The organism is Streptomyces cylindrosporus (genome assembly GCF_022698165.1).
Taxonomy (GTDB): Bacteria; Actinomycetota; Actinomycetes; order Streptomycetales; family Streptomycetaceae; genus Streptomyces; species Streptomyces cylindrosporus.
Window position 1 is genome coordinate 1 of record NZ_JALDAY010000018.1, and the last position, 56,373, is coordinate 56,373.

The 56,373-nt window shown below is 72.9% G+C and carries 53 protein-coding genes (1 of these 53 only partly in view); 25 read left to right on the forward strand and 28 right to left on the reverse strand.

Annotated features, from left to right (window positions below):
* The first annotated feature begins 258 nt into the window (after positions 1–258).
* From MQP27_RS44505 to MQP27_RS44520, 4 genes are all read left to right on the forward strand, one after another.
* A complete protein-coding gene (locus tag MQP27_RS44505) occupies positions 259–1,197 on the forward strand; it encodes a universal stress protein (RefSeq protein ID WP_242776511.1) in 939 nt (312 codons plus the stop codon).
* Positions 1,198–1,273: 76 nt separating this feature from the next.
* Positions 1,274–1,948 (forward strand): CBS domain-containing protein, encoded by a 675-nt coding sequence (locus MQP27_RS44510; RefSeq protein ID WP_242776513.1) that lies wholly within the window; start codon positions 1,274–1,276, stop codon positions 1,946–1,948.
* 296 nt (positions 1,949–2,244) lie between these two features.
* The gene (locus MQP27_RS44515; protein ID WP_242776515.1) at positions 2,245–2,919 is read left to right on the forward strand and encodes a pyridoxamine 5'-phosphate oxidase family protein; all 675 of its coding nucleotides are present in this window, start codon (positions 2,245–2,247) and stop codon (positions 2,917–2,919) included.
* A 115-nt stretch (positions 2,920–3,034) separates the two neighbouring features.
* Complete coding sequence (locus tag MQP27_RS44520) at positions 3,035–3,475, forward strand: pyridoxamine 5'-phosphate oxidase family protein (protein WP_242776517.1); 441 nt, start codon at positions 3,035–3,037, stop codon at positions 3,473–3,475.
* On the opposite strand, the gene narI is transcribed toward MQP27_RS44520, so the two are convergent.
* From narI to MQP27_RS44580, 12 genes are all read right to left on the reverse strand, one after another.
* A complete protein-coding gene (narI, locus tag MQP27_RS44525) occupies positions 3,417–4,169 on the reverse strand; it encodes a respiratory nitrate reductase subunit gamma (protein WP_242776519.1) in 753 nt (250 codons plus the stop codon). The two genes, MQP27_RS44520 and narI, sit on opposite strands and share 59 nt — an antisense overlap.
* Entirely contained in the window at positions 4,166–4,939 is a 774-nt protein-coding gene (narJ, locus tag MQP27_RS44530; protein ID WP_242776521.1) for a nitrate reductase molybdenum cofactor assembly chaperone, read from the reverse strand. Before narJ ends, narI begins: the two co-directional genes overlap by 4 nt.
* Positions 4,936–6,483, reverse strand: a complete 1,548-nt coding sequence (gene narH / locus MQP27_RS44535) for a nitrate reductase subunit beta (RefSeq protein ID WP_242776523.1) — start codon at positions 6,481–6,483, stop codon at positions 4,936–4,938. Before narH ends, narJ begins: the two co-directional genes overlap by 4 nt.
* Position 6,484: 1 nt before the next feature.
* Positions 6,485–10,183, reverse strand: coding sequence for a nitrate reductase subunit alpha (locus tag MQP27_RS44540; protein ID WP_242776525.1), 3,699 nt, complete (start codon positions 10,181–10,183; stop codon positions 6,485–6,487).
* Positions 10,184–10,270: 87 nt separating this feature from the next.
* Complete coding sequence (locus MQP27_RS44545) at positions 10,271–10,951, reverse strand: hypothetical protein (protein WP_242776527.1); 681 nt, start codon at positions 10,949–10,951, stop codon at positions 10,271–10,273.
* A 139-nt stretch (positions 10,952–11,090) separates the two neighbouring features.
* Positions 11,091–11,297, reverse strand: a complete 207-nt coding sequence (locus MQP27_RS44550; protein WP_242776529.1) for a ferredoxin — start codon at positions 11,295–11,297, stop codon at positions 11,091–11,093.
* Positions 11,294–12,610: an NADH-ubiquinone oxidoreductase-F iron-sulfur binding region domain-containing protein gene (locus MQP27_RS44555; protein WP_242776531.1), complete on the reverse strand. Its 1,317-nt coding sequence runs from the start codon at positions 12,608–12,610 to the stop codon at positions 11,294–11,296. The genes MQP27_RS44550 and MQP27_RS44555 overlap by 4 nt, the downstream gene beginning before the upstream one ends.
* Positions 12,607–13,296, reverse strand: coding sequence for a ferric reductase-like transmembrane domain-containing protein (locus MQP27_RS44560; protein WP_242776533.1), 690 nt, complete (start codon positions 13,294–13,296; stop codon positions 12,607–12,609). The genes MQP27_RS44555 and MQP27_RS44560 overlap by 4 nt, the downstream gene beginning before the upstream one ends.
* Positions 13,293–14,249, reverse strand: a complete 957-nt coding sequence (locus MQP27_RS44565; RefSeq protein ID WP_242776535.1) for an FAD:protein FMN transferase — start codon at positions 14,247–14,249, stop codon at positions 13,293–13,295. Before MQP27_RS44565 ends, MQP27_RS44560 begins: the two co-directional genes overlap by 4 nt.
* Positions 14,246–14,614, reverse strand: coding sequence for a hypothetical protein (locus tag MQP27_RS44570; RefSeq protein ID WP_242776537.1), 369 nt, complete (start codon positions 14,612–14,614; stop codon positions 14,246–14,248). The genes MQP27_RS44565 and MQP27_RS44570 overlap by 4 nt, the downstream gene beginning before the upstream one ends.
* Positions 14,615–14,715: 101 nt before the next feature.
* Positions 14,716–16,095 (reverse strand): sensor histidine kinase, encoded by a 1,380-nt coding sequence (locus tag MQP27_RS44575; protein ID WP_242776539.1) that lies wholly within the window; start codon positions 16,093–16,095, stop codon positions 14,716–14,718.
* Positions 16,092–16,796, reverse strand: coding sequence for a response regulator transcription factor (locus MQP27_RS44580; RefSeq protein WP_242776541.1), 705 nt, complete (start codon positions 16,794–16,796; stop codon positions 16,092–16,094). The genes MQP27_RS44575 and MQP27_RS44580 overlap by 4 nt, the downstream gene beginning before the upstream one ends.
* 160 nt (positions 16,797–16,956) lie before the next feature.
* Here MQP27_RS44580 and MQP27_RS44585 point away from each other — a divergent pair, with 160 nt between their 5' ends.
* The gene (locus tag MQP27_RS44585) at positions 16,957–17,922 is read left to right on the forward strand and encodes a universal stress protein (RefSeq protein WP_308290085.1); all 966 of its coding nucleotides are present in this window, start codon (positions 16,957–16,959) and stop codon (positions 17,920–17,922) included.
* An 11-nt stretch (positions 17,923–17,933) separates the two neighbouring features.
* Here MQP27_RS44585 and MQP27_RS44590 read toward each other — a convergent pair whose 3' ends face one another.
* Together MQP27_RS44590 and MQP27_RS44595 are read right to left on the reverse strand one after the other, a co-directional pair.
* On the reverse strand, positions 17,934–18,917 hold the full coding sequence (locus tag MQP27_RS44590) for an Acg family FMN-binding oxidoreductase (RefSeq protein ID WP_242776543.1): 984 nt from the start codon (positions 18,915–18,917) through the stop codon (positions 17,934–17,936).
* 8 nt (positions 18,918–18,925) lie between these two features.
* Complete coding sequence (locus MQP27_RS44595) at positions 18,926–19,423, reverse strand: nitroreductase/quinone reductase family protein (protein WP_242776545.1); 498 nt, start codon at positions 19,421–19,423, stop codon at positions 18,926–18,928.
* A gap of 264 nt (positions 19,424–19,687) precedes the next feature.
* Here MQP27_RS44595 and MQP27_RS44600 point away from each other — a divergent pair, with 264 nt between their 5' ends.
* Entirely contained in the window at positions 19,688–20,935 is a 1,248-nt protein-coding gene (locus MQP27_RS44600) for an MFS transporter (protein ID WP_242776547.1), read from the forward strand.
* Positions 20,936–21,004: 69 nt separating this feature from the next.
* On the opposite strand, the gene MQP27_RS44605 is transcribed toward MQP27_RS44600, so the two are convergent.
* The 4 genes from MQP27_RS44605 to MQP27_RS44620 all read right to left on the reverse strand — a co-directional run bounded on the left by MQP27_RS44605 (position 21,005) and on the right by MQP27_RS44620 (position 25,094).
* Positions 21,005–22,576, reverse strand: a complete 1,572-nt coding sequence (locus MQP27_RS44605) for an oleate hydratase (protein ID WP_242776549.1) — start codon at positions 22,574–22,576, stop codon at positions 21,005–21,007.
* A 186-nt stretch (positions 22,577–22,762) separates the two neighbouring features.
* The gene (locus MQP27_RS44610; RefSeq protein WP_242776551.1) at positions 22,763–23,137 is read right to left on the reverse strand and encodes a hypothetical protein; all 375 of its coding nucleotides are present in this window, start codon (positions 23,135–23,137) and stop codon (positions 22,763–22,765) included.
* 32 nt (positions 23,138–23,169) lie between these two features.
* The gene (locus MQP27_RS44615) at positions 23,170–24,384 is read right to left on the reverse strand and encodes a globin domain-containing protein (RefSeq protein WP_242776553.1); all 1,215 of its coding nucleotides are present in this window, start codon (positions 24,382–24,384) and stop codon (positions 23,170–23,172) included.
* A 473-nt stretch (positions 24,385–24,857) separates the two neighbouring features.
* Positions 24,858–25,094 carry a hypothetical protein gene (locus tag MQP27_RS44620; RefSeq protein ID WP_242776554.1) on the reverse strand — a complete coding sequence of 79 codons (237 nt, stop codon included), beginning with the start codon at positions 25,092–25,094 and terminating at the stop codon, positions 24,858–24,860.
* Between the two features lie 300 nt (positions 25,095–25,394).
* Here MQP27_RS44620 and MQP27_RS44625 point away from each other — a divergent pair, with 300 nt between their 5' ends.
* The 5 genes from MQP27_RS44625 to MQP27_RS44645 all read left to right on the forward strand — a co-directional run bounded on the left by MQP27_RS44625 (position 25,395) and on the right by MQP27_RS44645 (position 31,113).
* Positions 25,395–26,870, forward strand: a complete 1,476-nt coding sequence (locus MQP27_RS44625; protein ID WP_278197280.1) for an APC family permease — start codon at positions 25,395–25,397, stop codon at positions 26,868–26,870.
* Between the two features lie 26 nt (positions 26,871–26,896).
* A complete protein-coding gene (locus tag MQP27_RS44630; protein ID WP_242776556.1) occupies positions 26,897–28,138 on the forward strand; it encodes an arginine deiminase in 1,242 nt (413 codons plus the stop codon).
* A complete protein-coding gene (gene argF, locus MQP27_RS44635; protein WP_242776558.1) occupies positions 28,135–29,136 on the forward strand; it encodes an ornithine carbamoyltransferase in 1,002 nt (333 codons plus the stop codon). The genes MQP27_RS44630 and argF overlap by 4 nt, the downstream gene beginning before the upstream one ends.
* Before the next feature lie 3 nt (positions 29,137–29,139).
* A complete protein-coding gene (locus MQP27_RS44640) occupies positions 29,140–30,060 on the forward strand; it encodes a carbamate kinase (RefSeq protein ID WP_242776560.1) in 921 nt (306 codons plus the stop codon).
* A gap of 138 nt (positions 30,061–30,198) precedes the next feature.
* Entirely contained in the window at positions 30,199–31,113 is a 915-nt protein-coding gene (locus MQP27_RS44645; protein ID WP_242776562.1) for a universal stress protein, read from the forward strand.
* Between the two features lie 40 nt (positions 31,114–31,153).
* Here MQP27_RS44645 and MQP27_RS44650 read toward each other — a convergent pair whose 3' ends face one another.
* The 4 genes from MQP27_RS44650 to MQP27_RS44665 all read right to left on the reverse strand — a co-directional run bounded on the left by MQP27_RS44650 (position 31,154) and on the right by MQP27_RS44665 (position 33,512).
* Positions 31,154–31,540, reverse strand: coding sequence for a hypothetical protein (locus tag MQP27_RS44650; RefSeq protein ID WP_242776564.1), 387 nt, complete (start codon positions 31,538–31,540; stop codon positions 31,154–31,156).
* Positions 31,537–32,202 (reverse strand): DUF4389 domain-containing protein, encoded by a 666-nt coding sequence (locus MQP27_RS44655; RefSeq protein WP_242776566.1) that lies wholly within the window; start codon positions 32,200–32,202, stop codon positions 31,537–31,539. The genes MQP27_RS44650 and MQP27_RS44655 overlap by 4 nt, the downstream gene beginning before the upstream one ends.
* 138 nt (positions 32,203–32,340) lie before the next feature.
* The gene (locus MQP27_RS44660; RefSeq protein ID WP_242776568.1) at positions 32,341–32,811 is read right to left on the reverse strand and encodes a pyridoxamine 5'-phosphate oxidase family protein; all 471 of its coding nucleotides are present in this window, start codon (positions 32,809–32,811) and stop codon (positions 32,341–32,343) included.
* Between the two features lie 116 nt (positions 32,812–32,927).
* Positions 32,928–33,512 (reverse strand): CBS domain-containing protein, encoded by a 585-nt coding sequence (locus MQP27_RS44665; protein WP_242776570.1) that lies wholly within the window; start codon positions 33,510–33,512, stop codon positions 32,928–32,930.
* Positions 33,513–33,798: 286 nt separating this feature from the next.
* Between MQP27_RS44665 and MQP27_RS44670 the strand changes: the two genes are divergently transcribed.
* The 11 genes from MQP27_RS44670 to MQP27_RS44720 all read left to right on the forward strand — a co-directional run bounded on the left by MQP27_RS44670 (position 33,799) and on the right by MQP27_RS44720 (position 45,863).
* Complete coding sequence (locus MQP27_RS44670; RefSeq protein ID WP_242776572.1) at positions 33,799–34,491, forward strand: response regulator; 693 nt, start codon at positions 33,799–33,801, stop codon at positions 34,489–34,491.
* Between the two features lie 157 nt (positions 34,492–34,648).
* Positions 34,649–35,677 carry a type I glyceraldehyde-3-phosphate dehydrogenase gene (gene gap / locus MQP27_RS44675; protein WP_242776574.1) on the forward strand — a complete coding sequence of 343 codons (1,029 nt, stop codon included), beginning with the start codon at positions 34,649–34,651 and terminating at the stop codon, positions 35,675–35,677.
* 122 nt (positions 35,678–35,799) lie between these two features.
* On the forward strand, positions 35,800–37,527 hold the full coding sequence (locus tag MQP27_RS44680) for a sensor histidine kinase (protein ID WP_242776576.1): 1,728 nt from the start codon (positions 35,800–35,802) through the stop codon (positions 37,525–37,527).
* Positions 37,528–37,700: 173 nt separating this feature from the next.
* The gene (locus MQP27_RS44685; RefSeq protein ID WP_242776578.1) at positions 37,701–38,984 is read left to right on the forward strand and encodes a sigma-54-dependent transcriptional regulator family protein; all 1,284 of its coding nucleotides are present in this window, start codon (positions 37,701–37,703) and stop codon (positions 38,982–38,984) included.
* Positions 38,985–39,026: 42 nt separating this feature from the next.
* Entirely contained in the window at positions 39,027–40,550 is a 1,524-nt protein-coding gene (locus MQP27_RS44690; RefSeq protein ID WP_308290086.1) for an aldehyde dehydrogenase family protein, read from the forward strand.
* Between the two features lie 15 nt (positions 40,551–40,565).
* Positions 40,566–40,925 carry a DUF779 domain-containing protein gene (locus MQP27_RS44695; RefSeq protein ID WP_242776582.1) on the forward strand — a complete coding sequence of 120 codons (360 nt, stop codon included), beginning with the start codon at positions 40,566–40,568 and terminating at the stop codon, positions 40,923–40,925.
* Positions 40,926–40,936: 11 nt separating this feature from the next.
* Complete coding sequence (locus MQP27_RS44700) at positions 40,937–41,950, forward strand: zinc-dependent alcohol dehydrogenase (RefSeq protein WP_242776584.1); 1,014 nt, start codon at positions 40,937–40,939, stop codon at positions 41,948–41,950.
* 39 nt (positions 41,951–41,989) lie between these two features.
* Positions 41,990–43,123 (forward strand): NAD(P) transhydrogenase subunit alpha, encoded by a 1,134-nt coding sequence (locus MQP27_RS44705; protein ID WP_242776586.1) that lies wholly within the window; start codon positions 41,990–41,992, stop codon positions 43,121–43,123.
* Complete coding sequence (locus MQP27_RS44710) at positions 43,120–43,431, forward strand: NAD(P) transhydrogenase subunit alpha part 2 (RefSeq protein WP_242776588.1); 312 nt, start codon at positions 43,120–43,122, stop codon at positions 43,429–43,431. Before MQP27_RS44705 ends, MQP27_RS44710 begins: the two co-directional genes overlap by 4 nt.
* A 5-nt stretch (positions 43,432–43,436) precedes the next feature.
* On the forward strand, positions 43,437–44,849 hold the full coding sequence (locus MQP27_RS44715) for an NAD(P)(+) transhydrogenase (Re/Si-specific) subunit beta (protein ID WP_242776590.1): 1,413 nt from the start codon (positions 43,437–43,439) through the stop codon (positions 44,847–44,849).
* 150 nt (positions 44,850–44,999) lie between these two features.
* Positions 45,000–45,863, forward strand: a complete 864-nt coding sequence (locus MQP27_RS44720; protein ID WP_242776592.1) for a nuclease — start codon at positions 45,000–45,002, stop codon at positions 45,861–45,863.
* 4 nt (positions 45,864–45,867) lie between these two features.
* On the opposite strand, the gene MQP27_RS44725 is transcribed toward MQP27_RS44720, so the two are convergent.
* The 6 genes from MQP27_RS44725 to MQP27_RS44750 form a co-directional block, all read right to left on the reverse strand.
* The gene (locus tag MQP27_RS44725; protein WP_242776594.1) at positions 45,868–47,493 is read right to left on the reverse strand and encodes an NAD(P)-binding protein; all 1,626 of its coding nucleotides are present in this window, start codon (positions 47,491–47,493) and stop codon (positions 45,868–45,870) included.
* Complete coding sequence (locus MQP27_RS44730; RefSeq protein WP_242776596.1) at positions 47,490–48,497, reverse strand: thiamine pyrophosphate-dependent enzyme; 1,008 nt, start codon at positions 48,495–48,497, stop codon at positions 47,490–47,492. Before MQP27_RS44730 ends, MQP27_RS44725 begins: the two co-directional genes overlap by 4 nt.
* Positions 48,494–49,735 (reverse strand): pyruvate ferredoxin oxidoreductase, encoded by a 1,242-nt coding sequence (porA, locus tag MQP27_RS44735; RefSeq protein ID WP_242776598.1) that lies wholly within the window; start codon positions 49,733–49,735, stop codon positions 48,494–48,496. Before porA ends, MQP27_RS44730 begins: the two co-directional genes overlap by 4 nt.
* Positions 49,719–50,297 carry a 2-oxoacid:acceptor oxidoreductase family protein gene (locus MQP27_RS44740; RefSeq protein ID WP_242776600.1) on the reverse strand — a complete coding sequence of 193 codons (579 nt, stop codon included), beginning with the start codon at positions 50,295–50,297 and terminating at the stop codon, positions 49,719–49,721. Before MQP27_RS44740 ends, porA begins: the two co-directional genes overlap by 17 nt.
* 42 nt (positions 50,298–50,339) lie before the next feature.
* Complete coding sequence (locus MQP27_RS44745; protein ID WP_242776602.1) at positions 50,340–51,230, reverse strand: universal stress protein; 891 nt, start codon at positions 51,228–51,230, stop codon at positions 50,340–50,342.
* 159 nt (positions 51,231–51,389) lie between these two features.
* Positions 51,390–53,345, reverse strand: coding sequence for a PAS domain S-box protein (locus tag MQP27_RS44750; RefSeq protein WP_443735770.1), 1,956 nt, complete (start codon positions 53,343–53,345; stop codon positions 51,390–51,392).
* A gap of 244 nt (positions 53,346–53,589) precedes the next feature.
* On the opposite strand from MQP27_RS44750, the gene MQP27_RS44755 reads away from it, so the two are divergent.
* The 3 genes from MQP27_RS44755 to MQP27_RS44765 all read left to right on the forward strand — a co-directional run.
* A complete protein-coding gene (locus tag MQP27_RS44755; RefSeq protein ID WP_242776606.1) occupies positions 53,590–54,348 on the forward strand; it encodes a CBS domain-containing protein in 759 nt (252 codons plus the stop codon).
* Between the two features lie 44 nt (positions 54,349–54,392).
* On the forward strand, positions 54,393–54,815 hold the full coding sequence (locus MQP27_RS44760; RefSeq protein WP_242776608.1) for an Hsp20/alpha crystallin family protein: 423 nt from the start codon (positions 54,393–54,395) through the stop codon (positions 54,813–54,815).
* Between the two features lie 275 nt (positions 54,816–55,090).
* Positions 55,091–56,373, forward strand: the 5' portion of a protein-coding gene (locus MQP27_RS44765; protein ID WP_242776610.1) for an MBL fold metallo-hydrolase RNA specificity domain-containing protein. The gene runs 154 nt beyond the window's last position; 1,283 of the gene's 1,437 nt are visible here — the first part of the coding sequence; the start codon lies at positions 55,091–55,093; the stop codon falls past the right edge of the window.

Genomic DNA, 56,373 nt, shown 5'->3' on the forward strand with positions numbered 1-56,373 from the left:
TTACCTGAGGCCACCCGGGACGACCGCGACCCGCCTCGCAGGAATCCGACGGCCTCCCTGCCGCGCCGCCCGGCCCCTGTGCGGTCGGGGACGGTGAACAACCGAGCGTCTCGGCGGTAATGGGCCGGTGGGCATGATCTGTGACCCGTTGGGCTCATGCCCCGTGGAGCCCGCCGTCAAAGGCTGGGATGTGGATGGGGCTGACCGGGCCTCAACCGGGCGGCGAGCAAGAAAAAGATCCTGGAAGCGGTGGGAGTGATGAAAGAGCGGAAGACCCTCTGGGACTACGGTGCCTACGCTCCAGGACCCGTGCTGACCGGGCACGTTCTGGTCGGCGTGGACGGCTCTCACGAGGCGGTACGCGCGCTCGACCACGCCACCGCCGAGGCGCGGGCCCGCACGGCGCCGTTGGAGATCCTGCACGCCTGGCCGTGGTCCAGGCACGGAGCGGTCGATGTACCACCGGGCGCGAAGAACATGGGCTCGCTCATGGACGGGGCACAGGGTGTGCTGGAGCGCGCCGCCGCGCGGGTGCGTGAACGGGCTCCCGAACTCGACGTGGTGCCGACCCTGAGTCCGGAACCGGCGGCCACGGAGCTGGTGCGCCGCGGTGACTGCGCGGCGCTGACCGTCGTCGGCGGCCGCGGTCCGGGCCGGGTCGCCGAACTGCTGGCCGGCTCGGTGAGCCTGCGTGTCGCCGCCCGCTGCGGCAGCCCGCTGATGGTGGTGCGCGGCGAGCTGACGCCGGGCGAACCGGAACACGGCACGGTGCTGGTGGGGGTGGCCGACGACACCGACGCGAGCGCCGCGCTGTTCGCCTTCGAGGAGGCCCAGCGGCGAGGCGCGCAGGTGCGGGTCCTGCACGTGTCCACCGCACCGCGGCCCTCGGGCAGGGTGCCCGTCCCTCCCACCACGCGTCCGGAGGCGGAGCGGAAGACGCTGCTGCGCAGCGAGGACGCGGTGCCGCGGACGGCGGTTTCCGCGCTCCGGGAGAAGTTTCCCGAGGTCGGGGTGCGGATCGACACCGTGTGGAGTGGCGGGGCGGCTGCGCTGGTGGAGGCCGGCCGGGCGGCCGACCTGGTCGTGATCACGGCGCGCCACCGGCACGGGCGGAGGCTCGGACCGCCGGTCGGCTCGTTCACCCACGCGTTGCTGCACGAAGCGCACTGCCCGGTCGTACTCGCACCCGTCGGCTGAGGACGCCGGAGGGGATCGCAGGTCGCAAGGCGAAGGGAGGAAAAGGGCGATGATGAACTGCAGGGTCAGGGACGTCATGACCCACGAGGTCGTGCGCGCCCATGGCGAGACGTCGTTCAAGGCGGTCGCCCGGCTGCTCGCGGACAACCGCATCAGCGGGCTGCCCGTGGTGGACGACGAGGAGAAGGTCGTCGGGGTGATCTCGGAGACCGATCTCCTGCAGCATCAGACGCTACAGGTGCAGGGGTACGGGCGCAGGCACGTCAGTCGGCCGAAGGTGGCCCGCTCGGCGTGGGCGGCCGCGGCCAGGGCCCCCGCCAGGACCGCGGATCACCTGATGACCCGGCCCGCGATCACCGCCACTCCGGAGCACTACGTGACGGAGGCGGCGCGGATCATGCGTGAGCACGGCGTGGAACGGCTGCCCGTGGTGGACGACGAGGGCCGGCTGGTCGGCATCGTCACCCGAGGCGACCTGCTCCGGGTCTTCCTGCGCACGGACGAGGATATCCGCCGCGAGGTGACCCGACGGGTGGCCCTGGGGCTCGATGTCCCCCGCTATGTCGTGGACGTCGGGGTCGACGCCGGGGTGGTGACGCTGAGGGGGCATCTGGAGCGACGCGACAACGCCGAACTCGCGGCACGGATCGCCGATCGCGTGGACGGGGTCGTGGCGGTCGACAGCCGCCTCACGCACCGCCCGAACGGTACTCGGGCACGCGCCGCCGTCGGCACCTCCGGCCACATGTGACGAGGAATGTGCCGGGCCCTGCCGTCGCCTCCCGGTGGCCGTCCCTGACAAGTGTCGGTCGACTCGTCCAGGATCCCGGAGATCGGGTCGAGAAGTGTGGGGACGCCGTCGGTGTCGACAACGGCCGGCGGCCGGATCGTCCGCACCTCACAGGCGCAGACCGGAAGGGCTCCGTCCGGCCATGGCAGGAGGGCCGACCGGCCCAAGCGCACCCGGTCGGACCAGGACAAACTGAGCTCAGGGGACAATCCCGGCGCCGGGTCCGCGCCCGGTCGTACGAGAGGAAGTGACGGGCCATGGCGGAGCAGGCACCGTCCCGGGCGGCGCAGGGGCAGGCCCTGGGCGATCTCGGGCGCCGTATCGCCGCGCGGCGCGTGGAACTCGGGCTCAGCCGGCACGAGACGGCCGACCGGGCCGGCATGGCGCCGGGCTACCTCAAGTACCTGGAGGAGCGCCCCGGCGCCGCCCCCGGTTCGGGCGTCCTGCTGCGGCTGGCCGAGGTGCTGGAGACCACCGTGCGCGACCTCACCGGCGGCGACGCCGGTCTGCCGCCCGGCCCCGGGCGGCCCGCGCCTGGTGCCCGCCTCGTCGAGCTGAGCGTCCCGGAGTGCCGGGCTCTGCTCGCGGACCACGGCGTGGGACGGATCGCCGTGCCGACCGCCTCCGGTCCCGTCGTCGTGCCCGTCAACTACAGCGTCGTCGACGGCGCGATCGTCTTCCGCACCGAACCCGGCAGTACTCCCGCCCAGGCGTCCGGCTGCCAGGTCGCCTTCGAGGCCGACCGCATCGACGACGCCTTCAGCACGGGCTGGAGCGTGCTCGTGCGGGGACACGCCCGGACCGTGACGGACCCCGGCGAAGCGGCGCGGTTCGACGGGCTGGCCCGCGGCGCGCCCTGGGCCGGCGGGCACCGCGAGGAGTGGGTGCGCATCGACCCCGTGGCCATCACCGGGCGACGTATCACGGCGTGACCCGGGACGTTCTCCGGCCGGACCGGGACCGATGGTCCCTCACCCCGGGTCCGGGCCCGGCGGAGCATGGAGGGAACGCTCCGGCGCTGTATCCAGGTGAGAGACGGACTGGCCCATGTATCCGAACGACGGTTTCCGAGAACTCGAACGGCAGGAGTGCCTGCGTCTGCTGGCGCAGGTGCCTGTCGGCCGTATCGTCCACACGCGTCAGGCGCTGCCCGCGGTGCTGCCCGTCAACTTCTGTCTGGACGGCGACGGGGCGGTCCTGCTGCGGACCTCGGCGGCCTCGGAGCTGGTCCGCGCGGTCGACGGTGTCGTGGTCGCCTTCGAGGCCGACGAGGTCGACTCGGCCGCGCACGCCGGCTGGAGCGTCGTCGTCACCGGCTCGGCCAGGGTGGTGACCGACCCGGCCGAGCACGCCCGGCTGGTGCGCACCGGCCCGCGTTCCTGGGTGCCCTCGCCGGAAGAGGTGTTCATCCGCATAGAGCCCGAGCTGGTCACCGGCCGCGAACTCGTGGGCGGACGTAGCCTGTACGGAGTCGATCTGGCGCACTGAACGACGGTGCCGAGCGCCGCCGGTAGACCAGGTACGGCCGGGTGAGGTAGCCCACCGGGGCGCTCCACACGTGCACGAGGCGGGTGAACGGCCAGGCCGCGAAGAGCAGGCAGGCGCTCAAGGCGTGCAGCCGGAACAGGAGCGGGGCGCCGGCCATCGCCTCCGGCTGCGGCTGGAGGACGAACACACCGCGGAACCAGACCGAGACGGTCTCCCGGTAGTCGTAGCCGCCGCCGAACACGTTGTGCGTGGCGGTCGCGGCGATGCCCAGCAGGACCGTGGCGGACAGCAACGGGAACAGGAGCTTGTCGCTGCGGTCGGTGCCGAGCCGGATCCGCCGGGTCAGCAGCCGCCGCGCACTCAGCATGCCCAGCCCGGCGACCATGGCCGCGCCGGCCACGGAACCCAGCCAGACGGCGGTGGTGTGGTACGCGTGCTCCGAGATCCCGGCGGCGTCCGTCCAGGACGACGGTACGGCGAGCCCGATCACATGACCGGCGATCACGGCGAAGGCGCCCAGGTGGAACAGCGGGCTGCCCCAGCGCAGCCAGCGGTGTTCGAGGAGCTGGCTGGTGCGCGAGGTCCAGCCGAACTGGTCCTGCCGGTAGCGCCAGACGTGGCCGACGGCGAACACCGTGAGGCAGACGTACGGGAGGACGACCCACAGCAGCAGGTCGGCGGTCGAGACGTTCATGGGGTGTCTTCCTCATGTGCGGGCGCGACCACGGTCGGTGCGGCCGGCTCGGGCGGGGTGAAGGTGCCGGGCGGGGCGAACTCCCCGCTGCCGTACGGGTCCAGGCCCACGTCCTCGGCGGGCGGGCCCTCGGCCGCGAGCTCGGCGACGGCCGCCAGGTCGGCCTCGGTGGGCGGCGGCAGCAGCTCGCGCAGCGCGCCGAGCAGGTGCCGGTAGGGCGAGCCGGCGTCCGTCAGGGCGTGGTGGATCAGCTCCAGTCCCCGCCGGTGCTGCCGCAGCGGAGCCTCGCCCCGGCCGGGTCCGGCGAGCGCCGCGAACTCCAGCACGACCGGGAGATGGTCGGGCAGTTCACCACCGTCGATCTCCCAGCCGGCCGCCCGGTAGCGCTGCGCCAGCGCGAGCAGCGCCATGCCCCGGCGCCGGGTGTCGCCGTGCAGGTAGTAGGTCAGGTAGAGGCTGCTCTTGCGGCGTAGGTCGAACATCTCGACGTAGTGCCGTTGCAGCACGTCCGGCTCCTGCCGTGCGAACCAGTCCATGAACGTGGTGAGTTCGGCGGCGGCCGGGGACGGACGCAGTGCGGCGACCGCCCTCGCCAACTGTCCCCGCCCGTTGGCCAGTTCGCTGTCCGGGTACTGCAGGAGCAGGGAGAGCAGGCGGAGTTGCAGGGCACGGCGCTCGGCCTCTTCCGGGGTCGGCGCGGTGCGGCGGCGGGCGGCGGCACGGATACGGGTGCGGACGATCGCCGGGATGGTGGCGGGCAGCGGGCTCATGCGCGGTCTCCGTCGGATGTGCGGCGCAGGGTGGGGAGGCCGAGCATGACCCGGCGTCCGGACGGCTGCCCGTCGGACTCCACCGGGCAGCGGTTCTCCATCGCGGTCAGCGCGGCCGCGTCCTCCTTGTGCGCGGCCGGGACGACATAGCGGTCGGCGTACTTGGCGACGGCGAGCAGCCGGTGCAGGTCCTCCGCCTCACGGGCAGTCAGGCCTACGGCGTCCAGCGCCGCCTCGTCGCCGTCCTCGCCCAGCGTGCGCAGCCGCATGTGCGAACGCAGCGCCGTGAGTTTCATCAGCACCCCGGCCACCACGTCCGTGTCGCCCGCGGTGAACAGGCTCGCCAGATAGTCCAGCGGGATGCGCAGCCGGGTGACGGCGGCGAAGACGTGGTCCGGGTCGTCCTGGTCGCCGCCCGCGCCGGTGACGGCGTCGAGGACGGGGGAGAGGGGAGGCACGTACCAGACCATCGGCAGCGTCCGGTACTCCGGATGCAGCGGAAGCGCGACCTTGTACCGCATGACCAGGTCGTACACCGGCGAACGGCGGGCCGCGTCCAGCCAGTCCTCGGGGATGCCGGACTCCCGTGCCGCGGCCCGTACTTCGGGGTCGTTCGGGTCGAGGAGCACGCCGCGCTGCGCGTCGAGCAGGTCCTGCTCGTCGGGGGTCGCCGCGGCCTCGCCGACCCGGTCGGCGTCGTAGAGCACCACCCCGAGGTAGCGCAGCCTGCCCACGCAGGTCTCCGAGCAGACCGTCGGCTGCCCCGCCTCGATGCGCGGGAAGCAGAAGGTGCACTTCTCGGCCTTGCCGGTGGCGTGGTTGACGTACACCTTCTTGTACGGGCACGCCGTCACGCACATCCGCCAGCCCCGGCAGCGGTTCTGGTCGACCAGGACGATGCCGTCCTCGACCCGCTTGTACAGCGCACCCGACGGACAGGCCGACACACAGGCCGGGTTGAGGCAGTGCTCGCACAGTCGGGGGAGGTGGAAGAGGAAGGTCTGCTCGAACTCGAACCTCACCTTCTCGGCCCATTCCCCGGTGAGGTTGGGGTCGGCGCCGGCGTGCTCGGGCGCGCCGCCCAGGCTGTCCTCCCAGTTGGCACCCCAGGCGATGGCGGTGGGCCTGCCGGTGAGGACGGATCGGGGGCGGGCCACGGGGATGTCCTGGCCTGCCGGGGCGCTGACGAGGTTGTCGTAGTCGTAGGTGACCGGCTCGTAGTAGTCCTCGATGGACGGCAGGTCCGGGTTGGAGAAGATCGACAGCAGGCGCTTGACGCGTCCGCCCGAGCGCAGGACCAGGCGCCCGCGCCTGTCGAGCATCCAGCCGCCCTTCCACTGCTCCTGGTCCTCGTGGCGGCGCGGATAGCCGACGCCCGGCTTGGTCTCCACGTTGTTGAACCAGGCGTACTCGACGCCGGTGCGGTTGGTCCACGTCTGCTTGCAGGTGACCGAGCAGGTGTGGCAGCCGATGCACTTGTCGAGATTCATCACCATCGCGATCTGTGCCATACAGCGTCCAATAGTGGCTTTGCCACGGGGCATGTCAGTACTCCACTTGCTGGCTGCGACGGCGGATGACCGTGACCTCGTCACGCTGGTTGCCGGTCGGGCCGTAGTAGTTGAAGGCGTACGTGAACTGCGCGTAGCCGCCCGCCAGATGGGTGGGTTTGAGCAGCAGCCGCGTCAGGGAGTTGTGGATGCCGCCGCGCCTGCCGCTGACCTCGGTCCTAGGCACGTTCACCGTGCGGTCCTTGGCGTGGTACATGTACACCGTGCCCTCGGGCATCCGGTGGCTGACCACGGCCCGGGCCGCGACGACGCCGTTGCGGTTGTACGCCTCGATCCACTCGTTGTCCTTGACGCCGATCTTCTCGGCGTCCTGCGTGGACATCCAGATCACCGGGCCGCCGCGGGAGAGCGCCAGCATGAAGGCGTTGTCCTGGTACTCGGAGTGGATGGACCACTTGGAGTGCGGGGTGAGGTAACGCACCGTCACCTCCGCGGCTCCGTCGTGGAGTTCCTCGTCGCCGTAGTGGCGGCGGGCGTCCAACGGCGGCCGGTAGACGGGCAGTTGCTCGCCGACTTCGGCCATCCAGTCGTGATCGACGAAGAAGTGCTGGCGGCCGGTGAGGGTGTGCCAGGGCTTCTTGTGCTCGGTGTTGATGACGAACGGGGAGTAGCGGCGCCCGCCGGTCTCGCTGCCCGACCACTCGTACGAGGTGATCACCGGGCGGGGCTGGACGCGGGTGTCAGCGAAGGTGATCCGCTCGGCCTCGCGTTCGGCGGACAGCTCCGCGAGGCCCTCGCTGCCCGTCCGGCGCTCCAGCGCGCGGAAGCCCTCGGTGGCCAGCCGGCCGTTGGTGGTGCCGGACAGGGCGAGGATCGCCTCGCACATGTCGGAGGCGGTGGCCAGGGACGGCCGGCCGGCGGCCACGCCGTCGCGGACGGTGCCGCAGCGGCGGCGCAGTTCGGCGAGTTCCTGGTCCGGCTTGACGGTGACGCCCTTGGTCGTCGTACCCAACTCGTCCAGCAGCGGGCCGACGGCGCGCATCTTCTCGGCGACGGCCGCATAGTCGCGCTCGACGGTGACCAACTTCGGCATGGTCTTGCCCGGGATCGGCGCGCACTCGCCGGCCTTCCAGTCCCGCACGGTCCCGCGGGGCTGGGCGAGTTCGTCGGGCGTGTCGTGCAGCAGCGGCACGGCCAGGACGTCGGTGCGGGTGCCGAGGTGCCCGGCCGCCAGCTCGCTGAACCGGTCGGCGATCGTCAGGAACGCGTCGTAGTCCGTGCGGGCCTGCCAGGGCGGGGCGATCGCCGGGGTGAAGGCGTGCACGAAGGGGTGCATGTCCGTGCTGGACAGGTCGTCCTTCTCGTACCAGGTCGCGGCCGGCACGACGACATCGGCCAGCAGGCCGGTGGAGGTCATCCGGAAGTCCATGGCGACCAGCAGGTCGAGCTTGCCCTCGGGCGCCTCCTCGCGCCACACCACGTCCTTCGGGCGGGCCTCGGGCGGGGACTCCCGGCTGCGCACCGCGCTGTCCGTGCCGAGCAGATGGCGCAGGAAGTACTCGTTGCCCTTGCCGGAGGAGCCGAGCAGGTTGGCCCGCCAGACGGTCAGCACACGCGGGAAGTCGGCCGGGTCGTCGGGGTCCTCGACGGCGAACCGCAGCTTCCCCGAGGCGAGTTCGCGCACGACATGGTCCGCGACCGTGCGCCCGGCCGCCGTCGCCTCGTCGGCGAGGTCCAGCGGGTTGCGGTTGAAGCCGGGGTGGCCCGGCGTCCAGCCCAGCCGGACCGCCTGCGCCAGGCAGTCGGCGAACGCCTGCCCCTTGAAGCGTCCCGCACCGAGCGGCGACGCCAACTCCTCTGGCCCGAAGGCCTCGTAGCGCCACTGGTCGGTGTTGAGGTACCAGTACGAGGTGCCCGCCATGTGCCGGGTGGGCCGCTGCCAGTCGAAGGCGAACGCGAGGTGCTGCAGACCGGTGACCGGACGGATCTTCTCCTGGCCGACGTAGTGGGCCCAGCCGCCGCCGTTGACGCCCTGGCAGCCGGTCATCGTGGTCAGCGCGAGGAACGCGCGGTAGATGGTGTCGGAGTGGAACCAGTGGTTGGTGCCCGCCCCCATCGCGATCATCGAACGGCCGCGAGTGCGCTCGGCGTTGCGCGCGAACTCCCGGGCGACACGGGCCGCCTGCTCGGCCGGCACGGAGGTGACCGTCTCCTGCCAGGCCGGTGTGTACGGCTGGGAGGCGTCCTCGTACGACGTGGGCCAGCTGCCCGGCAGACCGGGCCGCGCCACCCCGTACTGGGCCAGCATCAGATCGAGGACGGTGGTGACGAGCCGTCCGCCGATCCGGCGCGCCGGGACTCCGCGCACCATGACCGAACCGCCCTCGGTGCCGCCCTCGTCGAACCGGGGCAGGGCGATCACGACCGTCTCCTCGGCCCGCTCCAGCAGGCTCAACTCGGGCACCACATCGCCCAGTTCGAGGTTCCAGCGGCCTCGCCCGGCTTCCCCCCACCGGAAGCCGAGCGAGCCGCCCGGGACCACCGGCTGTCCGGTGGCCCGGTCCAGGAGGACCGTCTTGAACTCGGCGTGCTCCTCGTCACGTCCGAGATCGGCGGCGGTCAGGAACCCGTCGGGCACTAGTCCGTGTTCGTCGTGCTCGCGCAGGGCGACCAGGAACGGGGCGTCGGTGAACGTCCTCAAGTAGTCCCGGAAGTACGGCACCTCGCGGTCGACCAGGAACTCGCGCAAAATCACGTGCCCCATCGCCATGGCCAGCGCCCCGTCCGTGCCGGGGTGCGGGGCGAGCCACTCGTCGGCGTGCTTCACGTTGTCCGCGTAGTCGGGGCTGACCGCGACGACCTTGGTGCCGTTGTAGCGGGTCTCGGTCAGGAAGTGCGCGTCGGGTGTGCGGGTGACGGGGATGTTGGAGCCCCACATCACCAGGTAGCCGGCGTTCCACCAGTCGGCCGCCTCCGGCACGTCCGTCTGGTCGCCGAAGACCTGCGGGGAGGCGATCGGCAGGTCGGCGTACCAGTCGTAGAAGGAGAGCAGGGTGCCGCCGATCAGCGACATGAAGCGGGCGCCGGCCGCGAAGGAGGCCATCGACATCGCGGGGATCGGGGAGAAGCCGGCGACACGGTCGGGGCCGTACGCCTTGACGGTGTGGACGTGGGCGGCGGCGACCAGCTCGCTCACCTCGTCCCAGTCGGCGCGCACCAGGCCGCCCTTGCCGCGGGCCCGCTTGTACGCGCGTGCCTTCGCGGGGTCGGAGGTGATCTCCGCCCAGGCCGCCACCGGGTCGCCCAGCCGCTTACGGGCCTCCCGCCACAGCTTGAGCAACTCGCCCCGCACGTACGGGTAGCGCACCCGGCTGGGGGAGTACGTGTACCAGGAGAAGGACGCCCCGCGAGGGCAGCCGCGCGGCTCGTACTCCGGGCAGTCCGTCCCGATGGAGGGATAGTCGGTGGCCTGGTGCTCCCAGGTGATGATGCCGTCCTTGACGTACACCATCCACGAGCAGGAGCCGGTGCAGTTGACGCCGTGGGTGGAGCGCACCACCTTGTCGTGGGCCCAGCGGTCCCGGTAGAAGCCCTCCCACTCGCCGTCGGCCGGGCCGAACACGGCGCGTCCGTCGGCCGACACCTCACGGCGGTTCAGCAGGCGCCGGGCCGCCATCGGCCAGCCCGCGTCGGCGCGCCGGTGCGGCGGTCGGGCCTTCTCGTCGTTCTCCATGGGACGGGACGTTAGGCAGCCACGGCAGCCGACGCCTGGGGCCGGGCGGCCCCATCGGGGTCCCTACCGGCCCCAGGCGGGCCGTCCTCAGCCGGTCGCGATGTACCGGCCGTGCCAGGTGTGGTCCCATACGGCACCGGAGGAGGCGTTGACCGAGAGCATGCCGTCGATCTTCCCGGAGCGCAGGGTGTGCAGGGTGTAGTAGCCGGGGTATGCCTCGGCCTCGCCGACGGTCAGGTCGCTGCTCCGGTCGCGCAGCCACTGGCGGGCGCGGGCCCGGGCCTGGGCCGGGGTGAAGCGGGCCGGGATCGCGCCGCGGTGGTGCATGCCGTACTCGGTGTTCCACATCATCGCGGGGCCGTACTCGATGCCGGTGTCGCCGTCCGCCGGGTCGACGAGGATCTCGGTGGCGGGCTTCCCGGCCGGCGTGCGCAGTTCGGCGTAGAAGTTGCGCGAGAACTGCATGACCTCGCCGACGCGCAGGCCGAACCGGCGGGCGAAGGCGTCGGCGTGGGCGCGGGCCTGGGCCAGGGTGCTGACGGGGACGCCGTCCCCGGGCAGCCAGTAGTACCCGCCCATCATGGCGGGAGCCCAGGATTGCGGGGTGCCGCCCATCATGCCGGAGCTCCACGACTGCGAGTTGCCGCCCATCATGGAGCGGTTGTGGGACGTGCCGCCGATTGCGCCGTCGCCTGTCGAGCATGCGGCGATGGGTACGGCGATCAGGACCAGGGCCGCCAGCGCGGCGGCGGTTCGCCTGCTGGACACGGTCATCACCTTCCGAGCGGTTGCCATTGGGGCGGGACCCGGTGGGTCGGGTCCGTGCTGCTTCCCAGCCTGACCCCGCAAGGGAGGCGAACCCAGGGGCCGGCCGGCCCGTCGGCCGTGCCGGTCGGGCCGGTCAGCCTCAGCCCCGGTCCGTGCGCAGGGCCAGGACGGGGCAGGCGGCGACGGCGCGACGGGCGTGCCCGCGGAGGCGGGCGGGGACGGTGGTCCGCAGCAGGACGGGGTAGCCCCATTCGTCGAGGTCGACGAGTTCCGGGAGGAGTTCGGCGCACAGACCTCGGCCGGTGCAGGCGATGCGGTCGACGCGAAGGGTACGGGTGTGGGTCATCGCCAGGTCTCCGGGGGTGTCGCGGGCGGCACGGGGAGCCGGGGCGGCCGGTGTGCGGCCGGGCAGGCGCCGTGGGTGAGGTGGTGCTCGACGTCGTCCGCGAAGCAGCCGAGGGCGGAGGCGGCGAGGCGGGCCGCGCCATCGGGGTGACGGCAGGCGCCCCGGTCCGGCAGCAGACCGGTGCGGCGGCGCAGCCGGGAGAGCAGGAGTTGGTCGGCCTGCCCGGCGGCCAGGGCGGCGAAGTCGTCGGCCGCCGCGGGCAGTCCGAACCGGCACGGGCCGCACTGCCCTGCGCTCTGCGCGGCCAGGTAGGCGAGGATCCGGGCCGTCTCGGTGAGCCCGCAGGCGGAGCGCGGGAGCGCGACGAGCACGCCCGCGCCGGGTGCGGCACCCAGCGGGGCCAAGGCTTGCCGAGACAAGGGGATGCCCAGGTGCCGGGCCGGGAGCCAGCCGCCGGCGAACCCGCCGAGCAGGACCGCCCGCAGCGGCTCGGCGGGCCCGCCCGCGCGGTCCAGGACCGTGGCGAGCGGTGTGCCGAGGGCGACCTCCAGGACACCCGGCGCGGCGACGGCGCCGGAGACCGTGACGAGCGTGGTGCCGGGCTCCTGCGCCGTCCCGGCCTGCCGGAACCAGCCGGGCCCGTAGCGCGCGACGAGAGCGAGATGGGCGAGGGTCTCCGCGTTGTGGACCAGGGTGGGGCGGCGTCCGACGCCCCGTTCGTGGCTGCGCGGCGGGGCGCCCAGCGGACGGGCCTCGCCCCCGTCGAGCCAGCGCACCAGGGACGTCGACTCGCTGGAGACATACGCGTGCGGAAGCGCGTGCAGCCGCAGCGACACCTCGTCGAGACACGCGTCCCGACGCTCGTCCATGGCCCTGCTCAGCTGCCAGTACTGCGCCGAACGGCCGCGCGGCACGCACAGGTGGACCGTGTCGGCGCCGACCGCCTCCGCCGCCAGTACCGCGCCGTCGAGGACGAGGTGGGGAGCGACGGCGAGCAGGAACTGGTCCTTGCGGCTGGCCGGTTCGCTCTCCATGGCGTTGACGACGACCACGGGCCGGCCGCGCCCCGCTGCCACCGCCCGCAGTTTCCGGGCGGTGGGGAACCCGGCGCCGCCCCGGCCGGTGAGCCCGGCCGCCTCCAACGCCCGTATCAGGGGCATGGCGTGACGGTTGCCGTGCGCCGCGGTGACCGGTGGCGTTCCGTACCGGCGCAGGTGGTCGGTGAGGTCGGCCGGGCGGCCGGTGGCGTACCAGCCGCTCAGCAGCCGGGTGTCGGTGGCGTGCCAAGTGGCCGTCCGGGCGGGGGCGTTCACCGGCCGCCTCCGAGGTGGAGCGCCGTCGCGGTGGCGGCACGCTGGGCCCAGCCGGGCTGGAGCGGGCCGGCGGCCAGGAACGCGGTGAGGACGACGGGCACGGCGCCCGCGGCCGTGGCGGCGACGAGCCGCCCGGCGGCCCGCCCCGGACCGGCCTTCGCCAGCCGCCACCACACGGCACCGACGACAGAGGCCAGACACCCCGCGTACAGCCACAGTTGGAGGGAGAGCCGGGTGTCGGTGCCCGTGCCCGCGCCGTGGAAGAGCGCGAACGGCCAGGCCGCGTACGCCAGCCAGTGCACGGCCTTCCACCGGCGCACCCCGATCCGCAGCCGCAGCGCGCTGGTGGCCAGCACCGCCAGCAGCAGATCGAAGGCGACCGTGCCGAGGCCGAGCCACAGCGGCCGGTAGGAGGCCGCGAACGGCAGTACCGTCACCGCCCAGCCCAGGTGCACGAATGGGTCGAGCACCGCGGTGACCACGTGCACGACGAGGAACACCAGGGTGAGCAGGGACAGGTTGCGGTGCAGCAGGCCGATCTCGAAGCGGCCGACCGTGCGGGGCGCGGCCCGTCCGCCGGAGGCGACGCCGAGCACCACTGTCGCCGTGAGCAGCACCAGGGCGAGGGTGCCGCCGGCGCGACTGGCGTACCAGAGCGGGCTGCCCACCAGGGCGAGGTTCGTCATCGCGGTCCTCCTGCCGGCGTGGCTTCCGACGGCCATCCGCCGAGCCGTACGACCCGGCCGTCCAGGGCCACCATGCGGGCGGGCAGCCCGGTGCCGCGCAGCCAGTCGACGGCCGCGTGGCCCCGCACGACCGCCGCCGTGCTCGCCGTGTTGGCGTCCACGCAGGTGCCCGCCGCGACGGTGACGGTGCGCCAGACGGGCGCGGCGGGTTCCCCGGTGGCCGGGTCGACGATGTGGTGCACGGTGCGGCCCGCACGTCGCCAGGTGCGTACGCGGATGCCCGAAGTGGCCAGCGCGCCGCTGGTCACGGTGACGGCGGGGCCGCCGTGCGGCGCGGGCCGGGCGTGGTCGTCGGCGAGCGCGATACGCCAGCCGCCGTCCGGCGCGGGACCGGCCACCGCCAGATCGCCGCCCAGGCCGACCAGGACCCCGCACCCCGCCATGGCGGCGGCCCGCCGGGCGGCCCGGTCGGCGGCGAGGGCCTTGGCGGTCGCACCGAGGTCGAGGGACGTGTCCGGGGGCAGGCACAGGGTCGCGGTGCGCGGGTCCCAGTCGATCCGCTGCCACCCGGGCGCGGGCCGGAACACCGGCAGCGGACGGGCGTCCTCGGGACGGACGCAGGCGAACGTACGGTCGTAGCCGAGCGCGATCACCGCACGGCCCACGGTCGGGTCGACCGCACCGTCGGTGAGTTCGGCCGCCCGGAGCGCGGCCTGCAGGGCCTCGGCGAACCGCATGCCCACCATCACCGGGGTGCCCGCGGACAGGTTCACCCGGGTGAGTTCCGAGTCCGGCCGGAAACGGCTGCAGGCCGCGTCGACGGCGGCCAGCTCGGCCCGCAGCACCGTTTCCGCGGCGGGCAGCGCGGCCGGTTCGGTGACCAGGAGGACGGCGGTGGTACCGAGGGCGGGGAACCGCACCTCGGCGGGCGGTGTCGCGGTCGGGGCCGTCATGACGCCCCCGTGGTGGCCTGGGGCGGCTGCTGGGTGGGGGCGGGCGGTTGCGCGGGGAGCTGGAGTGCGGGCCGAGCGCCCCCGTCGTCGCCTTCCTCGCCGCCCTGATCGTCCTCGCCCGAGCGTTGGGCGGCCTGGGGCGAGGACGAGGACGGCACCGCCGGAGTATGGGCGGGCGCCGGAGACGCCGAACTCCCGGGCAACACATGGGTGTAGACGGTCCCCAGGGCGGCGCCGCCGGCGGCAGCGGCGACGACGATCCACCGGGTCAGACCGCGGACCCGCGCCACGCCGCGATCGCGTGCGCGGGCCGCGCCGCCGGGCGGTACGGCGGACTGGTCGAAATCGTGGGGCGGATACGACATGGCAGCGGCTCCCGGGAATCGGCGGCCCTCTCTCGGCTGCGTGCACATCCAGCCTCCGCCGCCGGCTCCCGGGAACCTGCTCAACTCTCCTTCAGAACCGGTTAAGATCTCCGCCCCCGGGAAGGAGCCACCGCGGCAGATCCCGTCCACAGCGGCAGTTCCATTACGACGGTCAGCCCCGATCCGGGAGTGTCCTCCAGCCGTACGACGCCTCCGTTGGCCGTGACCAGCCGGTGGACGATGGCCAGCCCCAGACCGGTGTTCCTGGCCTCCGGATTGCCGAACCGGTGGAACGCCACCTCCTTCGCCGCCGCGTCCATCCCGGGCCCGTCGTCCCGCACCCGCACCTCGGCCGAGCCCCCGGCCACCCGGTGGCCGACCGTGACGTTCCCGCCGTCGGGTACGGCGTCCAGGGCGTTCGCGATCAGGTTGTCGAGGATCTGCTCCAGATGTCCGCTGCCCAGCCCCGCGGTGAGGGCGGGCCCCGCGACCTCCGTGAGTTCGACCCCCCGTTCCCCGGCGACCGGCGACCACGCGGCCACCCGCTCCGCCACCACCTCGTCGACCCGCACGGCGACCGGACGGGGCGTGGCCTGCTCGGCGCGCGCCACCGCCAGCAGCCCGTCCACCAGCCGGGACAGCCGGGCGATCTCCTCCTGGGCGGCGGCCAGCTCCGCCGCCGTCCCGGCCTCCGCACCCGCGGCCAGGACGTCGAGCCGCAGCCGGAGCGCGGCGAGCGGGGTGCGCAGCTGGTGCGACACATCGGCGATCACCGCCCGATGACCGTGCACCAGCGCCTCCGTACGGCCCGCCATCGTGTTGAACGTGGCCGTCAGCCGCCGTACTTCGGGCGGCCCGCCGTCGACGACCGCACGCTCGCCAAGGTCTCCCTCGCCCAGCCGCCGGGCCGTCGCGTCCAGCGTCGACAGCGGGCGGCTCACCCAGCGGGCGAGCCGGACCGACAGCAGGACGCACGCGGCGAGCCCCAGCGCGCCGATCCCCGCGGACCAGCCCCAGATCGCGGCGATCCGCGCGTCGAGCGGATCCGCGGAACGGGCCAGGACGACGGCCCCGGCGGGCTGCCGGACATCGCCGGCCGGCTCCGCGGCCAGCAGTCGGCCCTCGTTCTCCGGCGGCTCGGGCTCGTGCCCGGCGAGCACCCGCTCCACCAGCTCCTCGGCCTCCTCGCCCTGGGCGGCGGCGCACGGCGTGCTCGCCACCGGGCGGCCCGCGGCGTCGTACACGGCGGCGCAGTCCCCGGCGTCGGCCGCCGCCTTCAGTTCCTTGCGCATGGCGGCGTCCGACCGGTGGTCGGAGAGGTGTTCCTCGGCCGCCGCCGCGATCACCCGGGTCGCCGAGCGCTGTTCGTCGCGGAAGGACACCCGCTCCCGGGCCGTCATGAGCACCCCGAGAGGCACCACCGCCAGCACCAGCAGCACGGTCGTCAGGACGAGGAACGTCAGGGCGATGCGGCGTTTCACGGCGGCCCCGCGGACTCCTCGACGGTGCCGAGCCGGAACCCGTGCCCGTAGACCGTCTCGATCAGCCCCGGCACGCCGAGCTTGCGGCGCAAGGCCGCCACGTGCACGTCCAGCACCTTGGTGGGGCCGTACCAGTGGGCGTCCCAGGCCCGTTCGAGGATCTCCTGCCGGCTCACCGTCCGGCCCGGGTCGGCACTCAGGCACTCCAGGATGCCGAACTCCTTCGGCGTCAGCGCGACGGGGCGGTCTGCCACGGAGACCTGCCGGGTGCGCAGATCCACCGCCAGCGGCCCGTGCCGCAGGATCTCCGGCCCGGCCGGGCGCCTGCGCCGCAGCACGGCACGGATCCGCGCCATCAGCTCGGCCAGCCCGAACGGTTTGACCAGGTAGTCGTCGGCCCCCTCGTCCAGGGCCACCACCCGGTCCGCCTCCTCGCCCCGCGCGGTCACCGCGATGATCGCGGCGTCCGACCTGGCCCGCAGCCGTCGGCAGACCTCGATGCCGTCGATGTCCGGCAGCCCCAGGTCGAGCAGGACCACGTCGGCGGAGGCGGCCGCCAGCGCGTCCCGGCCGTTGCGGACACCGTCGACCGTGTAGCCGGCCTGCCGCAGCCCGCGCACCAGGGAGTCAGCGATACCGCGGTCGTCCTCGACCACCAGTACCCGCGTCTCCCCGGAACCGCCGGTGACCTGCCCGTTCATGGGTACGACCGCCTCCTGGGCCCTGCGTCGTGCCGATCCCCGCTGCTTTCAGCCTGTGTGACCCACCGGGCCCGGGAAAAGGGGCCGTTCGTCCTCTGCCGCCGAGCCGGGCACGCGCCGCATCCTCCGGAAGCGACGACGCCGATGTGCGGGGGCTGCGATGACGACACCCGGACGTGCACCGATCGTGGTCGGTATCGCTTCCGGCCCGACCCACCACCCGGCCCTGGCCTGGGGCGCTGACGAGGCCGCCCGTCGCGGCGTGCCCCTCCGGCTGGTCCACGCCCTGGCGACGCCGGACGACGGGCGCGGGGCGGCGGCGCACACCCTGCGCGACGCGGTCGGCTTCGCCCTCGCCCGCCACCCGCGGCTGGAGGTCTCCACGGTGCTCGCCGCGGGCGATCCGGTGCGGCTCCTGCGCGATCAGGCGCGCACGGCGGCGGCCGTGGCGATCGGCTCCGCCTCCCTCGCGCTGCCGGTCATGGCACGCACCCACTGCCCGGTCGTGGTCGTCGGCGATGCGCCTGGGGCCGGAGGGCGGCGGCCGTACTTCGTCGTCGGCGTGGATGTCGGAGTGGACGGCTCCCGGCACTCCGTGGCCGCCGTCGACCACGCCTTCGAGGCGGCGGCCCGGCACGGCGCGCGGCTGCGGGTGGTGTACGTGTGGCACACACCGCTGCTCGGCGTGCTGGACGAACGGGCGGCCCTGCGGGAGGGGCGCAGGCTCCTGGCGGAGACGGTGGAGGCCCGCCGGGTGGCGCACCCGGAGGTGGATGCCCGCCACGAAGTGGTCCGGGGCCGTCCGGCCCGGGTCCTGGCCCAGGAGTCCGCGCACGCCCTCGGTCTCGTCGTGGGCATCCGCGGCCACGGCGGCGTCACCGGCCTGCTGCTCGGCTCGGTCGTCCGCGGCGTGCTGCGCCGTGCCCGGTGCCCGGTCGTCGCGGTTCCCCGGCCGGGCGAGCCCGGCCTCCGGAACGGCCGGGTGCCCCGCGTCCGGGCACCCCGCCGGGCACGAGGCGCCGCGGCACGCTGGACCCGCCTGCTCACCAGGGCGCATCGCAACGGCGTGACCCGTCTCCGCGGCGCGGCCCGGCGGGCCCGCCCCCGCGCCTTGTGGTACCGGTGACGCGGCTTGTGTCACTCCTCCGAGAGGACCGCGACCGGCGGCCGGCGCGGGGTCGCGGCCCCCCGGGCGGCGTGGCCGAGGCGGAGGATCATCTGGGGGAACTCACCCCGGGCGATCGAAGTGCGGATCCGCTCGCGCAGCCCGGGCACTTCGAGGGGCTGTGTGTGGAAGGCGGCCGCGGTCCAGCGGACCGTGGCGTGCAGCAGGACGCGTTGGAGGGCCTGGCCGGCGCGCAGCCGGTCCTCAGGCGTGTCGTGCCGGGTGGTGAGCAGGAGGACCAGCCCTGTGCCGGACGGCCACACGGCGGGCGCGGCGGGCAGGCCACGCGCGGGACGGAGGAACGCGCGCCCCACCAGGCCGGTGCCGTCCGGAGGGCCGGCGCAGGCGTCCAGCGGGACGCCGTCCTGGTGCCCGTCCCGGGCGGCGTGGGTCCAGCGGGCCAACTCGGCGAGCTGCCCGGGGTCGTCGCGGCGCATGGCCTCGGCGGTGCGGACCAGTTCCGCGAGGTGCTCCCGGGCGGGCCGGGACTCCACCCGGTACAACTCGGCGCCCTCGGCGCCGGCCTGCGCACGCAGCTCCCCGAACAGCGGTGTCGGGAGCGGGAGTTGCCGAAAGGGCCCGCGGTGCGTGCGCCGCTGCCACAGGGCACGGTACGCCAGGTCGTCGGCGGTGCCCGGCCGGGCGTACGGCCCCCAGCCCACGTGAGCGAGATGCGCGGGATCCCGCGGGTCGGGGAACAGCCGCACCACGGGCGCAGAACCCAGGTGGCGCATGGCCAGTCGCACGTTGAGCAGGGCCGCCCCACAGCTGATGAGCTGTTCGCGGCCGTCCGGGTCGGTGAGCGGGAGCCGGCGCCCGGCGTCCGCGTAGAGGTCGAGCCCGTCCTCCCGGTGGACGAACGTCCAGGGCTGGGTGTTGTGGACGGAGGGCGCCGCGACGGCCGCGCGGACCAGGTGGCCGGCGGCGTGGTGGCCCTGGATGTGCGTCGTGTACACGGTCGACTTCAGCCGTTCGCTGTGTCGGGGTGGATGCGGAAGACGGGGATGCGGTCGGCGATCCGCTCGAACTCCTCCAGCGGCGCCCGCCGGTCCAGCCGCAGATGCGGCCGGGCCCCCGGGGCCAGGGCGAGATAGCGGCGCAGCACGGGCGCGCGGGCGCCGACCTCGACCTCCTCCAGACGTACGGCCGCGCGCCGGCCGTGCCGCAGCACCGCACGCCCGTCGGCCGCACGGACGTTGCGCACCCAGTTCACGTCCTCGCCGAGCATCGACACCAGAAAGCGCTCGCCCTCGTGGTCCGCGACCACCACGGGCAGCGAGCGAACGCGGCCCGTACGGCGCCCGGACACCTCCAGCGTGACGAGACGGCGCGGCGACAGCCCCGCGGAAGCGGCGAGTGCCGTCAGCCGGTTCATCAGGCGGGCCGGCCGGCCCGGGCGGCCGTCGCGGTACATCCGCCGGTCCAACCGGTGGAGCAGGTGGGTCGAGTCGTCATGTCCCATGTCTCCCCCTTACAGCCTCACTGTCCAGCCTCGCCGGGCGCGCACGGGTCGCGCAGAGGCCGAACGGCCCGCTCGGTGCCCTACGGGTCCCTGGCGATCCGCGACCTGGGTCTGCCGGCCCCGTGAAGAGGACGGTCGGCCCAGCGCGGCCGGGACGTGCGCCGCGGACAGTGGCTGCGGACACCGGGTTGCGTCGCGCGTCCGGTGCCGGTGGCCCCATGCCGATTGCGGGGCCGCGCCGACACGAGCAGAAGGGAAGGCGGCATGTTCCAGTCGTCGACGAGGAGAAACGGTACGGCGGCCGACCCGGCCCGCGTGCCCGGCAGGGCGTGGCCGATGCTGGCCCTGGCCACCATCGGATTCGCCGTCAACTTCTGGGCGTGGGCGCTGCTCAGCCCGCTCGGCCCCCGCTTCAAGGACACCCTGGAGCTCAGCTCCTTCCAGCAGTCGCTGCTGGTGGCCGTGCCGGTCGTGGTGGGCTCGCTGGGCCGCATCCCGGTCGGCGCGCTCACCGACCGCTACGGGGGCCGGGTGATGTTCCCGCTGGTCTCCACGGCCACCGTGGTCCCGGTGCTCTACCTCGGTCTCGCCGGGCACTCCTCCCTCGCCGCGCTGCTGTTCGGCGGGTTCTTCCTCGGCATCGGCGGCACGGCGTTCGCGGTGGGCGTGCCCTTCGTGGGCGCCTGGTTCCCGCCGGAGCGGCGGGGCCTGGCCATCGGTGTCTTCGGAATGGGCATGGGCGGCACCGCGATCAGCGCCCTGACCACGGTGAAGCTGGTGAAGGCCCACGCCACGGCCGTGCCCTTCCTGCTCACCGCCGCGGCACTCGTGACCTACGCCGTGGTCGCGGCCGTGTTCCTGCGTGACGCCCCGGACCGCACGGTGCCCACCGAGCCGCTGTCGCACCGGCTGGCGGCCACCCTCCGCCTCGGCATCACCTGGCAGGCGTCCGCCCTCTACGCGGTGGCGTTCGGCGGCTACGTCGCCTTCTCTGTGTACCTGCCGACGTATCTGAAGACCGGCTACGGCCTCAGCCAGGCGGACGCGGCGAACCGGATGGCCGGATTCGTGCTGCTCGCGGTCGCGATGCGGCCGGTGGGCGGGTGGCTGGCGGACCGCGTCGGCCCCGTGCGCGTGCTGGGCGGAGCGCTGACCGCCGTGGTCGCCGGCGCGGTGCTGCAGTCCTTCACCCCGGCCCTCGCACCCCTGGGCACCCTCGCCTGCCTGCTCATGGCCGGCGCGCTGGGCGCGGGCAGCGGCGCGGTGTTCGCGCTGGTGGCCCTCCTCGCCCCGGCGGACAAGGTCGGCTCCGTCACCGGTGTCGTCGGCGCGGCGGGCGGCCTGGGCGGGTTCGTACCGCCGCTGGTGATGGGTTCGGTGTACGGCGCCCTGGGCTCGTACGCGCTGGGACTGGTCCTGCTGGCGGTCGTGGCCGTCGCCGCCCTGGCCTTCACCGGCACCGGCGTGCGCCGGACGGTCACCCGGCGGCGCCCGGCCGTACAGGCCGGCTGAAGGAGGGCAGACGGCCGCGGGGCCGGACTCGGGCATCGAGTCCGGCCCCGCGGCCGTTCGCCGTGCCTTCTATCGGCGGTGCATGGTCTCCAGGGCGGCGGCCAGCACGTGCGGGTCGTGGTGGCCCTTGTAGACCGCGGGCGGCCGACGGTCGAGGTGCAGTAGCCCGGCCACGGCCGTCCACGCGGTACGCACCGAGTACTCGACGGTGAAGACGACGTCGTCCGGCACCTCCGCGAACTGCCCGATGAACGCGAGGTTCACCGACCCCTCGGGTACGACCCGGGGACGGTCGGAGCGTCGGCGGACCAGGAACTGGCTGGTGATGTACGGCATCAGACAGGGCACCACGGTCGAGGTCGAGAGGACCCGCGCCGATGTCGCCTTGTCGAAGGACAGGTGGTGCAGGACCTCCTCGAGGATCTCCCGGCCGGAGCACATGGTCATGGGCTTCGGCGTGTGGTTGCCCGGGCGCCCGGGGAAGAGGCCATAGCCCCACCAGACGGAGACGCCGTCGGGCTGGTCGCGGTAGACGGGCTGGCGGTTGGCGACGATCGTGAGCAGCCAGTTGGAGGCGGTGAAGGTCATCAGCCCGCCCCGGCCGGTCTCACGGCCGCTGAACTTCTCCAGCGCCTCCAGGAACACGGGATCCTTGGCGGTGACCGTGAACGACTCCCAACGGGACTCCTTGACGAACTTGTCGAAGGCGGCCGGATTGCCGAACTCCGGGCGCCCGCGGGCGATGCGGTGCCACAGCAACCAGGCCTGCGACCGGTGGGCGGGCGGGGGCGGGGCGGCCGTGTGCGAGCCGAGGCTGGAGGCGTCCGTCATGGAGCCGTTGGTGACCAGGACCAGGTCCTCGGGGGACACGGCGATCCGCTCCTCGTCGCCGCCCCGGGAGAGGTGGACGGTCTCGACCGTGCCGCTGTGCGACCCCGGCGTGAACCCGAGGTCGACGACCCGGCAGTCGGTGTGCACGGTGACCCCGCGTTCGCTCAGCCAGGCCGTCAGCGGGCGCACGATCGAGTCGTACTGGTTGTAGCGGGTCCGGTGGATGCCCGACATCGAGGCGAACTCGGGGAAGAGGTGGACGAACCGCCTGAGGTAGCGGCGGAACTCGATCGCGCTGTGCCAGGGCTGGAAGGCGAACGTCGTGCACCACATGAACCAGAAGTTCGTGGTGAGGAAGTGCTCGCTGAAGCAGTCCGTGATCCGCTTCCCGTCCAGACGCCCCTCGGGAGCCGCCAGACAGCGCACCAGGTCCAGCCGGTCGCGCTCGGAGAACCCCATCGAGGCGGTGTCGACGATCAGCCCGTCCCCGTCCACCAGCCGCGCGACGTCGTCCCACGCGAACTCCTCGTGCCCGGCGAGGATCTCCTCGGTCACGGACACCGCCGGGTCGTCGAGGGTGGGGATGCCGGACAGCAGGTCGTACGTGCAGCGGAACTCGGCCTCGAACATCCGCCCGCCGCGCATGGAATAGCCGGTCCGCGGCGTGCCGCCCGCGTCCAGGCTGCCGCCGACGTCGCGTTGCTCCTCGAACAGATGGATGTCGGCGCCGTCGAAGCCGCCGTCGCGGATCAGGAACGCCGCCGCGGCGAGCGCCGCGATTCCGCTGCCCACCAGATACGCCTTCGCCATCACACAACTCCTCGTACTCGCCCGTCGATCGGGAACCACGGCTCCCACGGTTTCGTGCGCACCGGCCCCCGGTCTGTGGGCCGTTGGTCACTGCAGGGGCCCGGTCGGCCCGCCCCGGACGAGGTGCGCGCACGGGAAAGGCCCGGTCGGCGGCCGTCCGCCGACCGGGCCCGCGCTCCCCGGGACCTACGCCGGGCGCCGGTCACCGCCGCGCCACGGGGGCGTCGTACGGTGCCCGGCCTCCCACGCGTGGGCGGCCTTCTCGGTCTGGCGGCGCAGCCGGTCCTGGAGCCGGTCGACGAGCTCCTGCCCGGTGGCCTCCTCCGCGACGGCGATCACCTGACGGCCGCCGACGTGCAGGTCGGCCGTGGCCAGCCACGGGCACTCGGCGTGCCGGGCGCCCGCTCGCACGATGCGTATCTCACCGGTGACGGCGGGCAGTCCGGAGCGGCCGACGACGGCATCGATCTTCGTCCGCGCGTACGTGCGGGTCTCCTGGTCCACCGGGCCGTCGAACCGCAGCCGAACCGTGGGCCCGGCCTGGGTGTTGTCGCTGGTCATGCTGACCCCTTTCCTCGCAGGTGCGGTGTCGTTCAGGCGGCGGTGGCGGGCAGCCACAGGTCGGGGCCGAAGACCTCGTACCGGATGCGCCTCGCCGGAACCCCGGCGCCGATCAGCTGGGCGCGGACATCGCGCATGAAGGGCAGCGGCCCGCACAGGAACACCGTTGCCCCGTCGGGGAGTTCGACCCCGGAGAGGTCCATCAGGCCCACCCGGGCGTCCGGTTCCTCCAGCCCGGGGTGCTCGTACCAGAAGACCGCGCGGGCGCCGGGCAGTTGGCCGACGAGTTCGCGGGTCTCGGTGCGCAGCGCGTGGTCGGCGGGGGAACGGTCGGCGTGCAGGACCAGCACCGGGCGGGCCGAGCTGTTGGCTTCGAGGTGGGCCAGGATGCCGGTCATCGGAGTGCAGCCGATGCCCGCCGAGACCAGCACCAGCGGGCCGGTGTCGGCGGCCCGGTCGTCCAGGAACACGTCGCCGAAGGGCGCGGAGAGCGTCAGCCGGTCTCCCACACGGACCTGACTGTGCAGCAGGTTGGACACCTCGCCGCCGGGCGCCGTGGCCGTGGCGGCCACCCGCTTCACGGTGATGCGGCGCAGTTCCCGGCCCGGGTCCGAGGACAGGCTGTACTGACGGGCCTGGTGCACGCCGTCGGCCATGCGCACCCGCACGCTCACGTACTGGCCCGCCCGCGCCCGCGGCGCCCGCCGGCCGTCCGCCGGACGGAGCAGGAACGACACCACTTCCGGGGCCTCGGTGCGGCGGTCGACCACCGTCCACTGCCGCCAGATCCGGCCCGGCTCGACACCGGCCTCCTGGTAGAGGCGGGCCTCCCGGCCGATCAGCGCACCCGCCATCAGCCAGTACACCTCGTCCCAGGCCGCCGCCACCTGAGGGGTGACGGCGTCGCCGAGGACCTCGGCTATCGCACCGAACAAGTACTTGTGTACGACGGTGTACTGGTCGTCGGTGACCCCGACGGCCGCGTGCTTGTGCGCGATCCGGTTCAGCAGGGCGTCGGGCCGCACATCCGGGTTGTCGAGCAGGGCGGTCGCGAACCCGGCGATCGAGGCGGCCAGGGCCTGCCGCTGGGTTCCGCCGGCCTGGTTGCCCCTGTTGAACATCCCGTCGAGCAGTTCGGGCCGGTCCCGGAACATCGCCGCGTAGAAGCGCGTCGTGATCTCGTCGAGCGCTCCGGCCACCGCGGGCAGCGTGGCGCGTACGACGGCGGCGGACTCTGCGGACAGCATGGGGCCTCCCGGGCAGGGGACGGGGTGAGGGTTGGCCGCGTCGAAGGCGCGGCGGCTTTCTGTGTAGCAGTGGCGCACCGGCGTTCGGGCCGCGATCGGGGGCTCGGGGCCCAAGTGGGGCCCTCCGGCCCCATGACTCGGGCCGGTTGGTCCCCACGGCCGCGGCCGCCCGGGGTCGTACGGCACCGCCATGACCCCCCGCTCGGCCCTGTGGGGACGGCGGGGCCGGGCGGAGCGGGGGACGTGCCCGCGCCGGTGCGACCGGAGCGGGCACGCGGCCGACGACCCACGTGCGGCCACGGCCCCTTGAAAGGACCGTCCCCCTGGCGCGGTGCCGTCTCCGGAGGGGACGGGGGAGCCCCTTACGGATCGCGTGCCCGGCACCTCGCCTGACTCAAGGATCACTCTGTCGCCAGGTGCGCAGCAGGGGCGACCGGACCTGTTCCGGGGCCGGTGGGGTCCTTCCGGAAACCTCATGACGTGTCACGCCTGCCCCGACGGGAGAGGCGGCGGTCCGCGACGCACCGCATTCCTTCCCGGTACGCCGCCGCGTCGATCCGGCCGTGCAGCCGCTGTGCGACCAGCCGCCGCTCCGCCGTCTCCAGTGCCGTGCGCCGCAGCCGGCGCCGGCGGGGGGCGAGGAGGGCGGCCGTGTCGTACAACGCGCCCGCGAGGATCAGCAGTTGGAGTACGACGGCTGCGGTGGTCATGGCATCGGCTCCGTACACAAGGGGTCCGCCCCTTCGAGCGGTCACCTCCAGCGTCGTGCGGGGCGGCCTGCCGCAGGAGGGGCCGCCCGGGGCACCGGCGGGGCCGCGCGGCCCGTTGCCGGTCGGACTCCCGACGCGAAGGCGCCGGCGTGCGTGCCGCGGCAGGGCCGATCGGGGAGCCGGTCGGGGGACCAACGGGTCCTCGGGGGGACCTGTGGCCGCTCACCGCTGTCCGGGCCGCGCAGAAGGATCGATCTCGAAGAGACCCGAACGCAAGCGACCCGCACGAGGAGCCCCGCCATGCCCACACCCAGACGGACCGAGCCGGGGGCCGCTCCCCGCGCGGCGCTCGGACTGCCCGCCGCCTCCGCGCTCGTGATCGGCAGCATCATCGGCACCGGCGTCTTCGCGCTTCCTTCCGCCCTGGCCCCGTACGGCCCGATCTCCCTGGTGGCGTTCGTCGCCGTCACCCTGGGCGCCCTCGCCCTCGCGGTGACCTTCGGAGCGCTGTCCAGGCGGGTCCCGGCGAGCGGCGGGCCGTACGTCTACGCGCGTGCGGCCTTCGGGGAGTTCGCCGGATTCCTCAACGCCTGGTCGTACTGGATCACCGCGTGGGCCGGGAACGCGGCGATCGTGGTCGCCTGGGTCGGCTACGTCGAGGTGTTCGTCAACACCGGGCACAAGACCGGGATCTCGGTGCTCATCGCCCTGGTCGGACTGTGGATCCCCGCGGCCGTCAACCTCACCGGCGCGCGCAACACCGGCGCCTTCCAGGTGATCACCACCGTGCTGAAGTTCGTACCGCTGGTCTTCATGGCCACCGTCGGCCTGCTCTTCATCGATCCCGACAACTTCGGCCCGTTCAAGGCCAGTCACCAGTCGGCGCTCGGCGCGATCTCCGCCGCCGCGGCCATCGCGCTCTTCAGCTACCTGGGCCTGGAGGCCGCGTCCGTGGTCGCGAGCCGGGTCCGCGAACCCGGGCGCAACGTCCCGCGCGCCACCGTCTACGGCACCCTTGTCTGCGCCGTCATCTACATCCTCGGCACCCTCGCCGTCCTCGGCACCGTCTCGCACACCGAACTCGGCGCCTCCACAGCGCCGTTCACCGACGCCGCGAACAACATCCTCGGCGGCACCTGGGCCGGTGACGCGGTCGCCGTGGCCGCCATCGTCTCCGGCATCGGCGCCCTGAACGGCTGGACCATGCTGTGCGCCGAGATGCCGTACGCCGCCGCCCGCGACGGACTCTTCCCAGCCGCGTTCGCCAGGCTGCGCGGCGAGAGCGGCGTCCCCGTCTTCGGCATCGTCGCCTCCACCGTGCTGGCCTCGCTGATCACCGTCTTCAGCTACACCCGCTTCGAGGACGTGTTCACCAAGATCGTGCTGCTGAGCGTGCTGACCGCGGTGATCCCCTACCTGTTCTCGGCGGCGGCCCAGCTGTACTGGCTGCTGGTGCGCGGCCGCGAGGGCCTGAGCCGGCGGCGGCTGGCCAGGGACGTCACGGTCTCGGCGCTGGCGATGGCCTTCTCGTACTGGTCGATCCAGGGCAGCGGCTACCAGACCGTCTACTACGGCCTGTTCGTGCTGCTGCTCGGACTGCCCGTGTACGTGTGGCTGAAGCGGGACCGCGGCGAGTACGGCGAACTGGCCGCGCCGCAGCCGGAGGCGGGCGAGGTCCGGGCGCCGGAGACCCCGCCCGCCCCGCACACATCCGGCAGGCGGCGGCCGCACCGGCCCGGCGCCTTCCGCAAGAACACGCTCCGCCACCGCGACTGACCCCCGGACCCCGAGGACGTCCCGCCATGAACACCTTCCACGTCGACTCCGAGGCCGGCCGCCTGCGCCAGGTGATCCTGCACCGGCCCGGACTCGAACTGTCCCGCCTCACCCCGCGCAACATCGACGCCCTGCTCTTCGACGACATCCTGTGGGCCAAGCGTGCCCGCGAGGAGCACGACGCCTTTGCCCAGGTGCTGCGCGACCACGGCGTCCGCGTGCACTACTTCGCCGACCTGCTGGCCCGGACCCTCGACGGTCCCGCGGCCCGTGACTGGCTCCTGGACCGGGTCGTCACCCCGGCGAGCGTCGGCCCGGCGCTCGTGGACCCGGTGCGCGAACTGTGCGCCGAGCTCGACGGAGAGACCCTGGCCGGCTACCTGATCGGCGGCCTGCTCAAGAGCGACCTGCCGCTCGCCACCCCGCACAGCCTGGTGTGGAGCGCGCTGGACGCCGAGGACTTCGCGCTCGCGCCGCTGCCCAACCACCTCTTCCCGCGCGACAACTCCTGCTGGATGTACGACCGGTTGTCGGTCAATCCGATGGCCAAACCGGCCCGGCGCCGCGAGAGCCTGCACGCCGAGGCCGTCTACCGGTTCCACCCGATGTTCCAGGGCGTCGCGCCCGAACCGATCCTCGACGGACCGGTGGGGACCCTGGAGGGCGGCGACGTCCATGTGCTGGGCAACGGCGCCGTCATGGTCGGCATGGGGGAGCGGACCACCGCCCAGGCGGTGGAGAACCTGGCCGCCCGGCTCTTCGCCGGCGGCACCGCGAACCGGCTGATCGCCGTCCAACTCCCGGCCACGCGCGCCTACATGCACCTCGACACCGTGCTGACCATGGTCGACCGCGACGCCTTCGTCATCTACCCGGGTCTCGCCGACTCCCTGCGCTCCTGGACGCTGACCCCCAGCGGCACCCGCAGGGCCGGCTTCGACGTCGTCCCGAACTCCGACCTGGCGACCGCGCTCGCCGAGGCCCTCGACCTGGACAAGGTGCGGATGCTGTCGGCACCGCAGGACATCCGCAACGCCGAGCGCGAGCAGTGGGACGACGGCAGCAACTTCCTCGCCCTGGCGCCCGGGGTGATCGTCGGCTACGAGCGCAACGTCACCACCAACACCTACCTGCGCAAGCAGGGCATCGAGATCGTCACCATCGCCGGCGCCGAACTCGGCCGCGGCCGGGGCGGACCCCGCTGCATGAGCTGCCCCGTCGAACGCGACCCCGTCGACCGACCGCACTCCCACGAGGACACACAATGATCACCGACCTGCGCGGCCGCTCCTTCCTGAGCGAACACGACTTCACCCCGGCCGAGATCCACCACCTTCTCGACCTCGCCGCCGACCTCAAGGCGGCCAAGCGCGCCGGCACCGAGCGGCCCCGGCTGACCGGCCGCAACCTCGCGCTCGTCTTCGAGAAGACCTCCACCCGCACCCGCTGCGCCTTCGAGGTCGCCGCCGCCGACCAGGGCGCCGCCACCACCTACCTGGGACCCGGCGACACCCATCTCGGCACCAAGGAGTCCGTCGCCGACACCGCACGGGTCCTCGGCCGCATGTTCGACGGCATCGAGTACCGGGGCTCGGCGCAGTCGATCGTCACCGAACTCGCCACGCACTCCGGCGTCCCCGTCTACAACGGCCTGACCGACACCGCGCACCCCACCCAGAGCCTGTGCGACGTCTTCACCATGCGCGAGCACAGCCCGAAGCCGCTGACCGACATCAGCTACTGCTACCTCGGCGACGCCCGCAACAACATGGGCAACTCGCTGCTGTCCATGGGCGCCCTGCTCGGGATGGACGTACGGATCGCCGCCCCCCGCGCCCTGTGGCCCGACCCCGGTCTCGTCGCCGACTGCCGCTGGTTCGGCGAGCGCAGCGGAGCCCGGATCACCCTGACCGAGAACGTCGACACCGCCGTCCGGGGCGTCGACTTCCTGCACACCGACGTGTGGGTCTCCATGGGCGAGCCGGCCGCCGCCTGGCGCGAGCGCATCGAGCTCCTGCTGCCGTACCAGGTGAACGAGAAGACCCTCGCGGCCACCGGCAACCCGGACGTGAGGTTCATGCACTGCCTGCCCGCCCTCCACGACGACCGGACCACGCTCGGCCGTTCACTGCTCGACCTGTACGGGCTGAGCGCGCTCGAAGTCACCGACGAGGTGTTCTCCTCGCCCGCGTCGCTCGTCTTCGACCAGGCGGAGAACCGGCTGCACACCATCAAGGCCGTGCTCGTGGCCACCCTGGAGGACTGAACCGTGCGGATCGTGATCGCCCTCGGGGGCAACGCCCTGCTGCACCGCGGCGAACGCCCCGACGCCGCCGTCCAGTCGGCGAACATCGACCGCGTCGCCGGCGCGATCGCCGCGCTCGCGCACGAACACGAGGTCGTCCTCACCCACGGCAACGGCCCGCAGATCGGCCTGCTCGCCATGGAGAGCGCGGCCGACCCCGCCCTGAGCACCCCCTACCCGCTGGACCTGCTCGGCGCGCAGACCCAGGGAATGATCGGCTCCCTGCTGGTGCGCACCCTGCACGACGCGCTGCCCGGACACCGCGTCGCCGCGCTCGTCACCCACACCCTCGTACGCGCCGACGACCCCGCATTCCGGCACCCGACCAAGTTCGTCGGCCAGGTCTACCCGCTGGACGTGGCCAGGTCGCTCGCGCTGGAGCGCGGCTGGCAGATCGCCCGGGACGGCACCGGCTGGCGGCGCGTGGTCGCCTCGCCGGCGCCCGAGCGGATCGTGGAGACCGACACGATCCACGAACTGCTCGTCGGCGGCACGCTGGTGATCTGCGCCGGCGGCGGGGGGATTCCCGTCGTCGCCGACCAGGACTGCGGCGCGCTGAGCGGTATCGAGGCCGTCGTGGACAAGGACCTGACGGCCGCCCTGCTGGCCGAGGACCTCAGGGCCGACTTCCTGCTCATCCTCACCGACGTGCCCAACGTCTACGCCGACTTCGGCACGCCCAGGCAGCGGGCCGTCCTCGACGCCACGCCCGGGGAGCTGCGCCGGGCCGGTCTCCCCGCCGGTTCGATGGGCCCCAAGGCCGAGGCGGCCGCCCGCTTCGTCGAACGCACCGGTGGTCTCGCCGCCATCGGTGCCCTCGACGCGGCCGACGCGATCGTGCACGGCCGCTCGGGCACGCTCGTCCGCCCGGCCCTGCCCGCCTGAGGACCGGCGCGGCAGCCGAGACCGGGTCAACTGCCGTACGACGAGGGCCGATCGGTCCCCGGCAAGGACCTGCGGCCCCTCCTGCACCACCCGCGCCGCCGCGGAGACTGGCCAGGCATCCCCGAAGGAGGACCCCACATGCCCACCATCACCGCCGGCCTCGACGGTTCCCCGCAGAGCCTCGCCGCCGCCGACTGGGCCGCGCGCGAGGCGGAACAGCGCGGAGCGGACCTGCGCCTCGTGTACGGCCTGGAACAACCCGCCTACACCTATGCGCCGTTCGCCGGCCTCCCCGCCGCCGGCGCGCTCGACGTGCAGCGTCCCTGGGCCGAGAAGCTGCTGGACGAGACGCGGTCCCGGCTCGCCCACCGCCATCCGGCGCTGCGGATCACCGTCGGGGTGAGCGGGGACCAGCCGGTCGCGGCCCTGCTGGCGGCGGCCGAGAGCTCCGAGCTGCTGGTCCTCGGCTCCCGCGGGCTCGGCGCGCTCGCCGGTTTCGTCGTCGGATCGGTCGCCCTCGCGGTCGTGGCCCGCGCCGAGCGGCCCGTCGTCCTGGTACGGGCCGGGGAGCGCGCCGAGGACGAGCATCTGCCCGACGCCGGTGGTGAGGCGGCCACCACCACGCCGTACCGCGATGTCGTGCTGGGGGTCGACCTGGAGAACCCGGCCGACGCCGTCGTCGGCTTCGCCTTCGAGGCGGCCCAGCGCCGTGCGGCGGGCCTGCGGGTCGTCCACGGCTGGAGCCTGCCCGCCGCCTACGGTTACGGCGCCGCGATGGACGCCGACCTGAACGAGGAACTGGCCGAGCAGGCACGGGAGCGGCTGGCCGAGGTGCTGGCGCCCTGGCGGGCGAAGTTCCCCGGCGTCGAGGTGCGCGAGCAGGCCGTGATCGGCAGCGCGGGCCGCCATCTCGTGCACGCGTCGCGCGACGCCGCACTGGTCGTCGTCGGCCGCAGGATCCGCCGCGCGGCCGTCGGCGGCCACATCGGTCCGGTGACCCACGCGGCGCTGCAGCACGCCGTCGCGCCGGTCGCGGTGGTGCCGCACGACTGAGCCGCCGAGGGCCCGCCTCGATACCGCGAGTCGGGACGGCTCAGTACAGCGAGGCGGGCCAGGACGCGGCCACCGCGGTGATGACGCCCACGTCCAGCAGCACACCCACGCTCAGCCACGGGTCGAACCAGACCACCTTGAGCACGAGTGCGCTCGACGCCGCGAGCAGGGCGGCCGTGGGCCACCACCCGCTGCCCGCCATCACCCCGCCCCCGGCCACGGCGTACACGAGAGCCGTGTACCAGGCGAGCGCGAGCGCCGCCGCCCTGGCCGGCGCCGCGGCGACGCCCGCGGACGTCAGCAGCCACGAGTGGCCGGGAGCGAACGGGGCAGGGGCGCCGCCGGGCTGCTGCTGGGGTGCCGTCCACACCCCGGGGTGCAGCAGCCCGTGCACGACCAGGAACACCCCGACGAGCAGGGCGGTCACGGCCGGTCCTCGAGCGTCTGGGGTTCGGCGCCGCCCATGTCGAGGCGGAAGGGCGGATAGACGTCCGTCATCAGGGCGACATAGGCGGCCACCCGCAGCACCCACCGGTTCAGCCCGAGGATCAGGTCGAACAGACTGCGCGGGTACTTCTCGGTGAAGGCCAGCGTCACCGCGGCGATCAACGCGAGGACGGCCACCAGGCCGCCGTCCCACCAGCCGACGTGCCAGCCGCCGAGGAAGAACCCGATGACGATGTAGTGCGGGACGGCCAGCAGCCACCACTTCACCAGCACCAGTCCGCGCGACAGACGCTCGGGGTAGGCGATGTCCAGCCGGGCCGGATAGTCGGGCTCCTCGCCCAGGCTGAACGGCGGATAGCGGTCGGTGCCCAGGGCGCCGTACGAGTAGTACGCCACCCGCCAGCTCCAGCGCAGCACACCCAGGTTGAAGTCGAACAGGGACCGCGGATAGCGCTCGGTGAACAGGATCGCGAAGAACGCGACCACGCTCACCGCGGTGAAGGCGATCCAGAGGAAGAACAGCACCACGTAGTGGGGGATCACCAGGATCCACTTCACCAGCCACAGCCACCGGGACAGCGGCGCGTCCAGCACCGCGTTCACCCGCACGGGACGGTCCGGTGTTTCCGCCAGGGTCGTCATGGCGATCAGCTCCTTCGGCCCGTGGCGCCGCGGCGGCGACCCGGGGGCCCAAGTCCAGCGTGGCCGCGACACGCCGAGGCCCGCGAGGGCCGCTCGGGGCTCGCCCCGGGGCCATGGGTCCCCACTCGCCGGCGCGCCTCAGCCGTGCGGCGGCCGGCTCGGGTCCGCGTCGGTCAGGCGGATGCCGGTGACCAGGTCGGGCCGGATGCGGACCGCGTAGTCCATGGTCTGCTGCACCCAGGGATGCAGCAGACGCTGATACCGGGCCAGCTCCCGCGGGTCGGTCACCAGATGCGCGAAGCCGGTGACCACGACACTCCAGCCGAGATGTGTGTCCGGGTCGATGGTGTCGGCCTCGTAGGCCACGACCACGCCCGAGGACGCGGACTCGCGGGTACGGGAGGTCAGGGCCGCGCCCTCGTGGGTGCGGATGACGATGTCGCCGCCGTCGAGGACGTGGTTGACGGGCCGGACGGTGGGCAGCGCGTGCCGCGTGAACACGATCCGTCCCACGGACACGCTGCCCAGCAGCCGGAGGGCTTCGCGGCTGTCGAGCTCGATGCTCCGGCGCGGCCCGACCGGGACCGGCTGGGTGTTGTCGAGGCGCATGGCGGGTTTCCGTGGGGTCGGCGGCTCACTTCCGCCCGCCATTGGAACCGCGGGACGGTACGCGCGGTAAGGGCCGTTCGGCCCTGCTCCCGGCCCGGTCGGCCCCACCGGGTGCCTCACGCCAGACCGTTCACGACGCCGACCACGCCGTCGACCCGCCACGTCCGCCGGATCACGAGCGGGATGTCAGCGCCCGGCTCCAGCCGTCCGGAGAGGGTGACCATGCCGTCCTCGACCGTGACGGTCACGCCGTGCTGCGGCGCGGACGGCGCGGAGGTGAACACCTCGTCGAGGATCTCCCGGCGGATCTCCTCGTCGGTGCGCAGGAAGACGCGCAGCAGGTCGCGGCGGGTGGCGATGCCGATCAGCCGGTCCTCCTCGTCCACGACCGGCAGCCGCTCCACGCCGTGGCGTTCCATCACGCGCGCGGCGTCCGCGACCCGCTGCTGCGGGTGCACCGTGATCGCCGGCGTCGACATCAGGTCCCCGGCGGTGGGCGCGTGCCCGTTCACGGGCCGCTCGGCCTGACGGCGGATCAGGTCGGTGCCGGAGACCACTCCGAGAACCTTGTCGTCGTGGTCGACCACCGGGAGCCCGCTGATGCGGTGCTCGTCCAGGAGCCGGGCCACGTCCTTGAACGGTGTCTCACGGCGGGCCTCGACGACCTCGCGGGTCATCACCTCGCCGACGATGCGGGTCATCGCGCCCACTCCCTTCCTCGTCCGTCGACCGGATGCAGACCACCAACGGGCAGGCCTGCGGGGCCGCTGGTCCGGACAGCCTGTCGTGCGCACACGGCCTCGGGGCAGGGGCCGAGCGTCCCGGGCCCGAGGCCGGACCGGTCCCCCCGGGGGAATGCGAGAAGGGGAGCGGTACGGAGATCAGGGCCGACCGGCCCTGGCCCTTCGGCCCGCGACCGGGGGAGGATCTCGGAACCGAGGCCGGCCCGTGGAAGCCGGCGCGGAGCGCAGGAGTGAGGAGCTTGCGATGGCGGACGGCGAGCGGCCGGGCCCCGACAGCCCGATCCGGGTGTTCCTGCTGGACGACCACGAAGTGGTACGGCGGGGGGTGCGCGACCTCCTCGACGACGAGCCGGACATCAGCGTGGTCGGCGAGGCCTCCACGGCCGAGCAGGCGCTGGTCCGCGTCCCGGCGCTGCGACCGCGGGTGGCGGTCCTCGACGTACGCCTGCCCGACGGCGACGGCGTGAGCGTCTGCCGGGAACTGCGCTCGCACCTGCCCGACCTGGCCTGTCTCATGCTGACCTCGTTCGACGACGAGGAGGCCCTGCTGGACTCGATCATGGCCGGCGCGTCCGGGTACGTCCTCAAGCAGATCCAGGGCTCCGACCTGGTGTCGGCCGTGCGGACCGTAGCCGCGGGCCAGTCGCTGCTCGACCCGAGCGCCACCACGAGGCTGATGGCCCGGCTGCGCGGCGGGCACGAGCCGGAGGAGGAGCCGGACGCCCTGCCGGGCCTGACCGACCGGGAACGGGAGATCCTCGCCCTGATCGGCGAGGGCCTGACCAACCGGCAGATCGGCCAGCGGCTCTTCCTCGCCGAGAAGACGGTGAAGAACCACATCTCCCGCCTGCTGGCCAAGCTCGGGGTGGAGCGGCGCATCCAGGCCGCCGTGATCGCCACCCAGGCCCAGGACCGGCTCCGCCAGGAAGGCCGCTGAGGCCCCGGGGACCGGCTCCGCCGGGAAGGCCGCTGAAACCCAGGGCCGATCGTCCCGGGATCGTCCCCGTCCGGCCCAAGCCCCGCCGGGCCCGCTGTCAGCAGGCTGGCGGCATACCCCGGACACCGCCGGGGCAACGATCGGGAGGGCGACGGACATGAGCGTACGCGTGGGCATCAACGGCTTCGGCCGTATCGGACGCAACTACCTGCGCTGTGTGCTGGAGCGGGCGGAGAAGGGCACCGGCACACCGGTCGAGGTCGTCGCGGTCAACGACATCACCTCGCCGGCGACGCTGGCCCACCTGCTGGAGTACGACTCCACCTACGGCCGGCTGCACCGCACCGTCGAGCACGACGAGAACTCCCTCACGGTCGACGGCCACCGCGTCGCCGTGACCGCCGAGCGCGACCCGGCCGCCCTCGCCTGGGGCGAGTACGGCGTGGACATCGTCATCGAGTCCACCGGCCGCTTCCGCACCCGGGAGCAGGCCGGAGCGCACCTGAAGGCGGGCGCCCGCAAGGTCCTGCTCTCCGTGCCGGGCAAGGACGTCGACGCCACCCTCGTCATGGGGGTCAACGAAGGCACCTACGACCCGGACAGCGACCACGTCGTGTCCAACGCCTCCTGCACCACCAACTGCGTGGCGCCCATGGTGAAGGTGCTCGACGAGCACTTCGGGATCGTCAAGGGCCTGATGACCACCATCCACGGCTACACCAACGACCAGGTCGTCCTGGACGGCCCGCACAAGGACCTGCGCCGGGGCCGCACCGCCGCCGTGAACATCATCCCCACCAGCACCGGGGCGGCACGGGCCGTCGGCCTCGTCCTGCCGGAACTGGCCGGGACCCTCGACGGGATCGCCGTGCGCGTGCCCGTGGAGGACGGCTCGCTGACCGACCTGAGCGTGCTCCTGGACCGGTCCGTGACCGCCGAGGAGGTCAACGCCGCGTACCGCGAGGCCGCCGAAGGACCGCTGAAGGGCGTGCTGCGGGTCTCCGACGCCCCGATCGTCTCCCGTGACGTCGTCGGCGACCCCGCCTCCTGCGTCCTGGACGCCCCGCTGACCCAGGCGAGCGGCGAACTCGTCAAGGTCTTCGGTTGGTACGACAACGAGTGGGGCTACACCAACCGCCTGCTCGACCTCACCGAGTACGTCGCGGCCCGCCTTCCGGGCGTCTGACCGGGCGCGCAGCCCCGCCCTGCCTGCAGGTCCCCCGTACCGCCCTCAGCCCTGGACCGTTACCGTGGCACATGACCGACGCGGTCGGCCGGCGGCGGTACTAGGGAGCTGGAGGAGCACCGGTGGGAAGTCCTGAGGGGACCCAGGATGCGCGCATAAGGCTTCCGCAGCTCAGGCTGGACGATCTGCTGGAGGAGCTGCAGGCCCGCCTCGACGCGGCCCGCGGCACGCGCGACCGGGTGCACAGCCTCCTGGAGGCGGTGCTCTCGGTCGGCCGCGAGCTCGACCTGGAGCAGGCCCTGCACAGCATCGTCGAGGCAGCGGCGACACTCGTCGACGCCGAGTACGCGGCCCTCGGCGTGATCGGCCCCGACGGCAGCCGGCTGTCGGCCTTCCACACCGTCGGCGTCAGCGACGAGCAGATCGCCAGGATCGGCCCCTACCCCGAGGGCCACGGAATCCTCGGCGAACTCATCCGCCACCCCGAGCCGCTGCGGCTGGTGAAGATCTCCCAGCACCCGGCGTCGTACGGCTTCCCGGCCCACCACCCGCCGATGAACACCTTCCTCGGAGTCCCGATCCGGGTGCGCGACCAGGTGTTCGGCAACCTGTACCTGACGGAGAAGCGCGGCGGGGTGCAGTTCGACGAGGAGGACGAGTCGGTGCTGGCGACCCTCGCCGTGGCCGCCGGTGTCGCGATCGACAACGCCCGCCTGTACGAGGAGTCCAGGCTCCGCGAACGCTGGCTGGAGGCCAACGCCGAAGTCACCCACAACCTGATGTCCGGCGGCCCCGGCAGCGAGGTCCTCGGGCTGATCGCCGAGCGGGCCGGAGAGATCACCGGATCGGCGCTGGCGGTGGTCGCGCTGCCCATGGAGGACACCGGGTCCCTCGCCGTGGAGATCGCCGTCGGGATGGACGCCGAGGCACACCGGGGCCTCGTGCTGCCCATGGACACGAGCCTGATGGGGCTGGCCTTCTCCGGAGGCGCCCCGATCACCAGCGAGGACGTGGCCCACGACCGGCGGATCTCCCCGGAGCCGCCGCGCTTCCAGGGCCTGGGCCCCGCCGTGGCCGTGCCCATCGGCACGGGCGAGGCGGGCACGCGTGGCGTGGTCCTGCTGGCGCGCAGGGCCGGTCAGCCCGGGTACACGGCGGCGGAGACCGTGCCCCTGCAGGCCTTCGCCGCGCAGGCAGCCATCGCGATGGAACTCGCGGAGCGCAGGCGGGACGCCGAGGAGATCGCGGTGCTCCAGGACCGCGACCGGATCGCCCGGGACCTGCACGACCTGGCGATCCAGCGCCTGTTCGCCACCGGCATGACCCTGCAGAGCGCGGGCCGCTTCATCGAGCACCAGGAGGCTGCCGAGCGGGTGGTGCGGGCGGTCGACGACCTGGACGAGACCATCAAGATCATCAGGTCGACGATCTTCGGTCTGCGCGCGCGTGAGGGCGGTGCCGGGACGGGCCTGCGCGCCCGCGTGGTGCGCGTGGTCGGCGAGGCGGCGCCGGTGCTCGGCTTCGCGCCGAGCCTGCGGATGGAGGGACTGCTGGACACCGATGTGCCGCGGGAGGTCGCCGACCATGTGGTGGCCGTCCTGTCCGAGGCGCTCACCAATGTCGCCCGGCATGCCAGGGCCCGCCGCAGCGACGTCGTCCTGGAGCTGAACGGAGGGGAGATCCGGTTGACGGTGTCGGACGACGGCGTGGGCATCCCGCCCGAGGGCCGGCGCAGCGGCCTGCGCAACATGGCCGAGCGCGCCGAACAACTGGGGGGAGCCCTGGACCTCGGCGGCGGTGCCGAGGGCGGCAGCGTGCTCGTGTGGCACGCGCCGGTGCTCCCCAAGTAGGCGCGCCCGCAGCAGCGTCCTCGCCGCGCGTCACCTGAATCCCCGCGTGCCGAGTCCCTCCCGATCCGAGCCCGAGCGGCCCCTGCCGCAGGGACGTTCGGCCTCTCCAGCCCTCCCCGTGCCGGAGTGAGGCTGGTGGTGCCGGTCCGGGAGGACGGCATCCAGGAGGTGACATGGACGCTTCCACAGCGGCCCCGGCTTCCGCGCTGCGCGCCGCGCACGAGCGGCTCGCGGACTCGCCCGGAGCACCACGAGCCGTGCGCGGCCTGGTCGCCGAGTCGTGGCGGCGCTGCGCCGCCTGTGACCTACGGGCCGACGGCGGCCGGCTGCCCCCTGTGCGGGCCACGCCGGAGGAACTGACCGCCTACCGCCGTGCGCATCCACTGGCCGCCGTGCTGCCCCTGTTCCGGGAGCTGCTGGGGGCCGGTGCCGCCGACGACGGCCACCTCTTCGCGGTCGGCGACGCCGACGGGACCCTGCTGTGGGTGGAGGGGGACTCCACCACCCTGCGGCGGGCCGAGTCCATGAACTTCGCCGAGGGCGCCCTGTGGGCCGAGGCACAGGCCGGGACGAACGCCCCCGGCACCGCCCTGCAACTGGCGCGCCCCGTCCAGATCGTGGCCGGCGAGCACTACAGCCCGGCGGTGCACGACTGGTCCTGTGCCGCAGCACCCGTCAGGGACCTCGCCACCGGCCGGGTCCTGGGCGTCGTGGACCTCACGGGCGGCGCCACCATCGCCACGCCTCCCGCGTTCGCCGCCGTGCGTGCCGCCGCGCTGGCGGCGGAGGCGGAACTCGCACACCGGCCGTCCGGGCCGCCGGGCACCGACGCACGGCTGACCGCGCTGGGCCGCGACAGCGCGGTCCTGGAGACCGATGGACGCCTGTTCCAGCTCAGCCCGCGGCACAGCGAGATCGTCGTCGCACTGGCCCTCGCGGGCCACGGGGTGAGCGGGGAACGGCTCGCCGTCGACCTGTCCGAGCGGGAGGTACCGGCCTCGACACTGCGTGCCGAGATGACGCGGCTGCGCGCGGTGCTCGGCCCCGGCCTGCTCGGCTCCCGCCCGTACGCGCTGCTGTGCACCGTGCGCAGCGACTTCACCGACGTGGCCGAGCTGCTCGCGGCGGGCCGCGTCGCCGAGGCGCTCGCCCGCTACCCCGGCCCGCTGCTGCCGCGCTCCGAGGCGCCGGTGGTGGTGGAGCAACGGCGCGCCCTGGAGCAGCAGTTGCGCGGCGCCGTACTCGCCGCCGGCGACACCGTGCTGCTGCGCCGCTGGGTGGGCGCCGAATGGGGCACGGACGACGCCTCCGCGTGGCTGGCGCTCGCCCACCGGCTCCCGGGCGGCTCCGCGCAGCGGGCCGCGGCCGCGGCACGGGCCCGCGCGCTGGACTCCCGGCTGACGGTCGGACCGCGGCTCGTCCGGCATGCAGCGTGGTTGCAGCGTTCCCGCTCCTAGCGTCTGGACCATCACCCGATCGTCGTGTCCGGAAAGGGGACGATCATGAAGTACCAGCCTCCCGGCAGGCCCGGCAGTCCCGTGGACGTCGCGCCCCGGTACGAGAACTTCATCGGTGGCAAGTGGCAGGCGCCCAGCACCGGCCAGTACTCCGTCGACCTGTGCCCCGCGACCGCCAAGCCGCTCTGCGAGGTCCCGAAGTCGGGCGCCGAGGACATCGAACTCGCCCTGGACGCCGCGCACTCCGCCAAGGACGCCTGGGGGGAGGCCTCCACGGCCCAGCGCGCCGCCGTCCTGAACAAGGTGGCCGACGCCATCGACGCCCACCGCGAGGAACTCGCCGTCGCGGAGAGCTGGGACAACGGCAAGCCGGTCCGCGAGACCCTGGCCGCCGACATCCCCCTCGCGGCCGACCACTTCCGCTACTTCGCGGCCGCGATCCGGGCCGAGGAGAGCGAGATCACCGAGATCGACAAGGACCTGATCGCCTATCACTTCCACGAGCCGCTCGGCGTGGTCGGCCAGATCATCCCCTTCAACTTCCCGCTGCTGATGGCCGCGTGGAAGCTGGCACCGGCGCTCGCCGCGGGCAACACCTCGGTGCTCAAGCCCGCCTCCCCGACCCCGTGGTCGATCCTGAAGCTGATGGAGGTCGTCGGCGACATCCTGCCACCCGGCACGGTCAACGTCGTGGGCGGACCCGGCGCCGAGATCGGCAAGGCCCTCGCCACCAACAAGCGCATCGCCAAGGTCGCCTTCACCGGCGAGACCACCACCGGCCGGCTGATCATGCAGTACGCGTCCCAGAACATCATCCCGGTCACCCTGGAACTGGGCGGCAAGTCGCCGAACATCTTCTTCAACGACGTGGCCGCGGCCGACGACGACTTCCTGAACAAGGCCGTCGAGGGACTGGTGCTCTACGCGTTCAACAAGGGCGAGGTGTGCACCTGCCCCTCCCGCGCGCTCATCCAGGAGGACATCTACGAGGAGTTCATGGGCCGCTGCCTGGAGCGCATCCGCGCCATCAAGCAGGGCGACCCGCTCGACACCGAGACCATGATCGGCCCGCAGGTGTCCAAGCAGCAGATCGAGAAGATCGCGTCGTACGTCGAGATCGGCGTCAAGGAGGGCGCCGAGCTCCTGACCGGCGGCCACCGGCCCACCGTCGGCGGCGAGTTCACCGACGGCTACTTCTACGAGCCGACCGTCCTCAAGGGCCACAACAAGATGCGGGTCTTCCAGGAGGAGATCTTCGGACCCGTCCTCGCCGTGACCACGTTCAAGGACGAGGCCGAGGCACTGGAGATCGCCAACGACACGCTGTACGGCCTCGGGGCCGGTGTGTGGAGCCGCGACACCCGCCGCACCTACCGGATGGGCCGGGCCATCAAGGCCGGCCGCGTCTGGACGAACTGCTACCACCAGTACCCCGCGGGTGCCGCGTTCGGTGGCTACAAGGTCTCCGGCATCGGCCGCGAGACGCACAAGATGATGCTCGAGCACTACAGCCAGACCAAGAACCTCCTGGTCAGCTACAGCGACAAGCCGCTCGGGCTGTTCTAGGAGAGGTGCGGCGACATGCCCGAGAACGGCACCGTCGGACGCGTCACCGCCACGCGGGCGGCGCGCAGGGCCATCGCGGCCCTGTGCGCCTCCCGCGGCGGGCCGGTGATGTTCGTCCAGTCGGGCGGCTGCTGCGACGGCAGCGACCCGATGTGCTTCCCGGGCGGCGAACTCGCCCTGGGAGACGGCGACATGCTCGTCGGCGTGGTGGAGGGCTGCACCTTCCACACGGACGCCGCACAGTACGAGGCGCTCGGCCGCCCCTTCTACGTCCTGGACGTCGAAGAGGGCGCACCGGGCGGATTCTCCCTCGCAGCCGGAGACGGGCTGCACTTCGTGACCCGGGTCAAGGCGCCCCGGAAACAGACCAGTTGAGGAGAGGAACGATGAAGGCAGCGGTCGTCACCGACTTCGGCAAGCCCCTGGAGATCCAGGAGCTGCCGACACCCGAGCCCGGCCCCGGCCAGGTACTCGTGAAGATGGAGGCCTCCGGCCTCTGCCACACCGACATCCACGCCGCCCACGGCGACTGGCCGGTCAAGCCCCGGCCGCCGTTCATCCCCGGCCACGAGGGCATCGGCCCCGTGACCGCCGTCGGCGCCGGCGTCTCCACCGACCTGATCGGCAAGCGGGTCGCCGTCCCGTGGCTCGGCTCGTCCTGCGGCACCTGCCGCTACTGCGTCTCCGGCTGGGAGACCCTGTGCGAGGCGCAGGTCAACTCCGGCTACTCCGTGGACGGTTGCTACGCCGAGTACGCCGTCGCGAGCGCGGGCGCGGTCGTCCGGGTCCCGGACGGTGTCACGTCCTTCGACGCGGCGCCCCTGACCTGCGCGGGCGTCACCACCTACAAGGCGATCAAGGTCGCCCGCGTGGTCCCGGCCGAACGCGTCGCGGTCTTCGGCATCGGCGGCCTCGGCCACCTCGCGCTGCAGTACGCGCGCCTGGTGGGCGGCCTGGTCACCGCCGTCGACCTGGAACCCGACAAGCTGGGCCTGGCCCACCGGCTCGGCGCCGACCAGATCGTCAACGCCCGCACCCACGACCCGGTCGAGGAGATCAGGAAGGCCGGCGGCGCGGACGTCGCGGTGGTGCTGGCCGCCGCACCCAAGGCGTTCGAGCAGGCGTACAGGTCCCTCAACCGCGGCGGACGGCTCGTCATGGTCGCCCTGCCCGCGGACGACGCGGCCATCAACGTGCCGATCTTCGAGACCGTCCTGGGCGGCATCTCGGTCATCGGCTCCATCGTCGGCACCCGCCAGGACCTGACCGAGGTGTTCGCGCTGCACGCGGCCGGACGCACCCAGGTCATCGCCGAGACCCGGCGCCTGGACGAGGTCAACGACTCCTTCGACGAGGTCCTCGGCGGCCGGGCCGAAGCCCGGCTCGTCTTCGAGTTCTGAGACCCGCCACCACCGGGTCACACAGAGAGGCAGCAGATCATGGCCACCGTCACCGTGGGTGCCGTACGGGAACGGGCGCCCGGCGAACGCCGCGTCGCCCTTGTCCCCGAGGCCGTCACCCTTCTGCGCCGGGCCGGACTCGACGTCCTGATCGAGACCGGGGCCGGAGCCGGCGCCTGGTTCACGGACGCCGAGTACACCGACGTCGGCGCGCGGGTCGTACCCCCGGAAGAGCTGTACGCCCACGCGGACGTCGTCCTGTGCGTCGGCCCGCCGGATCCGGAGACCGCGCAGGCACTGCGCGGCGGGCAGACCCTGATCGGCCTGCTCGAACCACTGCGCCACCCCGCCCTCGTGCAGGAGCTGTACCGGCGCGGAGTGCGCCCGGTGAGCCTCGATCTGCTGCCGCGCACCCTCAGCCGCGCCCAGTCCATGGACGCGCTGACCTCCCAGGCCGCCGTCGCCGGGTACAAGGCGGCCGTGCTGGCAGCCGATTCGTACGACCGCTTCTTCCCGATGCTGACCACCGCGGCGGGCACCATGCGTCCGGCGCAGGTCCTGGTCCTCGGCGCCGGAGTGGCCGGGCTGCAGGCCATCGCCACCGCCCGCCGCCTCGGCGCCGTCGTCACGGCGTACGACGTACGCCCCGAGTCCCGAGAGGAGGTGGAGTCGCTCGGCGCCCGATTCCTGGACATCAAGCGCCCGCCAGGCACCGAATCGGGCGCCGGACAGGGCGGTTACGCACGGGAGTTGTCGGCGGCGGAGCAGGCGGCCCAGCGGGAGGCGCTGGACGCCCACATCGCCCGTACCGACATCGTCATCACCACCGCGCAGGTGCCGGGCCGCAGGCCGCCGCTGCTGGTGACCGCGGCCGCCGTCGAGACGATGAAGCCCGGCTCGGTCGTCGTCGACCTCGCGGCGAGCGAACTCGGCGGCAACGTCGAGGGTTCCGAGCCGGAGAAGACGGTCGTGCTGGACAACGGCGTCACCGTCATCGGAGCCGGACATCTGCCGTCCGCGATGGCGACCGCCGCCTCCACGGCCTACGCCCGCAACCTCGTCGCGCTCCTGCGCCACCTCGTGCGCGACGGCGAACTCGTCCTCGACCCGGCCGACGAGATCACGGCCGCACTCATGGGCGAAGCGTCACTGAAGGGAGGCGCCTCCTCATGAACAACCTCGATCTGCTCACCGCGATCACCGTCTTCGTGCTGAGCGTCCTGGTCGGCGTCGAGGTCATCAGCAAGGTCCCCGCGACCCTGCACACACCCCTGATGTCCGGCTCCAACTCGGTGCACGGCATCGTCGTCATCGGCGCCATGCTGATCGCGGCCGAGTCGCACACCTTGCTCGGCTACGTCCTGGCCTTCGTGGCCATGGTGTTCGGCGCGATGAACGTCGTCGGCGGGTATGTCGTCACCGACCGGATGCTGGAGATGTTCAAGGCCAAGCCCCGCAGCGACGAGAAGGCGGAGGTGTGAGCGCCATGGACACCGTCTCCAACGCCGTGCACTACGTCTTCCTGGCCGCCGCCGTCTGCTTCGTCCTCGGCCTGCACCTGATGAACCACCCCCGTACGGCCCGCCGGGGCAACGCGATCTCCGCGTCCGGCATGGCCGTCGCGATCGCGGCCACGGTGTGGCTGGTGGCCCACGAGGGCACGATCACCACGACCGGCTGGCTCGTGCTCGTCTCGGGCGGGCTCGTCGGCGCCGCGCTCGGCCTGTACGCGGCGCGCGAGGTCAAGATGACCGCCATGCCGCAACTGGTCAGCCTGTTCAACGCGGTGGGCGGCGGGGCGGCCGCGCTCATCGCGGTCAACGACCTGCTGCAGGCCGACGACCCGGCCGCGCTGGGCGCACGGGTCTCCCTCCCGGGCGCCCTGGACATCGTCATCGGCGCGGTCACCTTCTCCGGATCGCTGATCGCCGCCGGCAAGCTGCAAGGGGTCGTCTCCGGCGCGCCGGTGGTGTTCCCGGGAGCGCGGCTGCTGAACGTGGCGCTGCCGCTGTCCTTCGTGGCCGGCACGGTCTGGCTGGTCCTGTCGCCGGACTCGCTGACCGCCCTGTACGGGCTCGTGGCCGTCGCGCTGCTCTTCGGCGTGACGATGGTGCTGCCCATCGGCGGCGCGGACATGCCGGTCGTCATCGCCCTGCTGAACGCCTTCACCGGGTCGGCCGTCGCGATGGCGGGCTTCGTCCTTGACGAGACCGCGTTGATCATCGCGGGCATGCTGGTCAGCTCCTCGGGCGGCATCCTGACCAAACTGATGGCCGACGCGATGAACCGCTCGATCGCCAACGTGGTGGTCGGCGGCTTCGGCACCGGGGACAGCGCTCCCGCCGCGACCGGGGGAGCCCCGGCCCAAGTGCGCTCGGTCTCCGCGGACGACGTGGCGGTCCAGCTGGCGTACGCGAGCCGGGTCGTCTTCGTCCCGGGCTACGGTCTCGCCGCCGCCCAGGCCCAGCACGAACTCGGCGACCTGGCCCAGCTGCTGACCGACCACGGCGTCGAGGTCAGCTACGCCATCCACCCGGTCGCGGGCCGCATGCCCGGGCACATGAACGTGCTGCTGGCGGAGGCCAACGTGCCCTACCCGCAGCTGAAGGAGATGGACGAGGTCAACCCCGAGTTCCCGCAGGCCGACGTCGCCCTCGTCATCGGCGCGAACGACGTCACCAACCCGATCGCCCGCAAGCCCGGCAACGCGATCTCCGGCATGCCGATCCTCGACGTCGACAAGGCGAAGAGCGTCGTCGTCATCAAGCGGTCCATGGGCCACGGCTACGCCGGAATCGACAACGAGCTCTACACCAACCCGAAGACCGGGATGTTCTTCACCGACGCGAAGAAAGGACTGAGCGAACTGAAGGCGGCGGTCGGCGAGTTCGTCGGCTGACACCGGGCGCGGTGAACCCCCGCGTACGTCGCGGGGGTTCTGTCCTGTCCGTCACCTGTACGAGCTTCGGCCCGATTCTCCACCGGGCCGGTGCTCCCCATCGCCCTTGCGGCCACAGTGAGTTCACCGTGACCGGAAGGGGGATCCGCCATGTCGATGCTGCTGATCGAGGGCGTGTACAGAATCGTGGGCGCGAGTCCGGACGGGGACTCGGTGCGCTTCTACCCGGACGACCCCAGCCAGTGGGACCTGCTGCGAGGACGGAGGGTACGGTGCAACCAGGCGGGCGGCGCCCAGCTGCGGCTGGACGGCATCGACACCCTGGAGACCCACTACCGTCCGCCGCACGGACCCGAACTCCACCAGCCCGCGCCCTACGCCGGCAAGGCCGCCGACGAGCTGCTGGACCGGCTGGGCTTCAGCGGCGTCGAGCGCGACAGCCGCGGCATCGTCAAGCAGGCCACCCCGGAGTCCCGGCCCGGCTACATCTTCACCCGCAGCGCGGACGTGCACGGCCGGTGCGTGGCCTTCGCGGGCGTCGGTGCCGCTCCGGGTACGAGCGGCACCTTCGTGAGGTTCGAGGTCGCCGATCTCCTCAACACGCTCAACCACCATCAGCTCGCCGAGGGCCTGGCCTACCCCACCTTCTACCGTCAGCTCTTCGTCGACCTCCGTGAGGCGATGGCCACGGCGGCACAGGAGGCGCGGGCGGCCGACAAGGGCCTGTGGCAGAGCGACCAGACCCAGAGCGGCGCGAAGATCACCGGGCTCGACTCGCTGACCACGTCCGCCGTGCTGCTGCCCAAGCTGTTCCGCCGCCTGGCCGACTACCTCGTACTGGGCGACGGGAACCCCTCGCTCGACGGCTTCCACGACTACCTCGCGCAGCGCGACGACCGGCTTCTGATCGTCTCCAACGGTCAGTGGACCGGCTTCGACACCGTCGTCGACGTCACCGCCGACACCGTGAAACTCACCCATGCGCCGGAGGACCTGGTGTTCGACGAGAAGTAGCCCGTCACTCCTCCGGCACCATCTCGATCGCCCCGCACGGACACTCGGCCGCGCACAGCCCGCACCCCTTGCAGTAGTCGAGGTCGATCGCGAACCCCTTGCCGGGGCCCAGCTTGGTGATCGCGTTGTCCGGGCAGACGCCGTAGCAGTTGTCGCACTCGAAGCAGTTCCCGCACGACATGCAGCGCCGCGCCTCGAACAGGGCGGTGGACTCGTCGAGACCCTGCACGACCTCGTCGAACGTCGAGACGCGGCGGGCGAGTTCGAGCGTCGGCCGCACCTGCGCCGGGGCGTCGGAGTAGTACCAGGTGTTGAGCCGGTCGGAGGACGCGAGGGCGTGCTTGGGGCCGGGCTCGTACACCGTGCCGCGCAGATACGCGTCGATGTGCCGCGCCGCCTTCTTGCCGTGCCCCACCGCCACGGTCACCGTGCGCTCGGCGGGCACCATGTCGCCGCCGGCGAAGATGCCCTGACGGCCCGTCATCAGACCGTCGGCGACCTGCACCGTGCCGTGGTCCAGGGTCAGCTCCGGCACGTCCCGCAGCAGGGACAGGTCGGAGTCCTGGCCGAGGGCGAGGACCACGCTGTCCGCCTCCAGTTCCTCGAACTCGCCGGTGGGCTGCGGGAATCCGGTCTCGTCCAGTTCCATGCGCTCGATGGTCAGCCGGCCCTCGTCGGCGTGCTTGATGGTGGACAGCCACTTCATCCGCACGCCCTCCTCCAGCGCCTCCTCGACCTCGATGTCATGGGCGGGCATACGGTCCCGGGTGCGCCGGTAGACCACCACGGCCTCCGTCGCGCCCAGCCTGCGTGCCGTGCGGGCGGCGTCCATGGCCGTGTTGCCGCCGCCGTAGACGGCGACCCGGCGACCGAGGAGCGGCGGGCCCTCGCCCTCCATGCTGCCCAGCACGGACACCGCGTCGAGGATGCGGGCGCTGTCCCCGGCCGGGATGTAGGCGCGCTTGCCGATGCCCGCGCCCACGGCCAGGAACACGGCGTCGAAGCCGCCGTCGGCCTGCGCGCTGAGCACGTCCTCGACCTTCGTGCCGAGTTCGAGGGTGACGCCCATGGCCGTGATCCGGTCGATCTCCGCGTCCAGCACCTCGCGCGGCAGCCGGTAGCGCGGGATGCCGTAACGCATCATGCCGCCGGGCTTCTCCTGTGCCTCACGGACCGTCACCTCGTGCCCGAGCAGCCGCAGATGGTACGCGGCCGACAGCCCGGCCGGACCGGAGCCGACGACCAGGACACGCTTCCCGCTCGACTCCGCCGGAGCCTCGACGCTCCAGCCCCGCCTGATCGCCTCGTCGCCAAGGAACCGCTCGATCGAGTTGATGCCGACCGCGTTGTCGACCTGGACGCGGTTGCAGGCGGTCTCGCACGGGTGGTAGCAGACGCGGCCCATCACGGCGGGCAGCGGGTTGTCCCGCATCAGCTGCCGCCAGGCGGACTCGTAGTCGCCGCTCTCCGCGTGGTACAGCCACTGCTGGATGTTCTCCCCGGCCGGGCACGCCTGGTTGCACGGCGGCAACCGGTCGACGTAGAGCGGCCGTTCGGTGCGCCAGGCGCCGGTGTGGTTGGCCAGGCTGGAACCGACGTTCAAAGTGATCGCGAACGGTTTGTCCTTCACGGCACGTCCTCCTGTGCCAGCAGCCCGAAGCGGCTGATGTTGCGGTCGGCGGCCCGTTGCAGCCGGGCGATGACATCGGTGCGGAGTTCCGGCTCGAAGAGGTGCGCGTACCGCTTCTGCGGGCGCAGGTACTCCTCGACGGGCAGGCGCCGCCGGATCGGCGTGACATCGGTGACCTCGCCGTCCCTGGCCTCGAACACCGGGAACAGGCCGGTCTGTTCGGCCAGCCGGGCGATGCGCACCGTGTCGTGGGACGCCGTGCCCCAGCCCAGCGGGCAGGGCACCAGCACATGCAGATAGCGGGCGCCGCGCATGCTCATCGCCCGGTGCACCTTGGCCTCCAGGTCGCGCAGCCCCGCGACGGTGGCCGTGGCGACGTACGGGATCCGGTGCGCCATCGCGATCAGCGGCAGGCTCTTGCCCTGCCCGAAGGGGGCGCCGGGGTCATCGCCGACGGCCTGGGTGGTGGCGGTGCGCGCGGTCGGGGGAGTGGCCCCGGAGCGCTGCACGCCGGTGTTCATGTAGGCCTCGTTGTCGTAACAGACGTACAGGACGTCGTCGTTGCGCTCGAACATGCCCGACAGACAGCCGAGACCGATGTCGACGGTGCCGCCGTCGCCACCCTGCCCGACCACCCGGATGTCCGTACGGCCTTTGGCCCGCAGGGCAGCCGCCACACCGGCGGCGACCGTCGGCGCGTTGCCGAACAGCGAGTGCAGCCACGGCAGTTGCCACGACGTCTCCGGATACGGGGTGGAGAACACCTCCAGGCAGCCGGTCGCGTTGACCGCGATGACCTTGCCGCCGGCCGCCCGCTGTGCCGCGTCCAGGGCGTAGCGGGCGCCGAGCGCCTCGCCGCAGCCCTGACAGGCGCGGTGACCGCAGGTGAGCGTGTTGGAACGGCCGGGGTCGGCCTGGTCGGACTGAGCGTCCGGGCCCAGCAGCCGGTTCCCGGCGGCGAAGCTGCCCACCTGGTAGAACTTGACCTGAGGTGCGGCACTCATCGGTTGCTCCCCACATCGCGCAGCATGTTCTCCGCCGACGGACCCGACCGCCTGGTCTTCGCCATCCGCGCCAACTCCCGGTCCACCAGCTCGGTGTTGAGGTCGAGGAAGGTCAGCTGTTCCAGCCGGCCGGCCATCGCGTCGTCGAACAGCCGGTGCAGGGACGTCTTGGTGATCGGACGCCCGCCCAGCCCCGCGACCACGGTGTGACCGTCGAGCTGGATCCCGGACAGCGCGGTCCGTACGTTCGCCGACACGATCCCGCCGATGCCGACCGCCAACGCCCGCTCCAGCACGACCACTTGCCGGGCCCGGCCGAGCACGGCCCGTACCGCGTCGAGCGGGAAGGGCCGGAAGGACGTGATCGCCAGGGCACCGATCCGCACCCCGCGCGCACGCATCTCGTCGACGACGTCGCACACCGTGCCGAACACCGAGCCGAGCACGACCACGATCGTCTCGGCGTCCTCGCAGGCGTACGGATGCACCAGCCCGCCGGAGTGCCGTCCGAAGACCTGCCGGAACTCCTGGGCGACGCGCGGGATCGCGTCCAGCGCCTGCATCTGCTTGGCGTGCGCCAGATAGCGCACCTCGGTGAAGGCGTCCGGGCCGACCATCGCGCCGATCGACACGGGGTCCTGCGGATCCAGCACCTGACGGGGCTCGTACGGCGGCAGAAACGCGTCGACCTGCGACTGCTCCGGCACCTCGATCCGCTCCCAGGCGTGGGTGAGCACGAAGCCGTCCATGCACACCATCACCGGCAGCGACAGCTCCTCCGCCAGCCGGAAGGCCTGCGGATGCAGGTCGGCGGCCTCCTGGTTGTCGCGCGCGTACAGCTGGATCCAGCCGGAGTCGCGCTGCGACATGGTGTCGCTGTGGTCGTTCCAGATGTTGATGGGCGCGCCGATGGCCCGGTTGGCGACCGTCATCACGATCGGCAGCCCGAGCCCGGAGGCGTTGTAGAGGGCCTCCACCATGTACAGCAGGCCCTGGCTCGCGGTCGCCGTGTAGGTGCGGGCGCCCGCGGCCGAGGCCCCGATGCACATCGACATCGCGGCGAACTCCGACTCGACGTTGACGTACTCGCACGGCTTCAGCGACCCGGACTTCACCAGGCGGCTGAGCTCCTCGACGATGTGGGTCTGCGGCGAGATCGGGTACGCCGCGATCACCTCGGGCCGGCAGCAGGCGACGCTCTCGGCGACCGCGCGCGACCCCTCAGTCTGCTTGAGCATGCGCCCGCTCCTCCCGCTGGGCCTTGCTGACGTGGGCGTGGGCCTCCCGGGCCGCGGCGGCGTTGGCCCGCCCCAGCTCGCCGGGGAACCGCTCGTGGACGGCGGCGGTGAGCGAGTCGATCGTCACGCAGCCGGTGAGTGCGGCAAGGCCGCCGAGCAGGACGATGTTCGGCACGGGCCGGCCGAAGTGGCGCACCGCGAGGGCGGTGGCGGGGACGGTGAGCACGGGACCCGGCAGCTCCATGAGGCCCAACTCCTCCACTGACATGGGTGAGTTGACCAGCACGGAGCCGCCGGGCCGCAGCCCTTCGAAGACGTTCACCTGATGCAGCAGCGTGGGGTCCTGGACCACCAGCGCGTCGGGCCGCATGACGGGCTCCCGGACCCGGATCGGCCGGTCGTCGATCCGGCAGAACGCCACCACCGGCGCCCCCGTCCGCTCCGATCCGAAACTCGGGAACGCCTGCGCGTGGCGGCCCTCCATGAACGCCGCCACCGACAACAACTCGGCGGCCGTGACGGCACCCTGGCCGCCACGGCCGTGGATACGAACCTGGAACACGGCACCTTCCCTTCCGGACGGGGATCCGTGTCTGTGGACGGGTCATTCGTGCGGGACGATCGCGACCGGGCAGCGGACGTGGTGCATCACCGCGTGCGCGACCGGTCCGGTGTGCGCGCCGAGCCTGCCCGGACGGAGCCTGCGGCCGACGACCAGCAGTCCCGCGTCCCGCGCGGCGTGCAGCAGCAGTTGCGCCGGACGCTCGTCCTCCACCAGCGTCCGGACCTGAACCGTCGGATACTTCTCCTGCCACGGCCCGAGCGCACCGGCCAGCATCTGTTCGGCCGTCCGCTGCGCGGTGACGCTCATCGTGGCCGCCGTCGCGGGCGGGGCGTACGGGAGATGCCAGGCGTGGGCGACCAGCAGCGGCGCCGAACGCAGCGCGGCACTCTCGAAGGCGAACGCCAGCAGCTCCTCGCAGGAGTGAGCCGTGTCCAGACCGGCCACCACGTCGCGGAACGGCGTGTGCACCGACGGCCGGCCCTCCGCATCCGGCAGATGGTCGTCCTCGGCGGTCCGGTCGGCCCGTACCAGCACCACGGGCCTGGTCGCATGGGCGACGGTGGACAGCGCCACGGACCCGGCCATGAACCCGCCGAACCCGCTGAACGCCCGGCTGCCCAGCACCAGCAGCTCGGCATCGGCACCGGCCGCGACCAGCGCGTCCGCAGCCGGCAGGGGGATCTGCTCGGCGCTCAGATAGACCTGCGGATGGCGCTCGTTGAGCTCGTCCATGGCTCCGCGCAGGATCCGCCGGGCCCAGTAGCGCGGCGCCTCCAGCTCGGGCAGTTGCGACACGTCGGGGGACAGGCCCTCCCACGCGTGCACCAGGCGCAGCGGCAGGCCGCGCCTGAGTGCCTCCCCGGCCGCCCAGTCGGCGGCGGCGAGGCTCTCACGTGAACCGTCCAGGCCTACGACTACGGGGCGAAGCACGGCCGACACCTCCCCGGATCGTGGTCCGCCCACTTCCCGGCGGACCTCCGCACCTACAGCGTCCGGCGGGCGGGTGCGCGCGGGCAGGGGCTGCGTGGCCTCAGGAAGGGGCCGAACGGCCCCGGGCCGCCGATCGCGCCGGGTCCGGGTGGTGCACGCTCACAGCTTGAGCGTGAACCAGGTGGTCTTGCCCTCGTCGGTGGGGCGGACGCCCCAGTCCGCGGCGAGCGCGCGGACCAGGATCAGGCCCCGGCCGGACTCCTCGTCGTCGGCCGCCAGACGCGGCTGAGGGAGGTGCGGACTGTGGTCGCTGACCTCGACGGTGAGATCCGACTCGGTGCGGCGCAGCTGCAGGCCGATGGGGCCGACGGCGTGCTGGACGGCGTTGGTGAGGGTCTCCGACAGCAGCAGGACCGCGTCGTCCCGTGCGGCGGTGCAGTCCCAGGCGAGGAGCGCCTTGTGCAGGAAGGCCCGGCCCTCGGGCACGGACGACGGTACAGCGTCCAGATCGGTGCTCAGGGACGCCAGCGGCGCGGCCGGCAACTGCGCCAGCAGCAGGGTCACGTCGTCGTTGTGGCTGTCCGCGTCGGGCAGCAGGCCCGCCAGGACGCTGTCGGCGACGGTCTCCAGGCAGGCCGTGTCGGTGAAGGACTTCTCCAGGACGACGGCGAGTTCGCTGACCCGGCCCTCGATGTCGCTCTCGGGCGTCTCGATGAGGCCGTCGGTGTAGAGGGCGAGGGTGGCGCCCGGCGGGATGGCCGTGCAGGACTGCTGGTAGAGGACACCACCGACGCCCAGCGGTGCGTTCACGGGGCTGTCCAGGCCGTGCACTGCCTGCCCGGGAGCGGCGACCAGGGTCGGCAGATGACCGGCCGAGCACACGGTCACCGTGCCGTCGTCCGGGGCGATGACCAGGTAGCAGCAGGTCACGAGCTGGTCGGGGACGTCGAGGTCGGCCACGCAGGCGTCCAGGGCCTGCATCAGCTGGCGCGGCTGCATGCCGGTCTTGGCGAGCGCGTGCGCCGCCGAGCGCAACTGGCCCATGACGGCCGCCGCCTCCAGACCACGGCCCATCACATCGCCCATCAGCACTCCGACCCGGTCCGCCCCCAGCGGAATGAGGTCGAACCAGTCGCCTCCCACACCGGCGCCCTGGGTGGCGGGCCGGTAGCGGCTCGCGGTGGCCAGACCCGGTATGGCCGGCGGGGCGCCCATCAGGCTGCGCTGCAGGGTGAGGGCGATGTGGCGCTGTTGCTCGTACAGTGCGGTCAGTTCGGCCTCCGCCCGCTTGCGGTCGCTGATGTCCCGCACGATGGCGCACGCGCCGACGACCGTGCCCTCGGTGTCCCGGGTGGGCCACAGGGTGACGTCGACGTCCAGCATCCCGGCGGTGTTGGTGACCCGCAGCGTCTCGAAGTGCTCGACCTTCTCGCCGTGCCGCAACCGCTCCAGCAGCGCGTTGATCTCGCCCCTCCGGTCGGGCGGGGCGAGCAGGGACACGTGCCGGCCGATGACCTCCTCGGCCGTGTAGCCGTACAGGTTCTGCGCGGCGGCGTTCCAGTAGGTGATGTACCCGTCGAGGGTCTTGGCCAGGATCGCGTCCTGGGAGGACTCGACGAGGGCCGCGAGTTCGTTGATGCGGGCCTCGGCGGCCTTGCGGTCGCTGACGTCGCGCACGGCGGCCGAGACGAGCAGTCCGTCGGTCGTCTCCAGCGGGCTCAGGCTGATCTCGACGGGGAACTCGGTGCCGTCCTTGCGCAGTCCGTGCAGGTCGAGACCGGCTCCCATCGGGCGGACCTGGCGGTTGGCCGCGTAGCCGCCGCGGTGCTGGGTGTGCTGGGCGTGGAAGCGGTGCGGCATCAGCAACTCGACCGGGCGGTCGAGCAGTTCCTCGCGGCGGTAGCCGAAGAGGGCCTCGGTCTGGGCGTTGACCAGCTTGATCGTCCCGGTGTCGTCGACGATCACCATGGCGTCCGGGGCTGCCTCCAGCAGGCCCCTGAACCTTTCTTCAGCGGTCCCCGGCCCGCCCCGCACCGGTCCGCCCCCGCATCGACAGGGCTCGCCGTCGGCCGGCCCCGCCGACGGGGCCGTCTCCACTCTCACGAAGTCGCCCATGTCCACCCCCACTTCGCCGCGCACGGTGGTCCGCGTCATCCCAGCGCAACCGAGACGGACGCGCTGTCATTTGTCCCTTACTGTCCGTCACTTGCCCGAACCTGTCCGTCACCGGAACCGGAAAGGTCGACCGGGACCCCGGCAGCGGGCCGTTCGGCCCATGGCGACGGCGTGCGGGTGACCGACGCTGAAGGTGGCGCGCGGCACGAGCGCGCCGTGCGCCACGAGCACCCAGGAGGACGCCATGGACGGCACTCCGCACATCGTGAGCGATGTGATGACCCGCACGGTCGTCGCCCTCGGCCGCCGGGCGACGTTCAAGGAGATCGTGAAGACCATGCAGCAGTGGAAGGTCAGCGCCATGCCCGTGGTGGAGGGCGGGACCAGGGTCGTCGGGATCGTCTCCGAGGCCGATCTGCTGCCCAAGGAGGAGTTCCGCGACGGTGACCCGGACCGGTACACCCAACTGCGCCGCCTGAGCGACCTGGTCAAGGCCGGCGCCGTGACCGCCGAGGAGCTGATGACCGCGCCCGCCGTCACCGTCCCGGCCCACGCCTCCCTCGCCCGTGCCGCCCGGACCATGGCGCTCCACAAGGTGAAGCGGCTGCCCGTCGTCGGCGACGACGACGTACTGGTGGGCATCGTCAGCAGGTCCGACCTGCTCACGGTCTTCCTGCGCGACGACGAGGACATCGCCGAGGAGGTACGGCGCGAGGTCGTCGCCGAGCTGTTCCCCGCCGCGGCCGAGCCGATCCGGGTCGAGGTCCGCGACGGGGTCGTGCGGCTCACCGGAAGGGTCCCGGACACGACCCTGGTGCCTGTGGTCACACGTCTGGCGCGCGCGGTGGAGGGGGTCGTGGACGTGGAGTGCGCGCTCATGGGCCCGCCCCGCCGTCCCGCCCTCGAACCGGACCTGCCGGACCCGCCGGACCGTGAACACGCCGTGCCGCCAGGGCCGGCAGGGTCCGGTTCGGGCCCGGTCGGCTCAGGCGCGCGCCCATGACGGCGCGGGACGCTGGAAGCGGCGAAGAAGAGGAGGAGGGAGACATGACCGGCATGATCGAACGGCTGCCGGGCTGGCCGACCCTGCCCGACCTGTTCGGCTGGGTCGAGTCGGGCTTCCCCGGAGCGCACACGGTTCCGGGCCTGCACGGCATCCGCATCGAGGAGTTCCTGGCGGACGAGAAGTACGTGCTGCGGGCCGAGCTCCCGGGCATCGACCCCGCCAAGGAAGTCGAGATCACCGTGACAGCGGGCGTTCTGACCCTGCGGGCGGAGCGCAGTGAGGAGACGACGCAGAAGCACCGCACGGAGTTCCGTTACGGCACCTTCGCCCGCTCCGTCCGGCTGCCGGCCGGGGCCAAGGGCGACGAGGCCACTGCCGAGTACAAGGACGGCGTCCTGACCGTCACGATCCCGGTGCCCGAGTTGAAGACGGGCACGAAGACCATCCCGGTGCGGCAGGGCTGAGCGCGGGTGGGCGCTCGGTCGCAACCGCGGTGCGCGGCCGGTACGCCGGCCGCGCACTCTTCTGACCGGGGCCCGGTGTCGCGTCGGGGCAGCAAGGACGGGAAGGGCTCCACCCGCTTCTCGCGGATCCTGATTGCGCGGTGCGCGACCGTCGGCCGCTTCCCCGCGTCTTTCACGGGCCCTTCCCGTCACCTCCAGCACACCACCCGGACACCGCGCGCACCAGGGCCACTCGGCCCCGGTTCCCGGCCCGGGACAGTGAGGAGAAGGACGACATGACCGTGCACGAACCGCTCCCGACCGACACCTCACAGCCACGCCCCAGGCCCGCACTGCTGACCTTCCTGGGCGGCGTGGGAACGGTCACCGGCAGCAAGTTCCTCGTCGAGAGCGACCACGCCCGCGTCCTCGTGGACTGCGGACTCTTCCAGGGCCTGGCCGACCTGCGCAGGCGGAACTGGCGCGGCCTGCCCTGCGACGCCGAGGACATCGAGGCGGTGGTCGTCACCCACGCGCACCTCGATCACTGCGGGTACCTGCCGCGGCTGGTGCGCCACGGCTTCCGGGGCCGGGTCGTGACGACGGAGCACACCGCCCGGCTGATGGAGATCGTGCTGCGCGACAGCGCGAAGCTGCAGATCGAGGCGGCCCGGCACGCCAACGAGCACGGCTGGTCCAAGCACCGGCCCGCGCAACCGCTGTACGACGAGTCGGACGTGGACCACGCCCTGGAGCTCATCGCCCCCGTCCCCGTGGGCAAGCCCGCCGACATCGCCGACGGGACCACCCTGACCCTGCACCCCGCCGGCCACATCCTCGGCTCGGCCTGGGCCCGGCTCACCCTGGAGGACGGGCACACCCTCGCCGTCAGCGGCGACCTCGGCCGCCCAGGACACCCGCTGCTGCGCCCGGCGGAACCCTTCCTCGGCGCGGACGTGCTGCTGATGGAGTCCACGTACGGCAACCGGCGCCACGAGGAACAGGCGGGCCGCACCCACTTCGCGGACGTCCTCACCCGGACCCTGGCCCGCGGCGGCACCGTCGTGATCCCCGCGTTCGCCCTCGACCGCACCGAGGTCGTCCTGCACGAGCTGGCGGAGCTGCGCCGCGAGGGCCGGCTTCCCGCCGGCGTGCCGGTGTACGTCGACAGCCCGATGGCCCTGGCCGCCCTCGACGTCTACCGCGACGCCGTCCGCTCCGGGTCTCCGGAGCTGCGGCCCGAGGTCACGGCCGCGGGCGGCGCCGCGCTGAGCCCCGAACCGTTCCTGACGGCGCGCTCCGTCCAGGAGTCGGTCGACATCGGGAAGGCCGGGGGGCCGGCCGTCATCGTCTCCGCGTCCGGCATGGCGACCGGCGGCCGGGTCCTGCACCACCTCAGGCGACTGCTGCCGGACCCGCGCAACGCCGTCGTCGTGGTGGGCTTCGCCGCCAAGGGCACCCGCGCCCGCGACCTCGTCGACGGGGCCAAGGCCCTGAAGATGTTCGGCGAGTACGTGCCCGTGCGGGCGCAGGTCGCCGACGTACCGCACTTCTCGGCACACGCCGACGCGGCGCAGAT

Excerpts from the sequence above, each read along its gene's own strand:
- MQP27_RS44550 (WP_242776529.1), bottom strand. The coding sequence starts at position 11,297 with ATGACCCACACCCGTACCCTTCGCGTCGACCGCATCGCCTGCACCGGC.
- narI (WP_242776519.1), bottom strand. The coding sequence starts at position 4,169 with ATGAACGTCTCGACCGCCGACCTGCTGCTGTGGGTCGTCCTCCCGTAC.
- MQP27_RS44580 (WP_242776541.1), bottom strand. The coding sequence starts at position 16,796 with ATGAACGGGCAGGTCACCGGCGGTTCCGGGGAGACGCGGGTACTGGTG.
- MQP27_RS44645 (WP_242776562.1), top strand. The coding sequence starts at position 30,199 with ATGCCCACCATCACCGCCGGCCTCGACGGTTCCCCGCAGAGCCTCGCC.
- MQP27_RS44610 (WP_242776551.1), bottom strand. The coding sequence starts at position 23,137 with ATGACCAGCGACAACACCCAGGCCGGGCCCACGGTTCGGCTGCGGTTC.
- MQP27_RS44565 (WP_242776535.1), bottom strand. The coding sequence starts at position 14,249 with ATGACGGCCCCGACCGCGACACCGCCCGCCGAGGTGCGGTTCCCCGCC.
- MQP27_RS44595 (WP_242776545.1), bottom strand. The coding sequence starts at position 19,423 with ATGGGACATGACGACTCGACCCACCTGCTCCACCGGTTGGACCGGCGG.
- narJ (WP_242776521.1), bottom strand. The coding sequence starts at position 4,939 with ATGAGCCCGCTGCCCGCCACCATCCCGGCGATCGTCCGCACCCGTATC.
- MQP27_RS44625 (WP_278197280.1), top strand. The coding sequence starts at position 25,395 with ATGCCCACACCCAGACGGACCGAGCCGGGGGCCGCTCCCCGCGCGGCG.
- argF (WP_242776558.1), top strand. The coding sequence starts at position 28,135 with ATGATCACCGACCTGCGCGGCCGCTCCTTCCTGAGCGAACACGACTTC.
- MQP27_RS44700 (WP_242776584.1), top strand. The coding sequence starts at position 40,937 with ATGAAGGCAGCGGTCGTCACCGACTTCGGCAAGCCCCTGGAGATCCAG.
- MQP27_RS44720 (WP_242776592.1), top strand. The coding sequence starts at position 45,000 with ATGTCGATGCTGCTGATCGAGGGCGTGTACAGAATCGTGGGCGCGAGT.
- gap (WP_242776574.1), top strand. The coding sequence starts at position 34,649 with ATGAGCGTACGCGTGGGCATCAACGGCTTCGGCCGTATCGGACGCAAC.
- MQP27_RS44710 (WP_242776588.1), top strand. The coding sequence starts at position 43,120 with ATGAACAACCTCGATCTGCTCACCGCGATCACCGTCTTCGTGCTGAGC.
- MQP27_RS44655 (WP_242776566.1), bottom strand. The coding sequence starts at position 32,202 with ATGACGACCCTGGCGGAAACACCGGACCGTCCCGTGCGGGTGAACGCG.
- MQP27_RS44750 (WP_443735770.1), bottom strand. The coding sequence starts at position 53,345 with ATGGGCGACTTCGTGAGAGTGGAGACGGCCCCGTCGGCGGGGCCGGCC.
- MQP27_RS44605 (WP_242776549.1), bottom strand. The coding sequence starts at position 22,576 with ATGGCGAAGGCGTATCTGGTGGGCAGCGGAATCGCGGCGCTCGCCGCG.
- MQP27_RS44520 (WP_242776517.1), top strand. The coding sequence starts at position 3,035 with ATGTATCCGAACGACGGTTTCCGAGAACTCGAACGGCAGGAGTGCCTG.
- MQP27_RS44730 (WP_242776596.1), bottom strand. The coding sequence starts at position 48,497 with ATGAGTGCCGCACCTCAGGTCAAGTTCTACCAGGTGGGCAGCTTCGCC.
- MQP27_RS44585 (WP_308290085.1), top strand. The coding sequence starts at position 16,957 with ATGACGACACCCGGACGTGCACCGATCGTGGTCGGTATCGCTTCCGGC.
- MQP27_RS44670 (WP_242776572.1), top strand. The coding sequence starts at position 33,799 with ATGGCGGACGGCGAGCGGCCGGGCCCCGACAGCCCGATCCGGGTGTTC.
- narH (WP_242776523.1), bottom strand. The coding sequence starts at position 6,483 with ATGCCCCGTGGCAAAGCCACTATTGGACGCTGTATGGCACAGATCGCG.
- MQP27_RS44510 (WP_242776513.1), top strand. The coding sequence starts at position 1,274 with ATGACCCACGAGGTCGTGCGCGCCCATGGCGAGACGTCGTTCAAGGCG.
- MQP27_RS44540 (WP_242776525.1), bottom strand. The coding sequence starts at position 10,183 with ATGGAGAACGACGAGAAGGCCCGACCGCCGCACCGGCGCGCCGACGCG.
- MQP27_RS44665 (WP_242776570.1), bottom strand. The coding sequence starts at position 33,512 with ATGACCCGCATCGTCGGCGAGGTGATGACCCGCGAGGTCGTCGAGGCC.
- MQP27_RS44705 (WP_242776586.1), top strand. The coding sequence starts at position 41,990 with ATGGCCACCGTCACCGTGGGTGCCGTACGGGAACGGGCGCCCGGCGAA.
- porA (WP_242776598.1), bottom strand. The coding sequence starts at position 49,735 with ATGCTCAAGCAGACTGAGGGGTCGCGCGCGGTCGCCGAGAGCGTCGCC.
- MQP27_RS44695 (WP_242776582.1), top strand. The coding sequence starts at position 40,566 with ATGCCCGAGAACGGCACCGTCGGACGCGTCACCGCCACGCGGGCGGCG.
- MQP27_RS44685 (WP_242776578.1), top strand. The coding sequence starts at position 37,701 with ATGGACGCTTCCACAGCGGCCCCGGCTTCCGCGCTGCGCGCCGCGCAC.
- MQP27_RS44620 (WP_242776554.1), bottom strand. The coding sequence starts at position 25,094 with ATGACCACCGCAGCCGTCGTACTCCAACTGCTGATCCTCGCGGGCGCG.
- MQP27_RS44715 (WP_242776590.1), top strand. The coding sequence starts at position 43,437 with ATGGACACCGTCTCCAACGCCGTGCACTACGTCTTCCTGGCCGCCGCC.
- MQP27_RS44755 (WP_242776606.1), top strand. The coding sequence starts at position 53,590 with ATGGACGGCACTCCGCACATCGTGAGCGATGTGATGACCCGCACGGTC.
- MQP27_RS44515 (WP_242776515.1), top strand. The coding sequence starts at position 2,245 with ATGGCGGAGCAGGCACCGTCCCGGGCGGCGCAGGGGCAGGCCCTGGGC.
- MQP27_RS44760 (WP_242776608.1), top strand. The coding sequence starts at position 54,393 with ATGACCGGCATGATCGAACGGCTGCCGGGCTGGCCGACCCTGCCCGAC.
- MQP27_RS44630 (WP_242776556.1), top strand. The coding sequence starts at position 26,897 with ATGAACACCTTCCACGTCGACTCCGAGGCCGGCCGCCTGCGCCAGGTG.
- MQP27_RS44570 (WP_242776537.1), bottom strand. The coding sequence starts at position 14,614 with ATGTCGTATCCGCCCCACGATTTCGACCAGTCCGCCGTACCGCCCGGC.
- MQP27_RS44505 (WP_242776511.1), top strand. The coding sequence starts at position 259 with ATGAAAGAGCGGAAGACCCTCTGGGACTACGGTGCCTACGCTCCAGGA.
- MQP27_RS44660 (WP_242776568.1), bottom strand. The coding sequence starts at position 32,811 with ATGCGCCTCGACAACACCCAGCCGGTCCCGGTCGGGCCGCGCCGGAGC.
- MQP27_RS44600 (WP_242776547.1), top strand. The coding sequence starts at position 19,688 with ATGTTCCAGTCGTCGACGAGGAGAAACGGTACGGCGGCCGACCCGGCC.
- MQP27_RS44560 (WP_242776533.1), bottom strand. The coding sequence starts at position 13,296 with ATGACGAACCTCGCCCTGGTGGGCAGCCCGCTCTGGTACGCCAGTCGC.
- MQP27_RS44615 (WP_242776553.1), bottom strand. The coding sequence starts at position 24,384 with ATGCTGTCCGCAGAGTCCGCCGCCGTCGTACGCGCCACGCTGCCCGCG.